Consider the following 54,976-nt stretch of genomic DNA (forward strand, 5'->3'; position numbering starts at 1 on the left):
CGGGCGGGGCGCGCGCGGGACGGCGCGGACGGGCGCGCGGGACGGCGCGGACGGGCGCGCGGGACGGCGCGGGCGGACGGGCGGGACGGCGCGGGCGGACGGGCGGGCGGGCAGGCGGGCGGGCGGGCCGGTCAGGCTACGGTGGCGTGCATCTCCCAGACCAGGATCTCGGCTGGCTCGTCGGCGGTGACGCGGCGGCCGCCGGTCATGGTGAGGCGGACCGCGTCGCCGGTGTCGAGGGGGCCGCTGTCCTCCAGGGTGACGGTGCCGTTGGGCACGTACAGGTGCACGAAGGGCGCGTCCGGGACGTTGATCTCGTCGCCGGGGTTGAGCCGGGCGGCGTGCAGGGTGGCGTACTGGTTGCGGATCCGGATCGCGGACGCGCCGTCGTACCGGTCCATTCCGGAGGCGATCGGCACCAGGCCACCGCGTAGCAACTCGTCGTCGATCTCCAACTGCTCGTAGCCGGGGTCGACGCCCTGCTCGTCGGGGAGCACCCACATCTGCACGAAGTGGACCGGGTCGGTGTGCGGCTCCTGGTTGTTGAGCCGCCAGGCGTCGTTCTTCTCCGAGTGCAGGATGCCGGTTCCGGCGCTCATCCGCTGGGCCAGCCCGGGGTAGATGACCCCGGAGTGACCGGTGGAGTCCTGGTGCACCAGGGAGCCACGTAGCACCCAGGTGACGATCTCCATGTCCTGGTGCGGGTGGGTCTCGAAGCCGGCGCCCGGGCGGACCACGTCGTCGTTGTTGACCAGCAGCAGACCGTGGTGCGTGTTGGCCGGGTCGTAGTGCCGGGAGAACGAGAAGGAGTGCTTGGAATCCAGCCAGGAGATCCGGGTGGCGAAACGGTCCTCGGCGCGGCGTACGTCGACCGACGGGGCGGGCGAGGTCACCAGGCACCCTGCCCGGTGCCGGGGGACGACGGGACCCAGGTCAGGGCCGGCTCACCGGTGGCCAGTTCGGCGATCTCACCGGTGCTCACCTGCGGGACGTGGCCGAACTCGGCGCAGTGCTGCTCGGCGATCTCCGCGCAGATCTCGGCCACCTGTTCACACATCGGGTCACCCAGATCGGCGGCATTCAATGCCATGATCATCTTGTACCGGAGATCCCGCACACCCACCCCCGATCGACAAATCCAGCCCCCTGTCCCGGACCCTACCCGCGCCAACAACAGCCCGCCCCAAAACGACCGCACCCCGACACTCGACGTCGATCATGGACTCATGGTGGCCGATCCGCCCCGCTTTACGGGCCTCTGTCCACCACCACAACCCCATGATCGACCGGGGTGAGGGTGGGGCGGGCGGGGCGGGGGGGTGACGGGCGGAGCAGGGCGAACGGGGGACGGGCGGAGCAGGGCGAGCGAGGGACGGGGCAGAGCAGGGCGAGCGAGGGACGGGGCAGAGCAGGGCGAGCGAGGGACGGGGCAGGTAACGGGACGGAGCGGGGCGGGAGCGGGGATGTTGTCGGCGCCGCCCCCGGGGGTCGTGGGGGCGGCGCCGAGGTTTGCGGGGGACGGGTCTACCAGAGGCGACGACGCTTGGCCTTCTGCGGGCGGATCAGGTCAGCGCCCTTGGTCAGCATTCGGGACGCCCGGGAGGGACCACGCCGGGCCTCCAGGTTGTGGCTGAGCTTGCGCGCGCCGGCCGCGGCCAGCGGTACCGCGACCGCCATCACCGCCCACTGGGCAATACGCTTCTGGATCATGTGGGTTCACCTCCGTCAGTAGCTCCTGACGGATTGATACCCAGCGTGACGCGCCGGTAAGCCTCGGGCTCAGCCCACCGGGGCGACCGGGTTGGGCAGGGCACCGCCGAACCGGCGGTCCCGCTGGGCGTACAGCTCGCACGCGTACCAGAGGTGGCGGCGGTCGAAATCCGGCCAGAGCGTGTCCAGAAAGACCAGTTCGGCGTACGCGGTCTGCCAGAGCAGGAAATTGGAGATCCGCTCCTCCCCGGAGGGGCGCAGGAACAGGTCCACCTCCGGGATCTCCGGGTGGTAGAGGTACTTCGCCACGGTCTTCTCGGTGACCTTGGCCGGATCCAGCCGGCCGGCCGCCACGTCACGCGCGATCGCGGCGGCGGCGTCACCGATCTCGGCCTGCCCCCCGTAGTTGACGCAGAACTGCAGGGTCAGCGTCGAGTTGCCACGGGACATCTCCTCGGCGGTCTGCAACTCGGAGATGACGCTCTTCCACAACCGCCCGGGCCGGCCCGACCACACCACCCGGACGCCCAGGTCGACCAACTGGTCGCGGCGGCGGCGGATGACGTCCCGGTTGAACCCCATCAGGAACCGGACCTCGTCCGGCGAGCGCCGCCAGTTCTCGGTGGAGAACGCGTACGCCGACAGGTAGGGGATGCCCATCTCGATGGCACCCTCGATGGTGTCGAAGAGGCTGTGCTCCCCCGCCTCGTGACCCTTGGTGCGGGGCAGCCCGCGGTCCTTGGCCCACCGGCCGTTGCCGTCCATCACCACGGCGACGTGCTTGGGCACCGCCTCGGTGGGCAGCGCCGGTGGACGGGCACCCGACGGGTGCGGTATCGGCGGCGTCGGCTCACGGCGGCTGGCCCTCATCGAACGGATCACTCGATTGTCTCCTTGCTCGCACCGGCCGCCCCGGCATCGACATCGCCGCGCGGCCGAACCATCGCGGCCCCGGCACCCCCCGGCAGCGGGACCGTGCCGGTCACCGGGGCACCCCGGTCGACCAGCGGCAGCGAGCGTAGCGCGCGTTCCAGGTGCCACTGCAGGTGAGCCGCGACCAGTCCACTGCACTCCCGGCGTACACCGGTCTCGGTGGCGTCGGCGACCACCCAGTCGCCGGTGGTCAGCGCGGACATCAGGTCGATGGTCGCCGGCGCGGGGTGTGCCGCGCCGGGCGGCCGGCAGTCCGGGCAGACCGTGCCGCCGGCCGGTACGGAGAACGCCCGGTGCCGCCCGGGGGTGCCACAGACCGCGCAGGCGATCAGCGCCGGCGCCCAGCCCGCGAGGGTCATCCCGCGCAGCAGGTACGCGTCGAGCACCAGGGTGGTGGCGTGCTCGCCCCGGGACAGCGCCTTCAGCGCGCCCACGGTGAGCTGGAACAGCCGCAGTGACGGCTCCCGCTCCACCGGGGTCAACCGCTCGGCGGTCTCGGCGATCGCGCTGGCCGCCGTGTAGCGGGGATAGTCCCCGAGGAAGCGCTTGCCGTAGAGCTCGATGCCCTCGACCTGGCTGACGCTGTGCAGCGAACTGCCCTGGTTGCCCTTCGGGTCGCCGGCGAGCTGCAGATCGACGTGGCCGAACGGCTCCAACCGGGCACCGAACTTGCTGGTGGTGCGGCGGATGCCCCGGGCCACCGCGCGCAGCCGGCCGTGCCGGCGGGTGAGCAGGGTGATGATCCGGTCGGACTCGCCGAGCTTCTGCACGCGCAGCACCACCGCGTCGTCGCGGTAGAGCTGTCGGCGGTACCCGGCCATCGGACCATTCTCCCTCGGGGTGTGAAATCAGGGTCGCTTCGGGGTGGACGCGCAGGAGAACCCCGATGCGCCCGGCACGCCACCGGTCGTAGCGTGCTGGCCATGGCACAGCACTCGACCACCGGCCGCCCCCGTCGCCGCGCCGCCGCCCCCGTCGCGCTGGGCGCGGCCACCGCCCTCATCCTGCTCGCCGGGTGCGACAACCTGTCCTTCCGGCGGCTCGACTACAGCGACACCGAGGCCGTGAAGATCTCCGCGATCCGGGTGCTGCCGGGCTCCGGCGACCTGGTGGTCCGCGGCACCGGCACGGCGGCCGAGGTGCAGATCAAGCGGGTGGTGCGCTACCAGGGTGGCGAGCCCGACACCAGGTACGAGATCAAGGGCAGCGAGCTGGTGCTGGACGCCGACTGCGGCGACCGGTGCAGCATCTCCTACGAGGTGACCGTGCCGGAGGGTGTGGCCGTGCGGGGCGAGACCGGCTCCGGCGACGTCGAGCTGAGCCGGGTCGGCGCGGTGGAGCTGCGGATGGGCTCCGGCGACGCCCGGGTCTCGGGGGCCTCCGGCGCGGTCGCGGTGGAGACCGGCTCCGGCAACATCGACGTGAGCGAGGCCAGTGCGGCCGTACGTCTGCGTGCCTCGTCCGGGGACATCACCGCCCGGCGGCTCGCCGCCGGGGGCGACGCCGAGGCGAACTCCGGCGACGTCAACGTGGAGCTGGACGCACCCGCCTCGGCCCGGGTGCACGCCTCCAGCGGGGACGTCACGCTGCTGGTGCCGGCGGGCAGCTACCGGGTCCGCTCCAACGCCGGCTCCGGTGACGAGCGGGTCACCGTCGCCGACAACCCGGCCTCGTCGCTGGTGCTCGACGGCTCGGCCGGCAGCGGCGACGTCACGATCAGCCAGCGCTGACCTCGACGGCCTCGGTGGCCCTGGGCTGGGCCGGCACCACCACCCGTTGCACGGGCAGGGGGTCGGTCGGGCAGGGTGGCCCGCCGGGGACCAGCTCCGGGCGGCGACGGGCGGCGACGTCCTCGACCCAACCGACGGCCAGAGCGACCAGCCCGACCAGCGCGAAGACCAGCAGCACCCGGATGGCCAACCCCACCGGGTCCCGGTGCGACCAGCCGACCACGTCGACCAGCGGCGTGAGCGCCACCACGAACGGCATGTGCCACAGGTAGACGGTGAGCGCCCGCCGGTTGACCACCGTCACCGCCCGGTCGGCCAGCCGGCTGCGACCCAGCCAGGCCATCCCCGCCGGTGCCCGGCCCAGTGCGAGCAGGATGAACGCGGCGGACCAGAGGGCGTTACCGAGCGGGTTGTCGTTGATGTCGTACCCGCGCGGGCCGGGATGCGCCAGGATCCACGCCCCGCCGCCCGCCGCGAGCGCCAACGCCAGCGGGTACAGCACCCGGCCGGCGAGCCGGCGCAGCATCCCGGTGTGGTGGGCGAAGCCCAGCATCCACGCGCCGAAATAGAGCCCGAACTCGCGGACCACCGACGGCGCCGGGTAGATCCCCACCTCGATGGAGACCAGCAAGAGGTACGGAGCGAGCAGGGTGGGCAGCGGCGCGCGCCGGAACAGCCAGAACGCGACCGGCGACGCGAGTACGAACCACAGGTAGTCGCGCAGGTACCAGATGACGCTCAGCGCCAGCGCACCCCAGTGGTTGGCCGGAGGGTCGGCGACCGGAAACAGCCACAGCAGCAGCCGGGGCGTCACCGGCAGCCCGGTGAGCACCATGGCCGGCACGAAGACCGCCGCCAGCACCCACAGCGACGGGAGCAACCGGCGCAGCCGACGGCCGACCGCCCGTGGCCCGGAGCGGGTCAGTGAGGCGGCCATCAACGAGCCGGCCAGCGCGAACATCACCGACATGGCTGGAAAGACCAGGGTGAGCGTCGCCCACCCCGTGACGTGGTAGACGACCACTCGAACAATTGCCAGGGAACGGAGCAGATCGAGGTATCTGTTGCGCATCAGCCTGCATCTGGGTCGGGGACGCGGGGCGTCCTTCCCCTACCCGGTGCGGCTGCGGCGACAAACGTGAACTCTTTGCGGCCACGCCGGCTGGTGCGGCGTCAGAAACCCAGCTTGCGCAGCTGCCTCGGGTCGCGCTGCCAGTCCTTCGCCACCCGTACGTGCAGGTCCAGATAGACCCGGGTGCCGAGCAACTCCTCGATCTGCTTGCGGGCGGTGGTGCCGACCTCCTTGAGGCGACTCGCCTTGTGGCCGAGAACGATGGCCTTCTGGCTGGGCCGTTCCACGTACAGGTCGGCGTAGATCTTCATGACCTGACCCTCGGGGATCATCTCCTCCACCACCACGGCGATGGAGTGCGGCAGTTCGTCGCGTACCCCTTCCAGGGCCGCCTCCCGGATCAGTTCGGCGACCAGCACCTGCTCGGGGTCGTCGGTCAGCATGTCGTCGGGGTAGAGCTGCGGAGACGGCGGCAGGTAGCTGGTCATCACGTCGACCAGGGTGTCCACCTGGTGCCCGGAGACCGCGCTCACCGGCACGATCTCGGCGAACTCGCCCATCTCGCTGACCGCGAGCAGCTGCTCGGCCAGGCGGCGCTTGTCCACCAGGTCGGTCTTGGTGACCACCGCCAGCACGGTCGCCTTCAGCTCGGCCAGCTCACCGGAGATGAAGCGGTCGCCGCGCCCGACCGGCTCGTCCGCCGGGATGCACAGGCCGATCACGTCGACCTCGGTCCAGGTGGACCGGACCAGGTCGTTGAGGCGCTCGCCGAGCAGCGTACGGGGGCGGTGCAGGCCCGGCGTGTCGACCAGGACCAGCTGCGACTCGGGGCGGTGCAGCACGGCCCGGATGACGTGCCGGGTGGTCTGCGGCTTGTTCGAGGTGATCGCGATCTTGGTGCCGACGATGGCGTTGGTCAGGGTCGACTTGCCGGCGTTGGGCCGGCCGACGAAGCAGCCGAAGCCGGCCCGGTACGGACGCGGCTGCGGGTCCTGCACGCCGGTCACTGGGTCACCGTGCCGAGCACGGTGCCGTCCGGTGCGGCCACGTGGATCGGCGCGTCCGCGGCGAGGTCACGCACCGCAGCGTGCCCGGCGCCGTCCAGCGTCGACGCCTCGGTCACCACCGCCGCCGCCTCCAGCCGGCTCGCTCCCGCCGCCACGGCCGAGGCGACCGCCAACTGCAACGCGGTGAGGGTCAGCGAGGGCAGCGCGACACTGGCCGCCGCGTACGTCCGACCGTCCTGGTCCCGTACCGCGGCGCCTTCCACGGCGGCGACCCGCCCGCGGGCTCCCCGGGCCAGAACGACCAGCTTGCCGTCCTCGGCGCTCAGCGGTGCCGGCGCGGTGGGCGTGGGCCGGGCGGCGGGCACGGCGGGTGTGTCAGGCATCGGCGCGTTGCCTCTCCTCGTCTCGATTGTGGTCCTGGTCGTCGCCGGGACCGACATGCTCGCCCCGCCGCGCGTTGTCCTGCTCGTCACCCGGCGCGACCCGGCTGACCAGCACGGTGTCGATCCGGTTCCGCCGGCCGGTGGTGCCCTCGGCGATCAGCCGGAGGCCGGCCACCTCGACCTGCGCTCCGGGGATCGGCACCCGCCCGAGCGACTGGGCGAGCAGGCCACCGACCGTCTCCACCTCGTCGGTGGGCAGGTCGGTGTCGAACAGCTCGCCCAGATTCTCCACCGGCAGGCGGGCGGTCACCCGCACCGAGGAGTCCGCCAGGCGTTCGACCGGCGGGCGTTCGACATCGTACTCGTCGGTGATTTCCCCGACGATCTCCTCCAGGATGTCCTCGATGGTGACCAGGCCGCCGGTGCCGCCGTATTCGTCGACCACGATGACCAGGTGGTTGCGGGCCGCCTGCATCTCGGACAGCAGGTCGTCGACCGGCTTGGACTCCGGCACGAAGGTGGCCGGGCGCATCAGCTCGGCCACCGGCAACTGCTCGGCGGCCGGATCACCGCCCCGGGAGCGCCGGATCAGGTCCTTGAGGTAGAGCACACCGAGCACGTCGTCGACGCTCTCGCCGATCACCGGGATGCGGGAGAACCCGGAGCGCAGGAACAACGCCAGCGCCTGGGCCAGCGTCTTGCCCTCCTCGATCCACACCATCTCGGTACGCGGCACCATCACCTCACGGGCGATGGTGTCGCCGAGCGCGAAGACCGAGTGGATCATCTGCCGCTCGCCGTGCTCGACCACACCGCGCTGCTCGGCCAGGTCGACCAGCTCACGCAGCTCCACCTGGGAGGCGAACGGCCCCTCCCGGAAGCCGCGCCCCGGGGTCACCGCGTTGCCGATCAGGATGAGCAGCGACGCGAGCGGGTTGAGCGCCCGACCCAGCCAACGGACCAGGGGGGCCACCGCCCGACCCACGGCGTACGCGTGCTGCCGGCCGATGGTGCGGGGCGCCACCCCGACCACCACGAAGCTGACCACGGTCATCGCGCCGGCGGTGACCAGCGCGGCTCGCCAGCCGGCGCCGAAGGAGTCCACCGCCACCAGCGCCACCAGCGTGGTGGCGGTCAGCTCGGCGAGCAGCCGCAGCAACAGCAGCAGGTTGAGGTGCCGGACCACGTCGCCGGCCACGGCCTGGAGGGTACGGGCACCGCGTACGCCGTCCCGGGCCAACTCGGCGGCCCGGGCCGGGGAGACCGCGGCGAGCGCCGCCTCGGTCATCGCGATCAGGCCGGCCAGCACCACCAGACCGGCCGCGAAGACGATCAGTTGCAGGTCGGGCAGGCCAGCGGTGGCGCCGGCCGCCAGTAACGGTGTGGACATCACTGGTTGCGGGTCGACCGCCAGCTCGAGAGCAGCCGAGCCTGGAGCCCGAACATCTCCCGCTCCTCCTCCGGCTCAGCGTGGTCATAGCCGAGCAGGTGCAACACTCCGTGCACGGTGAGCAGGTGCAGCTCGTCGGCCGGGGCGTGCCCGGCGGTCGCCGCCTGCTTCGCGGCCACCTCGGGGCAGAGCACGATGTCGCCGAGCAGGGCCGGCTCGCCGCCGGCCGGGGCGCTCTCGCCCGGGCCGTGGTCGACGCTGCCCTCGTCCATGGGGAAGGCGAGCACGTCGGTCGGCCCGTCGCCACCCATCCAACGATGGTTCAGCTCGGTCATGTAGTCGATGTCGACCAGCAGCACGGACAGCTCGGCGAGGGGGTTGACCCCCATCTCGTCGAGGGCGTGGCGGGCGACGGCGAGCACGGCGTCGGTGTCGACCTCGACACCGGACTCGTTGGCGATCTCGATGGACAACTGCTTTCCTTCTGCTTCTAGCGGCGACGGCCGGCGCGGCCGCCCTGGGCAGGTCGCCCGGGCACGGCGTGGACACCCGGCGCCTGCTGGTTCTCCCGCTCGGCGTCCCAGCGGGCGTACGCGTCGACGATCTGCCCGACCAGCTGGTGGCGGACCACGTCGGAGCTGGACAACTGGGAGAAGTGCACGTCCTCGACGTTCTCCAGGATCTCCCGGACGACCCGAAGACCGCTGGTCGTCCCGCCGGGAAGGTCCACCTGGGTGACATCACCGGTGACGACGATCTTGGAGTTGAAGCCGAGGCGGGTGAGGAACATCTTCATCTGCTCGGGCGTGGTGTTCTGCGCCTCGTCCAGGATGATGAACGCGTCGTTCAGCGTCCTACCGCGCATGTATGCCAGCGGAGCGACCTCGATGGTGCCCGCGGCCATCAGCTTGGGGATCGTCTCGGGGTCGAGCATGTCGTGCAGCGCATCGTAGAGCGGCCGCAGGTACGGGTCGATCTTCTCGTTCAGCGTGCCGGGCAGGAAGCCGAGCCGCTCCCCCGCCTCCACCGCCGGCCGGGTCAGGATGATCCGGTTGACCTGCTTGGCCTGCAGCGCCTGAACGGCCTTCGCCATCGCCAGGTAGGTCTTGCCGGTGCCGGCCGGGCCGATGCCGAAGACGATGGTGTTCGAGTCGATCGCGTCGACGTACCGCTTCTGCCCGAGCGTCTTGGGGCGGATGGTGCGCCCGCGCCGGGAGAGGATGTTGAGAGTCAGGACTTCGGCGGGCCGCTCGGCACTGCCCTGCTCGAGCATGCCGACGGTACGCCGGACGGCGTCAGTGGTCAGGGTCTCGCCTTTCTCGATGAGTTCGAGCAGCTCACTGAAGACCCGCTCGGCAAGGGCGTTGTCCGAGGCCACACCGGTGATGGTGATCTCGTTGCCACGGACGTGCACGTCACTGGTGACCGAACGTTCGACGAGCCGCAGGATCTCGTCGCCTGCGCCGAGCAGATTGACCATGATCTTCGAGTCGGGCACGGTGATCCTGGTCTGCACCCGGGGCGGGCCGGGAGGTGGGGTGCCGGTCATAGGTTGGGCCGAAAGGCCCTGCGCACCTGCTCTCGATCTCGGCGCCGGCCCTGCTGGCGCGGCGTGCGGACGTTACACCCATCGTATCCGTTCAACCCAGCCCGCATCGCGCCCATTTCCGCTGGCTGCGATCAACTCCCGGCCCGGAAGTCGTACCCCTCGAAGGTCTCCTGGTGGCGGGTGAACCGGTAGGTCGCCCAGTGCATCCGGACCACCGCGCCGGCCTCGTCCCGGGTCAGTCGCAGCAGCTCGCCGGCCTCCCGGCCGGAGACCGTGCGGAACACGTCCGGACGGTCCGGCAGCGGCGTGAAGACCGCCGGCGGGCGCCCCGGCGGATCACCGACCCCGCGGGCCCGCAGGCTGCCGTCGTGCCACGAGAAGGCGTACTCGAAACCCTCGCCCCACCAGCGGCCGAGCAGCCCGCGCAGGTCCGCCGGGGCGGGCGGGCCGGGCCGCCATGGTTCGACCTCGGCCGGGTCGTGCTCGACCGCCGCCGCCAAGAGCCGGTGCGGCAGATCGAACAGTTCGGTTGCCGTACCGGACGAGCCGAGCACCGCGGCACCCATCGCGCCGGCCGTGCCGTCCCCACCGCGCCGGCCGTAGACGGCGGCCAGGAAGCCGGGCATCGCGCCGTCGTGCCCGACGTGTACGACCCGCTCGCCCTGCGGGATGAGGATCAGCCCGAGCCCGAAGCCGGCACCCCAGAGCGTCTCGTCGGTGGTGGTCAGGGGCCACCGCATCTCGTCCAGGGTCCCGGGGGCGAGCACCAGGCCGGCCGGGTCGAGCGCCGCCGGATCGGCGAGGAACGCCGCCCAGCGGGCCATGTCGGTCGCGGTGCTCCAGAGTTGGGCGGCCGGGCCGACCGCGCCGAAGTCGGTCGGCGGCTCCGGATGCGCCTCGTCCGAGTACGCGTCGACCAGGAACCCGGTGGTCGCCGCCGGCCCGGGGATGGCCGTGGTGTCGGTGAGCTTCAGCGGGTTCAGCACCCGCTCGGCGAGCACCTCGGCCCAGGAGCCGCCGCGCAGCCGGGCGACCAGTTGCCCGAGCACGGCCAGGCCCAGGTTGGAGTAGTGGAAGCGGCGGGCCGGCGGAAGCACCCGCTCGGCCCGGTCCAGCTCGGCCACCAGCTTCTCGGCGTCCGGGGCGTGCAGGGTGTCCCACACGTCGCCGAAGGGCTCGCGTTGCAGGCCGGCGGTGTGCGACAGCAGTCGGCGTACGGTCAGCTCGCCGTGCGCCGGCAGGTCCAGGTGCCGGCCCACCGGGTCGTCCAGGTCCAGCAGCCCGTCGTCCCGGCACTGAAGGGCGAGCACGGCGGTGAAGGTCTTGGTGACCGAGCCGATCCGGAACTGCGTCTGCGGCCCCACCGTGTTGCCGGTGCCGCCGACGGTGCAGGTCCAGAGCGGCCGGTCGGCCCGGTGCAGCGCCGCCGACACCGCCGGTACCCGGGCGTCGGCCTGCACCCGCCGGACCAGCCGGCCCAGCCGCTGTGCCACCCCGGCGTTCAGCTCCGGGCCAGCGCTCACGCCAGGTCCCGGGCGAGCATCGGGCCCAGCGGGGCACCACCGAGCAGGTGCGCGTGCACGTGGAACACCTCCTGGCCGCCGTACGCCCCGGTGTTGAACATCAGCCGGAAACCGTCGCCGAGCAGCCCCTCGTCCTCGGCCACCGCGGCGGCCGTGGCCAGCACCTCACCGGCCAACGCCGGGTCACCCTGCGCGAGAGTCGCGACGTCGGCGTAATGCTCCTTCGGGATGACCAGCACGTGCACCGGCGCCTTCGGGCCGATGTCCCGGAAGGCGAGGGTGGTGGCGGTCTCCCGAACCACGGTGGCCGGGATCTCCCCGGCGACAATGCGGCAGAACAGGCAGTCGGATCCCATCGGAGCAGTGTAAGGAAGGGCCCCTTGCTAACGCCTCCGGTAGAGGAAGGGTCCCTTCCTAACATTCGATCCGTCTGCGGCACGATGGCCGACATGACGAATCGAGCCGTACTGGTGACCGGGGCCTCGCGCGGTATCGGGCGGGCGGTGGCGACGGCCTTCGCGGCCGGTGGCGACCGGGTGGCGATCCATCACCGCGACTCCGCCGACGCGGCCGACGAGCTCCGCGCCCAACTGCCGGGCTCGGGGCACGTGGTGGTCCGCGCCGACCTCACCGACCCGGACGCGGTCCGGGTCATGGTGGACCGGGCCGCCGAGCTGCTGGGCGGGCTGGACGTGCTGGTCAACAACGCCGGAGTGTACGGCGACCGGGACGACCCGCACCCGATCTTCGGCGCGTCCTACGAGCAGTGGCAGCGGCGCTGGCGGCAGGTGCTGGAGACCAACCTGACCGGTGCCGGCAACGTCATCTGGTGCGCCGCCCAGCACATGCGCGAACGCGGCGGCCGGATCGTCAACGTCTCGTCCCGGGGCGCTTTCCGCGGCGAGCCAGACCAGCCGGCGTACGGCGCCAGCAAGGCGGGGTTGAACGCGCTCGGTCAGTCGCTGGCCGTGGCGCTCGCGCCGTACGGCATCGCGGTCGCCACCGTCGCCCCGGGCTTCGTGGCGACCGACATGACCACCGAGCACCTGCGTGGCGAGCGGGGTGCGGCGATCCGGGCGCAGAGCCCCTTCGACCGCGTGGCCCAGCCCGAGGAGATCGCCGCCGCGGTGCACTGGCTGGCCTCGCCCCAAGCCGAGTGGGCGTCAGGCACGATAGTCGACCTGAACGGCGCCTCCTACCTCCGCACCTAACCCGCCGCCCCGCACGCCCCGCCCCGGCGCCTCGTCGATCTAGGGCATATCGTCGCTGCTAGAGATCCACTGACAGCGATATGCCCTAGATCGACGGGGAGAGCGCGGGAGCGCGGGAGCGCGGAGAGCGGGGAGAGCGCGGGAGCGCGGAGAGCGGGGAGAGCGCGGGAGCGCGGAGAGCGGGGAGAGCGCGGGAGCGGGGAGAGCGGGGGCGCGCGGGCGCGAGGGGAGCGCGGGGGCCGGGCCGGGGGTGGGTTACCAGCGGGTTAGGCGGGTGGCTAGCACTGCTAGGGCTGCTACCCCGGCTGTGGAGGTGCGCAGCACCGCTGGTCCTAGTCGTACCGGCCGGCCGCCGGCCTCGCGGAACGCGGTCAGCTCGGCCGGGTCGATGCCACCCTCTGGGCCCACCACCAGGACGATCTCCCCGGCGGTCGGCAGTTCGGCGGTGGTCAGCCGCTCGTCGGCCTCCTCGTGCAGCACGAACCCGGCGGCGGCCCCGGCGATCCGACGGGCCACTGTCGCGGTGGACTCGTCCGGCGCCCCGGCCACCACCGGCAGCCAGGGCCGGCGGGCCTGCTTGGCCGCCTCCCGTGCGGTGGCCACCCACTTCTCCCGGGCCCGTACGCCCCGGTCGCCGCGCCACTGGGCCACCGAGCGGGCCGCCGCCCAGGGCACGATCTCGTCCACCCCGACCTCGGTCATCGCCTGCACGGCCAGCTCACCCCGGTCGCCCTTGGCGATGCCCTGCACGACCACCAACCGGGGTACGGGCGCGTCCGCGTACCCCCGGGAGGTGATGGTGAGTTCCAGGCTGCCCCGGCCGACGGCGGTGACCTCGGCGGCGGCCGTGCCGCCCCGGCCGTCGGCGAGCAGCAACTCCTCGCCGACCCGCAGCCGCTGCACGGTGGCGGCGTGGTGCCCCTCGGGACCGCCGAGGGTCAGCGCATCGGCGGTGGGCAATGACTCGACCAGGAACAGCGGCGCGGACACGATGATCAGGCTAGCCGTCGGGGTCAGGCGTGGCCGTTGAACGCGTCGCGCATCCGGGAGAAGAAGCCGCCCTGCTTGGACAGCTCCGCGACCTCCTCGCCCCGGGTCTTGGCGAAGTCGCGCAGCATCCGCTCCTGGTCGGGGTCGAGCTTGGTGGGCGTACGGACGTCCAGGTGCACGTAGAGGTCACCTCGGCCGGTGCCGCGCAGGTGCGGCACACCCCGGGCGCGCAGCCGCAGGGTGCTGGCCGGCTGGGTGCCGGCCTTGACGTCGACCGTCTCCTCGCTGTCCAGCGTCTTGATGGTCAGCCGGGTGCCCAGGGCCGCCGCCGTCATCGGCACGGTGACCCGGCAGTGCAGGTCGTCGCCCTTGCGGGAGTACACGTCGTGCGGCCGCTCGTGGATCTCGACGTAGAGGTCGCCAGCAGTGCCGCCGCCCGGGCCCACCTCACCCTGCTGCGCCAGCCGGATCCGCATGCCGTCCTCGACGCCGGCCGGGATCTTGACGGTGAGCGAGCGGCGGGTGCGCACCCGACCGTCGCCGGCGCAGGTGGGGCAGGGGTGCGGGATGGTGGTGCCGTAGCCCTGGCAGACGGTGCACGGGCGGGCCGAGACCACCTGACCGAGGAAGGTGCGCTGCACCGACTGCACCTCGCCCCGGCCGCCGCAGGCCTCGCAGGTGGCCAGGTGGGTGCCGGCCGCCGTGCCGGCGCCGGAGCAGGTGGTGCAGAGCACCGCGGTGTCGACGGTGATCGGCGCCTCGACGCCGAACGCCGTCTCGTGCAGGTCCAGTTCGAGCCGCAGGATCGCGTCGGCGCCCGGCCTGGTACGCGGACGCGGGCCACGCGCGCCACCGCCCGCGCCGCCGAAGAACGCGTCCATGATGTCCTGGAACCCGACGAACGGGCCGGCGCCGCCCGGACCACCCGGGCCGCCCGCGCCGCCGCCACCCGGGGCGAGCGGGTCGCCACCCAGGTCGACGATCTGCCGCTTCCGGTCGTCCGAGAGGACCTCGTACGCGGCGTTGATGTCCTTGAACTTCTCCTGGGCCTCCGGGTCCGGATTGACATCCGGGTGGAACTGGCGCGCCAACTTGCGGTAGGCGCGCTTGATCTCGTCATCGGAGGCTTCCCGGCTCACACCGAGAATGCCGTAGTAGTCCCTGGCCACTGCGTTCCGTGTCCTCATGTTCGTCTCGCGTTGCGCCGGTCGGCGGCCGGAGCCGGCCGTCGGCCCTGACTGATCAGTTCTGGGCCAGCAACTCGCCCACGTAGCGTGCCACGGCGCGCACCGTGGCGATGGTGCCGGGGTAGTCCATCCGGGTTGGTCCCAGCACCCCCAGGCCGCCCACGATGGTGGCGCCCGGGCCGTACCCGGTGCTGACCACCGAGGCGGCGCGCAGGTTGTCGAACTCGTTCTCGTCGCCGATCAGCACCCGGGTCGTGCTCGGCTCGGTCTCACCGATGAGCTTGAGCAGCACGACCTCCTCCTCCAGCGCCTCGAGGATCGGCCGGAGCGAGCCCTGGAAGTCGAGCAGACCACCCCGGGTGAGGTTGGCGGTGCCGGCGAGCGCGATCCGCTCCTCGTGCCGCTCGACCAGCGTCTCCAGCAGCACCGAGGCGAGGGTGGTCATCATCGGACGCAGTTCGGCCGGGGCCTCGTCGACCAGCACCTGCACCAGCGGCGGCGTCTCGGACAGTCGGGCGCCGGCGAGCTTCTCGTTGATCAGCCGGCGTAGATCGGTGACGTCGTCGGCGGGCACCGGCCCGGGCAGTTCCACCAGCCGCTGCTCCACCCGCCCGGTGTCGGCGATCATCACGAGCATCAGCCGGGTGGTGGAGATCGGCACCAGCTCCAGGTGCCGGACCGAGGAGCGGGCCAGGCTCGGGTACTGCACGACGGCCACCTGCCGGGTCAACTGGGCGAGCAGCCGCACGGTGCGGTGCACCACGTCGTCGAGGTCGACCGCGCCGACCAGGAAGCGCTCGATGGCCCGGCGCTCGGCCGGGCTGAGCGGCTTGACCCGGGACAGCCGGTCGACGAAGAGCCGGTAGCCGCGGTCGGTGGGCACCCGGCCGGCACTGGTGTGCGGCTGCCGGATGTAGCCCTCCTCCTCCAGCACGGCCATGTCGTTGCGGACCGTGGCCGGGGAGACCCCGAGCTGGTGCCGCTCGACCAGCGCCTTGCTGCCGACCGGCTCCTGGGTGGAGACGTAGTCCTCGACGATCGCGCGGAGCACGGCGAGTTTGCGGTCGTCGAGACCCATTCCCCGCACCTCCTGTCGCACGTCGGCCGCCGGCTCCGTGGGCCGGCCGGGCCTTCCTGGCACTCGACTGTAACGAGTGCCAGTCTACGTCGGCAGACCCGCCAACGCGATGATCAAGGACGTCGCTGTCCGTTCAGCCGGAACGGCGCGGCGGTGTCGCTCTGGTGCGGCGTTGCCGCCTGCACCTAACGTGACATGCATGACTGAACCTCCTCGCCCTCCCGGAGCGGGAGACCCCGGCAGCTACCCGCCGGAGCCGACCTCCCCGCCGGCACCCCCGAGCTCGTCGCCCTCGGCCGAGCCACCCACCGCACCACTGTCCGGGGCACCCGGCCCGGGCGGCTATCCCCCGGCCGGTGGCTATCCGCCGCCCACCGGTGACCTTCCGCCGTCGGGCGGCTACCCTCCGCCGGGCGGCGCTCCGCCGTCGGGCGGCTACCCCACTGGCGGCTATCCGACTGGCGGCGCGTACGGCGGGCCGGGCGGCGGCTACGCCAACAACGAGGACAAGACCTGGGCGCTGGTCGCGCACTTCGGTGGCGCGGCCGGAATGATCATCAGCGCCGGCGTGCTCGGCTGGATCGCTCCGCTGGTGGCACTGCTGGCCCGGGGCAACCAGTCCCCGACGGTCCGGGCACACGCCGTGGCGGCACTCAACTTCCAGCTCATCTGGTCGGTCGTCGGCCTGGTCGGCTGGGTGCTCGCCTGCATCGTGATCGGCTTCATCCCGGTCGCGGCGGCGATCATTCTCGGCGCCGTGTTCGGCATCCTCGCCGGAATCAAGGCCAACGAGGGCCAGCTCTACCGCTACCCGCTCTCGGCCAGCTTCATCAAGTGACCCGGGCCGGCCGCTCCCCCGGCCGGTCCGGCGCACCGCCGTCGGTCCGGCCGGCGGCGGTGCGTCGGTTCAGGGCAGCAGGTCGCGGACCACGGCGTCGGCGAGCAGCCGGCCGCGCAGGGTGAGCACGGCCCGGCCGGCCGCGTGGTCGGGTGCGGCCAGCAGACCGTCGGCCAGCGCCCGCTCGGCGGCGGCCCGACCGGCCTCGTCCAGCACCGTCAGCGGCAGCCCCGAAGCGAGCCGCACCCGGAGCATCACGTCCTCCATGTGCGCCTCGTCCGCGGTGAGCACCTCCCGGGCCAGGCCCGGTGACGCCCCGGCGGCCAGGCGTTGGGCGTACGTCGTGGGGTGTTTGACGTTCCACCAGCGCACGCCGCCGACGTGGCTGTGCGCCCCCGGGCCGAGGCCCCACCAGTCCGCGCCGGTCCAGTAGAGCAGGTTGTGCCGGCACCGGGCCGCCTCGCTGCGCGCCCAGTTGGAGACCTCGTACCAGGAGAAGCCGGCCGCGTCGAGGGCAGCCTCCGCGGCCAGGTAGCGGTCCGCCGCCACGTCGTCACTGGGGTACGGCAGCTCGCCGCGGCGCATCCGGGCGGCCAGCCGGGTGCCGTCCTCCACGATGAGGGCGTACGCGCTGACGTGGTCCACCCCGGCGGCCACCACCTGCTCCAGCGAGGCGGCGAAGTCCTCGGCCCGCTCCCCCGGCGTGCCGTAGATCAGATCCAGGTTGACGTGCTCGAACCCCGCCTCGCGCGCCTCCAGGGCGGCGGCGGTGGCCCGACCCGCGCTGTGCTTGCGGTCGAGGATCGCCAGCACTCCGGGCGCGGCGGACTGCATGCCCAGCGAGATCCGGGTGTAGCCGGCTGCGCGCAGCAGCTTCAACGATTCCGGGGTGACCGACTCCGGGTTGGCCTCGGTGCTCACCTCGGCGTCGGCGGCCAGCCCCCAGGTGCGGTCGATGCCGTCCAGGATGCGGGCCAGATCGTCGGCGGGGAGCAGGGTGGGCGTGCCACCGCCGACGAAGACCGTGTCGACCCGGGGCGGCGGGCTGTCGCCGAGCACCCGGGCGGCGAGCGCCAGTTCGGCGAGCACCGTGTCGGCGTACCCCTCGCGGCTGGCACCACCGCCCAGCTCGGCCGCCGTGTAGGTGTTGAAGTCGCAGTAGCCGCAGCGGCTGGCGCAGAACGGCACGTGTACGTACACCCCGAAGCCGCGCGCGCCGACCGCGGCGGTGGCGGTGACGGGCAGCGATCCGTCGACGGGGACGGTCTCACCATCTGGAAGGACGCCGGGCATGGCCACTAGTGTGCCCGGCATGACCTCTCCCGACGTCCTCGTGCGGGTCTCCACGGCCCGTGGGGTGACCACCCTCACCCTGGACAGCCCGCACAACCGCAACGCGCTGTCCACCGGCCTGATGACCCAACTGCTGGCCGGCCTGGCCGACGCGGTGGCCGACGACACGGTCCGGGTGATCGTGCTCGACCACACCGGCCCGGTCTTCTGCTCCGGGGCGGATCTGAAGGAGACCGCCGCCGCGTACGCCAGCGGGACGGTGCCGGCCGGGATGCTGGGTGACGTGCTCGCCGCGCTCTGGGACTGCCCGAAGCCGGTGCTGGCCCGGATCGCCGGGCCGGCGCGTGCCGGCGGGCTGGGTCTGATCGCGGCCGCCGATCTGGCGGTCTGCGCCGATGCGGCGACGTTCGCCTTCACCGAGGTACGGATCGGGGTCATCCCGGCGGTGATCTCGGCGACCGTGCTGCCCCGGCTGCACCCGCGCGCCGCCGCCGAGCTCTACCTCACCGGGGACACGTTCGACGGCCGGCGGGCCGCCGAGATCGGCCTGGTCACCGCCGCAGTCCCGGCGGACGGGCTGGACGAGGCGGTGGCGCGGTACTGCGACTCACTGGTCCGCGGTGCACCCGGCGCGCTGGCCGGCGCGAAGGACCTGTTGCGCCGGCCGGGCACCGCTGAGCTGCGCGGCGAGCTGGCGCGGTTGTCCGCGCTGTCGACCGGCTACTTCCTCTCCGAGGAGGGCATCGAGGGGGTCACCGCGTTCCGCGACAAGCGCCCGGCCCGATGGGTGCCCGCGGTCGACTGACGACCGGACGGGACGCCACCCCCCCGGGGGTGGCGTCCCGGCTTCCGGTCCGGTCACCAGGCGGTCGCGCCGCCGTCGACCGGATAGTTCGCCCCGGTGATGTACGACGCCCGGTCCGAGGCGAGGAAGACCACCAGTTCGGCGACCTCCTCGGGGCGCGCGAAGCGCTTGAGGAGCGTCTTGCTGGTGATCGCGTCGCGCGCCGCCTGGTTGTCCCCGAGGTCGCGCTCGCTCGCCGGGGTGAGGATCGGTCCGGGGCTCACCGCCACCGCGCGGATCCCGTGCGGTGCGCCTTCCAGCGCGAGTTGTCGCGTCATGCCGATGACGCCGGCGTTCGCGGCGGTGTGCCCGACCATCGGCGGGACGTTGCCGGCGATCATCCCGGCCATCGAAGCGGCGTTGATGATGACGCCGCCGCCCCGCTTGACCAGGTGCGGCCAGGCGAACTTCGACACGAAGTACGGAATGTCGAGTTCGCCGGTGATCGTGTACCGCCAGTCCTCGACGGAGAAGTCGGGCATCGGGCCGAAGCGGAGCGCGGCCGCGTTGTTGTAGACGATGTCGAGCCCGCCATAGGCCGCGGCGGCGTCCTCGACGAGCTTGCGCACCTGCTCCGGGTTGGTGAGATCGACCGGCGCGATGCCCGTCATCTCCCCGCCGGCGCTACGGACGAGTTCGACCGTCTCGTTGTTGCCGTCGACCTGGATGTCGGCCCCGACGACCCGTGCGCCCTCGCGCGCGAAGGTCAGCGCCGCGGTACGTCCGAGACCTCCACCGGTGCCGGTGATGAGCACTACCTTGCCGTCCAGCGTTCCCATGGAACTCCTCCTTGACCTGGGGCGGCTCCGCAATTGACATGTCAACTCAACCACGTGCTTGACCGGTCAACCACTTTCCGCCGTCGTCGTCACGGTGATGCGCACGACAGGTGAGGGGCAGGTCTGGGGCAGGCCTGGGGCAGGTCTGGGGCAGGTCTGGGGCAGGTCCCAATTATCGCCGCGTTGGGCGGGACGTACTGCGAAACGGCAGGTGAGAGCACCCTCGTAGCGGGAAAGCCCGGACCGCGCCGACTGCGCCGGCCACGCCCAAACGGTCGACGCGCCCGGATTGGTCGCTCCGGGACGTACGCTTGGCGGACCGTCGATGTGGGGGTGTGGGTGCGAACTCGGGCAGCTGTGGCGGGTGGCGTGGTTCTCGTCATCGTCGCCGTGATCGCAGTCTGGCTCGTCGTACGGCAGGTCGGTGACCATCTGCGGCTGCCGCTGGCGGGACGGACCTGCACGGTCCAGGCCGACGGCCGGGTCGCCCTCGACGCCGACCAGATGGCCAACGCGGCGACGATCGCGGCGATCGGCGCCCAGCGCGGGATGCCCGAGCGAGCCGTCGTGGTCGCGCTGGCCACCGCGTACCAGGAATCGGGGCTGCGCAACCTCGCCGACGGCGACCGGGACTCGGTCGGCCTGTTCCAGCAGCGGCCGAGCCAGGGCTGGGGCACCTCGACGCAGATCCGCGACCCGCGCTACGCGGCCAAGCGGTTCTACGCGGCGCTCAAGAAGGTGCGCGGCTGGGAGAAGATGCGGATCACCGACGCCGCCCAGCGGGTGCAGCGGTCGGCCTATCCGGAGGCGTACCAGAAGTGGGCCGACGACTCCGAGGTGCTCAGCCGTGCCCTGCTCGGTGACGCCTCCGGCGCGGTCGCCTGCACGGTGGGGCGTACCCCGGTGATGCGCGGCGCGGCGGCGGCGGCCGAGCTGACCCGCAACCTGGTGCTGGACTGGGGCCTGTCCGGCACCGAGCCGGGCGACCAGACCGGGCTCTCGGTGACGGCCGGCGACCAGCGCGACGGCTGGCGGTACGCGCACTGGCTGGTCTCGCACGCCCAGGACCACGGCGTGAAGAGGGTCCGCTTCGGCGACCTGGAGTGGACCGCCCGGGACGGCACCTGGGAGCACGTGACCGGCGAGCAGGCCGCCACCGGCAAGGTGGTCGCCGAGGTGTTCTCCGAGGGCTGAGCGACCCGGATTTCCTTACCGGCAGTCACCGCACAATCGGGCACTCGCCTACGAAAGCCACTATTTGCCGCGCTGGTGTGACCCTGCGGATCGATTCCGCTGCTCATGGTCCGCCCGACGGCCGCCCGCCACGCATGCCCTCCCCGGCATTGAGGTAAGCGCGTTACGATCGGCGGCCTGTGCCAGAAATGGTTTCACGTCATGGGGAGGGGTACGACGCGGTGTTCGATTACGGCGACCGGACCGGTTACGAACCGATCAGCGAGACTGACCGTAAGGAGTTCCACGAGCAGGGTTTCCTCCTGCTACGCAACGTCCTGACGGAGGACCACCGGGCGGCGCTGGAGGCGGCGGTCGACCGCGTCTACGCGGAGGAGAAGGCCAAGGGCAACACCACCAAGGACGGGACCCTGCACCTGCTGGGCTTCCCGGAGCGGGACGAGCTCTTCGGCGAGCTACTGACCCACCCGATCGCCTTCCCGTACATGTGGGGGCTGGCCGGCTGGAACATCTACACCCACCACAACCACCTGGACGTCACTCCGCCGGCTCTCGAGCCGGAGAAGCCGTACTGGGGTTGGCACCAGGACGGGTACCGGCAGAACTCCGACCCGGAGACGATGGACCCGAACCTGCCCCGCCCGATGTTCTCGCTCAAGGTCGCGTACGTGCTCTCCGACCTCTCCGAGACCGGCCGTGGCGCCACCAAGGTCATCCCGGGCAGCCACCTGTGGAACTCGCTGCCCCGGCCCAAGGACCTGAGCGTGCACAACCCGGACCCGGAGGGCACGGTGGAGATCACCGCCAACCCGGGCGACGCGTTCATCTTCGACCGCCGCCAGTGGCACTCCCGGTCGACGAACCTGTCGAACATCACCCGCAAGATGCTCTTCGTCGGCTACACCTACCGGTGGATCCGCCCGCTCGACGAGCTGCACCCGGACGTCAACGGCGAGTGGTACCGCAACCGCACCCCCGTGCAGCGCCAGCTGCTCGGCGAGGGCACCCACACCGCCAACTACTGGGGCATCAACTGGGACGGGTACGTCGACGACGAGATCCCGCTGCGCAAGGAGCTCAAGGAGCGCGGCCTGCTGGACCGCAGCGTCCCCTGGCTCCGCTGAGCCAAGGATCGACGTAAGGATTGACGTAAGGAAGGGCCCCTTGTTATCGCATTTTGCATAACAAGGGGCCCTTCCTTACACCTGCTGCCGGATGCAGCCACCGCCGGCGATGGCGGTCTGCCGGCAGTCGGGAGATGCGTCAGGTGCGGCTGGCGAGACGGCGGCGGGCCTTCTCCCGGATCCGCTCGGGCAGATCCTCGGCGTCGAGCAGCCGGGGCAGCAGTTCCGGCTCCAAGCTGGTCGCTCGGAACACCTCACCGATGGTCACCCCGTGCGCGGGCCGATCCACCACCTCGATCGGGTCGCCGGCGCCCACCTCCCCCTCGGTCAGCACCCGCAGGTACGCCCCCGGGGTGGCGCGCACCGTGAAGCGCCGGATCAGGTCGGGCATCCCCCAGAAGCCGGCGAACGTGGTGCACGGCGTACGCGGCATGCTCACCTGGAGCACCGCCGTACCGATCACCCACAGCTCGCCGATCACCGCGCCGGTCACGTCGACCGCGTAGGTGGTCAGGTTCTCGCCGAAGCCGCCCGGACGGATGGCCCGGCCGATCTCGGCGGACCACCAGGCGGCGTCCTCCTCGGCGTACGCGTAGACGGCCTTGTCCGGCCCACCGTGGTGCGCCCGCTCGCCGATGAAGTCACCGGCCAGGCCACCGGCGAGCAGCGGAACCGGCCCGTCGACCGGCCGCTTGTCGATGCCGCTGCGACCGCTCGCGTCGCCAGCCCACTCCGCCTCGGTCACCACGCCGAGATTCACCGTCGCCACCCTGCCCGTCATGACGGCCAGCCTAGCGGCGGCGCTGTTGATCAGCGCTCGACGGCCCGGCCGGTCGGCGCCCTGACGGCGCTCGCCGCCCGACGGCGGTCAGGCCCTTGACGGCGCACGGTCGCCGACGGCAGCGCGGACGACGGTCAGCGCGGTCGCCGACCGGTCAGCGGCAGTCAGCCCTTGACGGCGCCGGCGACCAGGCCGGAGACCATCCGCCGTTGCACCAGCAGGAAGAAGATGATGACCGGCAGGGTGAACAGGGTGGAGGCGGCCATCACCGGCCCCCAGTTGGTGTCGTCCCGGCCGAAGAAGAAGGTCATCGCCACCGGCAGGGTGTAGCGGCCCTGGTCGTTGATGAACGTCAACGCGAAGATCAGCTCGTTCCACGCGGTGATGAACGAGAAGATGCTGGTGGCCACCAAGCCCGGCGCGACCAGTGGGAACAGGACCCGGCGGAAGGTCTGGATCCGGCTGGCGCCGTCGATGGCCGCGGCCTCCTCCAGTTCCTTGGGCACCGCGGCGACGAAACCGCGCAGCATCCAGACCGCGAACGGCAGCGAGAAGCCGAGGTACGTGAGGATCAGGCTGGGCAGGGTGTTGTAGAGACCGAGCCGCTGGATCATCAGGAACAGCGGGATGACCAACGCCTCCAGCGGGATCATCTGCACCACCAGCAGCATGATCAGGAAGCTGGTCCGCAGCCGGAACCGGAAGCGGGCCACCGCGGTCGCAGCGAGCAGCGCCACCAGGCCGCTGAGCACCACGGTCGAGACCGCGACCAGGGCGCTGTTGAGGAAGAAGTCGGCGAAGCTCACGCCGGGGATCAGGTTGCCGGTCAGGATCTCCCGGTAGTGCGCCAGCGTCGGGTGGGTCGGCACCGGCTGCGGGGTGGACGAGAAGATCTCCCTGCTGGGCTTCAGCGAGGTGGAGATCATCCAGTAGACCGGGAACGCCGCGAAGAGCGCGACCAGCAGCCCGGCGCCGTTGAGGGCGATCTTCTTCACGACTCGTCCTCCTGTCTGAGCACCATCCGTACGTAGAAGCCGGTGACCACGAGCAGGATCAGCGTGAGGATCACCGCGATGGCCGCACCGAGGCCGTACTTCGGCGGGGGCGAGAACGCCTCCGCGTAGGAGTAGATGGAGAGCATGAACGTCGGCCGGTCCTGGGTGCCGCCGGCCAACACGAACTGCTGGGTGAAGACCTTGAAGTCCCAGATGGTGGAGAGCACGATCAGAATTCCGAAGACCGGGCGGAGCAGCGGGAAGGTGATCTTCCAGAACACCCGCCACGGGCTGGCGCCGTCCACTCTGGCCGCCTCGTGCAGCTCGCTCGGCACGCTCTTGAGGCCGGCGAGCACACTCACCGCGATGAACGGGAACGAGTGCCAGACCACCACCAGGGTGAGGATGGCGAAGAACAGCAGTGGCGAGTTGAACCAGCCGTAGCCGGTCCAGTCACTGCGGCCGAACAGGCCGTTCGAGAGGCCGTCCGGCAGCGCGTTGAACAGCCAGGTGACCAGGCCGCTGGTGTCGTCGAAGATCCACTTCCAGACGATCGTACCGGTCAGCGCCGGGGTGGCCCAGGCGAGCATCACGCAGCTGGCCACGAAGGTGGCCATCTTGCGGCCGAGCCGGTTGAGCAGCAGCCCGACCAGGGTGCCGAGGACCATCGTGAGCAGCACGTTGGCCGCGGCGAACAGGACCGTGTTGCGCAGCACCGTCAGGAAGAACGGGTCGGACAGGATCTCGGTGTAGTTGCCCAGCCCCACCCACGGCCACTCCCGGTCGCCGCGCAGTTGCCGGACGTTGTTCAGCCGGTAGAAGGACATGCCCACCACCTGGCCGAGCGGCCAGAGCAGCAGCACCCCGATGATCAGCAGGGCGGGCAGGAGCAGCAGGTAGGGCAGGCGGTCGACCCGGCGACGCCGCCGCGCGGGGTTCTCCCGCGCGGCGGCCGTCTCGGCGCTCTTGGTCAGTAAGCTCACTTGCTGTTCAAGATGCCTTCCATCTCACCGGCCGCGTCGGCGGTAGCCTTCTCGACCGTCTTCTGACCCTTCATGACCGAGCTGTTCATCGCCTGGGTCACCGTCTTGGTCCGGCTGACCTCCACCCACTTCGGGGTGATCGGCGTGAGCTTGGTGTTCTGCATGGTGGTGGCGAACGAGGCCATCACCTTGTCGTTGGCGTACGTGCCACCGGCGACCAGGTCCTGGTAGACCGGGAAGAAGCCGAGGCTGCTCGCGAAGCTCTGCGCGTTCTTCTTGTTGAGCAGCACGGTCAGGTAGTCCCAGGCCAGGTCCTGACGCTCGCTGTCCTTCCAGATCGCCACGTCCGAGCCACCGGCGAAGGCGGGTGCCGCCTTGCCGTCCGGGCCGGGGATCGGGAACGTACCCCAGACCTTCTCGATCTCGGGGTTGTCCTTCTTCATGGCACCCTGCTGCCAGCTGCCGGCGAAGGCCATCGCGGCCTTACCGGTGGCGAACTGGGTACGGGCGTCGACCTCGTTCCAGCCGGCCGCGGCCGGCGGGGCCACCTTGTGCACGGTCACCAGGTCGGTCCAGTACTTGACCGCCCGCTGCGCCTCCGGGGTGGTGTAGCCGGACTTCCAGGTGCCGCCCTGGTTGCTGGCGATCTCGCCGCCGGCGCCCCAGAGGAAGGAGTAGAAAGGCAGCTCGGAGTTGCCCGGCAGGGCGATGCCGTAGGTGCCCTTCTTCTTCGCCTGAACGGTCTTGGCAACGGTGACCAGCTCGTCCCAGGTCTTCGGCGGCTGCACGCCCGCCTCGGCGAACCAGTCGGTGCGGTAGTAGATCGCCCGGACGCCCGCGTACCACGGAACGCCGTACTGCTTGCCGTCGAGCTGCGCGTTGCGCACCAGGTCGGGCAGCAGGTCCTTGCCGTCGGCCCAGCCGCCCATCCGTCCACTCACGTCGGCGAGCGCTTCCTGAGCAGCCCAGCCCTGGGTCTCGGTGTTGCCCAGTTCGGTGATGTCCGGCCCCTCGCCACCAGCGAGTGCGGCCTGGAACTTCTTGGGCGCCTCGAGCCAGGGGATGTACTGCACCACCACATCGGTGTCGGGGTGCTTCTGCCGGAACTCCGTCTCGACACCTTCGAGGAAGGCGTTCTGCGCGTCGCCACCCTCGCCCATCATCCAGACCGTGAGCTTGCTGTCGTCGGCCGCTTTGTCATCGGAGCCTCCGCAGCCGGTCAGCACCATCGCGGCCGAGGCCACCACGGCGGTGACCGGGGCCAGCCGCTTCCACCTGTTCACGCCACTTCTCCCCTCGCGCCGCCTGGAACTAACCTTCCACGCCGCACCTTAGTACGAAGATTTCCTTTACGACAGTGGGCGGATCAGGGGGAGCGAGGCGACCGTACCGCAGGGGATCGGCGAATGGCTCTGTGGCATAGGGCCGAAGTCGGGCACTCCAGCACGAAAGAGCGCCCGGCCATCGGCCGGGCGCTCTTTTTCCGCATTGGATGGTGCCGAATGATGCCGGGTTGTTATCGGGTGACGCGTCGACGTCCGCCCACACCAGCCACCAGCGCGACCGCGATGGCCGCCACGACGACCTGCACCAGCAGCTCGCCCCAGTCGATACCGTTCGTCTCCGTCGCGATACCGATCGCCCGCGCCAGCACGGTACCCAGCAGGGCCGCACCGACACCGATCAGCATGTGCAGCCACATCGGCATGTTCTGCCGGCCCGGAACGACCAGACGGCCCAACGCGCCGACGATGAGACCAACAACGAGTGCAGTGATGATGCCCCACACGGTGAGCTCCACGGTCGCCCTCCTTCAAAGAATGTCCGACACACGATGTGTGCTTCCTGTTGTGACCGCTAAGTGCCCGAGCCGCCAAAAGTCCAAACCGACTCAACTCAAGGCGCAGCGTGAAGCGTCGATGCCTGGCGGGTGCGTCGAATAGCTCGGGAGCGCGTCCATACAGGTGGCAGGCCATCTCGACGGACCGCCGGCCGCCCCACGAGGTCCAAGAAATTTCCGCCGAACGCCGCCAGCGGACGTTGCCGCCAAGCGCTGGGCACGGGGCGCCGGGCTGCGTCCGCGGCTGCGGACGACGTACAGAAGCCGCCGCGGACGACGTACAGGAGGAGCCGGATACGGCAACGGCCGGCACCCCGTTGGGCGGTCGGGTCTGCCGACCGGCCCGGCCGGGGCACCGGCCGTGTTCGTCGACCAGCGCCGGGGCACCGGCCGTGTTGGTCGATCAGCGCCGGGGCACCGGCGCCGGGGTCACTTCTTGTTGGCGGGCTTGCCGTCACCGGAGTCGGAGGAGAGCGCGGCGATGAAGGCCTCCTGCGGCACCTCGACCCGGCCGACCATCTTCATCCGCTTCTTGCCTTCCTTCTGCTTCTCCAGCAGCTTGCGCTTACGGCTGATGTCACCGCCGTAGCACTTGGCGAGCACGTCCTTGCGGATCGCCCGGATGGTCTCGCGGGCGATGACCCGGCTGCCGATGGCCGCCTGGATCGGCACCTCGAACTGCTGGCGCGGAATCAGGGTACGGAGCTTGGCGGCGATGGTGACGCCGTAGTTGTACGCCTTGTCCTTGTGCACGATGGCGCTGAACGCGTCCACCGCCTCGCCGTGCAGCAGGATGTCCACCTTCACCAGGTCGGACGCCTGCTCGTCGGAGGGCTCGTAGTCGAGCGAGGCGTAGCCCTTGGTACGGCTCTTCAACTGGTCGAAGAAGTCGTAGATGATTTCGGCGAGGGGCAGCGTGTAGCGCAGCTCCACCCGGTCGGCGGAGAGGTAGTCCATGCCCAGCAGGCTGCCGCGTCGGCCCTGGCAGAGCTCCATCACCGCGCCCACGTAGTCGTTGGGCGTCAGTACGGTGGCTCGGACCACTGGCTCGTACACCTCGGCGATCTTGCCGGTGGGGTACTCGCTGGGGTTGGTGACGACGATCTCCTCGCCGTCGTCGGTGATCGCGCGATAGACCACGTTCGGCGCGGTGGAGATCAGGTCGAGGTTGTACTCGCGCTCCAGCCGCTCCCGGATGATCTCCAGGTGGAGCAGGCCGAGGAAGCCGCAGCGGAAGCCGAAGCCGAGCGCGCCGGAGGTCTCCGGCTCGTAGTCCAGTGCGGCGTCGTTGAGCTTGAGCTTGTCCAGAGCCTCACGAAGATTGGGGTAGTCAGACCCGTCGATCGGGTAGAGGCCGGAGTAGACCATCGGCTTCGGGTCCTTGTAACCACCGAGCGGCTCGGTCGCCGGCCGGCTGTTGATGGTGACCGTGTCACCGACCCGGGACTGCCGGACGTCCTTCACACCGGTGATCAGGTAGCCCACCTCGCCGACACCGAGCCCGTCGGCCTTGACCATCTCGGGCGAGATGACGCCGATCTCCAGCAGCTCGTGCACCGCCCCGGTGGACATCATCTTGATCCGGTCCCGGGCGCTGATCCGGCCGTCGATGACCCGGACGTAGGTGACCACGCCGCGGTAGACGTCGTACACCGAATCGAAGATCATCGCCCGGGCGGGCGCCGCGGCGTCGCCGACCGGCGTGGTGAACTGCCGGACGATCTCGTCGAGCAGGTGCGGCACGCCCTCGCCGGTCTTGCCGGAGACCCGGATGCAGTCGGCGGGGTCGCCGCCGATCAGGTGGGCCAACTCCTCGGCGTACTTCTCCGGCTGCGCGGCCGGCAGGTCGATCTTGTTGAGCACCGGGATGATGCGCAGGTCGTTCTCGAGCGCCAGGTAGAGGTTGGCCAGCGTCTGCGCCTCGATGCCCTGCGCAGCGTCGACCAGCAGCACGGCACCCTCGCAGGCGGCCAGCGACCGGGACACCTCGTAGGTGAAGTCCACGTGACCCGGGGTGTCGATCATGTTGAGCACCGCGTGCTCGCCGACCCGGTCGCCGTCGCGGATGGTCCACGGCATCCGGACGGCCTGGCTCTTGATGGTGATGCCGCGCTCGCGCTCGATGTCCATCCGGTCGAGGTACTGCGCACGCATCTGCCGGGGGTCGACCACGCCGGTGAGCTGCAACATCCGGTCGGCCAGGGTCGACTTCCCGTGGTCGATGTGGGCGATGATGCCGAAGTTCCGGATGCGCGCCGGGTCGGTTGCACCGGGAGCGTTCCGGGCGGAATCGGGCGTCGGTGGCACAGCGGTCCGTTCTGATCGGCTGACGTGAGCGGGCCGGCGCGACGCCGACCCTGTCTATGATCCCACGCCGCCGGGGCGCGCCCACTGCGCGGGCGATCCTCCCCGCCGCCAGGCCGGCGACGGGAACGCCATCGGATGCGACGGAACGCCGCCGGGACGAGACCGGAACGCTGCCGGGACGCGCGCGGCCCCGTTCACTCCATCGGCGGCTCCACGAAGAGCGCGGCCAGCCGGGGCAGCCGGCGGCGGGCCTCCTCCTCGTCGTCGAAGTCCCAGAAGTCGTTGAGGTCCGGTACGCGTACCGGATCCCGGTCCGCCGGCAGCTCGGCGGCGGTGGCCTTGCGGTACGCGTCCCACGGCACCGCCAGCATCTGCTCGGCGGAGAACTCCTCGCCGCTGAGCGAGGCGGCCCGCACCTGGGGCAGTTCGGCCAGCGAGTCCGGCTCGCCGACCGCGCGGGCGAAGACCGCGCGGCCCTGGGTCATCAGCCAGCCCCGGAAATGCTCGAAGCCGTCGGCCGAGGCACCGCCGTTGATCAGGTACGCCGCACCCCACAGATCGGCCTTGTGCGAGGCGGCCAGCACCCGCGTCTGGTGCCGGGCGTACCCGACGATGTCCTCCGGATCGCGCTCGGCGAGCAGCGCGACGGCCCGCGCGGCGACCGGTCCCGGTTCTCCCCCACCGCCGGCGCGCGCCTCGTCGATCAGCTGCCAGAAGTCCTCGGTCCTCATGGGTTGGCAGTCTGGCAGTGTCGCCGTGCGTCGCGCACGTACCCCGGGGCAGCATGGTGGGGTGTCCCCGCCGTCGCTGCCTCCGGTGCCGTACCACGCGAGCGCGCTGCGCCCGTCGTGGCCGTCGCTGCCCGCGGCGCTGCGCGAGGCCGTCGCCGACCGGCTCGGCGCGCCGGTGGTCACCGCGCGGGTCGCGGGCGCCGGCTTCACCCGGGGCTTCGCCGCCGTGCTCGGCACGGCCGACGGCGGCCGGGCCTTCGTCAAGGCCGCACCCTCCGCCGAGCAACCGCACCTGGTCGATTGGTACGCACGGGAGGCCGCGATCCTCGATCGGCTGCCGGTCGACCTGCCGGCGCCCCGCCCCCGGTGGACCCTGTCCGAGGCGGGCTGGTTCGTGCTCTGCACCGACGCCGTCGACGGCCACACCCCACGCCTGCCCTGGGCGCCGGCCGAGTTGGAGGCCACCCTCGCCGGGTACGCCACCGTCGCCGCCGCGCTCGCCGACCCGCCCGCCGAGTTGACCACGCTCGGCCTGCCGCACCTGGCCGACCTGGCCCGCTCGGACATCCTGTGGTGGGAGGAGGTCGCCGCCGGCCGGGAGCCCGCACCGGTGCTGCCCACACCGGCACGGGGCCGGCTGCCCGAGTTGGTGGCGCTGGAGTCCCGCCTCCCCCGGTACGCCACCGCTGCGACCGGCCTGATCCACGGCGACCTGCGGGTGGACAACGTGCTGATCGACGCGCAGGGGCAGGCCTGGTTCTGCGACTGGACCTGGATCTGTTCCGGGCCGGCCTGGTTCGACCTGGCCGGCCTGCTGCTCACCGCGTACGCCGGCGGGCTGGACGCGGACCGGCTCTTCGCCGCACACCCGGTGACCGCCGGTGCGCCCCCGGACGCGTTGGACGCCACCCTGGCCGCGCTGGCCGGCTACTACCTGACGGGGGCCGCGGCGGCACCGCCGACGGCCTCGCCGCACCTGCCCGCGCACCAGCGGTGGAGCGGCGAGCAGGCGCTCGACTGGCTCGCCCGCCGCCAGGGCTGGGCGTAACCTGGGTCCCGACGGGCCGGGTGATCGGCGCGTTCGGGCGCGCGGGGACCGAGCCGTTTTGGCTCGTCCCGGGCGACCTGGTAACCTGGCTCTTCGCGCAGCGATGACGCATGTTCGTCATCTCGCGCACAAGCTGACCAACCCGAGCTATCAAGACGAGGCTGTCGCGTGGCGAACATCAAGTCCCAGATCAAGCGCAACCGGCAGAACGAGAAGGCCCGGCTGCGCAACAAGTCGGTCAAGTCGTCGCTGAAGACCGCCGTCCGGAAGTTCCACGAGGCCGCTGAGGCCGGTGACGTCGAGAAGGCCACCGCTCTCATGCAGGACGCCTCGCGCAAGCTGGACAAGGCCGTCAGCAAGGGCGTGATCCACTCCAACCAGGCCGCGAACCGCAAGTCCGCGATCGCGAAGCGCGTGGTGGAGCTCTCCGCCTGACGACATACCGTCAGACTGAACTCGGAAAGCCCCGGACCTCGGTCCGGGGCTTCCGTGTGTCCGGCCGCCGTGTGTCCGGCCGCCGAAACCAGGCTTACCGGTCGACGTGGTTCGCGGGTGGCACCGGCTCGACGGTGATCACCGCGCCGGTGACGCTTTGCGTGACCCACTCCACCCGGGCCCGGCCGACCACCGGCTCCATCTGCCGGCGGAAGCGGTCCCGTTCCTGCTCGGGCACGAGCGCGGCGGACCGGACGACGACCGCGGCCACCATGTCGTTCAGCTTGACCATCGCCGCCACCACGGCGGGCAGCACCAGCACCGCCCACCAGGTGACCAACTCGGCGAGGGCGAGCAGCACGGCCAACGCGATGGTGCCCTCGAAGAAGAGGAAGCAGAGCACCCCGCCGGGGTTGACGAACCGCAGGCCGAGGAGCCGGGCGTAGAGCGGCCGGTAGTGCTCCTCGTCGGTGGGGATGGTGGCCCACGCCGTGCGGTTCGGCCCCGTCACCGGGTGCTGCCCTGCCGGGCCGCCGCGACCGAGAAGACGGCCCGTTCCAGGGCGTACGCCCGGTCGTCCGAGCCACCCTTGACGGCCGCGTTGCACTCGGCGGCGGCCTGCATGGCCCGGACCAGCCCCTCCGGCGTCCAGCCGCGCCCCTGCCGCTGCGCCCGCTCGATCTTCCAGGCCGGCATCCCGAGGCTGCTGGCCAACTGGTACGGGTTGCCCCGCCCGGCCGACGCCACCCGGGCCACCGTCCGTACCCCGTCGGCCAGCGCGTCCGCGATGGGCACCGGGTCGACCCCGACGTGCAGAGCCCAGCGCAGCGCCTCCAGCGCGCCCGGGACGTCGCCGACCATGGTGGCGTCCGCCACCGTGAAGCCGGTCACCTCGACCCGCCCCCGGTAGTAGCGGGCGACCGTGTCGGCGCCGATCCGACCGTCCGTGTCGGCGATCAACTGGGAGCAGGCGGCGGACAGCTCGCGAAGATCGTTGCCGACCGCCGCGATCAGCGCCTCGGCGGCGTCGTCGGTGCACTTGCCACCGGCCCGGCGGATCTCGTCGCGGACGAAGGCCACCCGCTCGCGGTGCCCCTTGAGCTTGACTGCCGGGACCACGGTGGCACCGGCCGCCCGCAGCCCGTCGGCGAACGCCTTGCCCTTGGCGGCGCCCAGGTGCAGCACCAGTAGCTGGACCTCCGGGTCGGGGCTCTTCGCGTACGCCAGAAGCGCGGTGACCAGGTCTTTGCGGGCGTCCTGGCCGGAGCGCAGGATGAGCAGCCGCCGCCCGCCGAACAGCGAAGGGCTGATCATCTCGGCGATCTCGCCAACGGTGAGCGCAGCGGCCTGGTATTCGCGGACGTCCACGTCGGGGTCGACGCTGCGAGCCCGCGCGACAGCTTCGGTCACGGCGCGCGTGGCGAGCAGTTCCTCATCACCGAGGACGAGCAGAATGGGGGCGAGGCTGGCCGGGGTCACGCCGCCCATATTCGCACGGTCCACGGTCGGATCGTGCCTGGTCATTCGCCACTGGGGCGGCGCAGCCCGCACTCAGCGCAAATCCAGACATTCATCACAGTTCACCACCTAATCCATAAGTCACCCGCGAAGACGGAACGGACGCGGGCTCCGTCAATTCAGGATCGTCGGCCCGGTGGCACCCCCCGGTGGACCACCGCCAGACCAGCTCCGGACCGGACCGCCGCCACGTCGCCGTCGGTGTCGGTCCGCAGCACCCGTACGCCGCCCCTGCCCAGCCGGGCGAGCAACCCCAGGTTCGGGTGCCCGTAGGTGTTGCCGGTGCCCACCGGCACCAGCGCGACCGCCGGCCGTACCGCGTCGAGGAAGCCCATGTCCTGGTACGCCGAACCGTGGTGGGCGATCTTCAGCACCTCCGCCCGGAGCTGCTCCGGCCCCGCGCGCGCCAGGATCGCGTGCTGCTCCTCGGTCTCCGCGTCACCGGACAGCAGGATCCGCACTCCACCCACCGTGGCGCGCAGCACGAGCGAATTGTTGTTCGGGTCGGACCTGGTGCCGGCCAGTGGATAGGGCGGGCCGAGCACCAACAGGTCCACCCCGCCGACCGGATGGCGAGCGCCAGCGACGGTGGACAACAGCGCCGCCCGGCCGATGGTCGCCGCCGCGTAAACCAGGTCGCGACCGCTCTGCGGATCGGTCGACGGTGGAGTCAGCACGGCGGCCACCCGTCGCCCCCGGAACACCCCGGCCACCCCACCCACGTGGTCGGCGTGGAAGTGGCTGACCACCAGCAACGGCACCTCCCGTACGCCGAGCCGCCGCAGGCAGCCGTCCACCGCCGCCGGCTCCGGCCCGGCGTCCACCACCACCGCCCGCCCGGCGTCGACCGGCAGGACCAGGGCGTCGCCCTGGCCCACCGCGCAGGCCACCACCACCCAGCCGGGCGGCGGCCAGCCGGAGGCCACCAGCCGAACCGGGAAGGCACCGAGCAGCACCGCGACGCCGACCACCGCCACCAGCCGCCGTACCAGTGGCCGCCGCACCGCGACCAGCAGCGCCACGGTCAACCCGGCCAGCAGCAGGGCGCCTGCCACCCCGCCGGGCCACGGCAGCGTGCCGGCCGGCAGCCGGGCGCCCTGCCGGGCGATGACCACCAGCCACCAGGCCGGCCAACTCGCCAACCACGCGGCGAACTCGGCGCCGGCCGGCCAAAGGGGCGACACCGTGGCCGCCACCACGCCCAGGACGGTCGCCGGTGCGATGGCCGGCACCGCCAGCAGGTTGGCCGGCACCGCCACCAGGCTGACCGTCCCCGAGATGCCGGCGACGACCGGTCCGCAGGCCAGTTGTGCCGCCGCCGGCACGGCCAGCGCCTCGGCCAGCCCCGCCGGGACACCCCGCCGACGCAACCCGTCCCGCCAGCGCGGCGCGAGCAGCAGCAGGCCACCGGTGGCCAGCACGGACAGCGCGAACCCGGCATCGCCCGCAAGCTCCGGGTCGACCAGCACCAGCACGGTGATGGCGGCGGCCAACGCGGGCAGCGCGGCCCGGGGGCGGCCGGCGGTCAGCGCCGCGAGGCCGATCGCGCCCATCGTGGCGGCTCGAACGACGCTCGGCGAAGGGCGGACCAGGATGACGAACCCCACCAACGCCAACCCGCATAGCCCGGCGGCCAGCCACGGGCCGGCCCGCGCCCACCGAGCGAGCAGCAACACGGCGCCTACGACAATCGCGACATTGGATCCCGAAACAGCATTGAGGTGTGTCATTCCGGTGGCCTGGAAGTCTTCCTCGACGGCGGGTGGCAACCGGCTGGTGTCGCCCACCACCAGCCCTGGTAGCAGGCCACCCGGCTCGTCGGGGAGTGGGGCGCAGGCCCGTTGCAGGCCGGCACGCAGCGTCCCGGCGGCGCGCTGCGCCCAGGAGGGCACACCATGGCGTACGGGTGGGCCGGTGGTGCTGAGCACCGCTGCGGTGAGGTCACCGCCGCGCGGGACACCGAGCCGCCCCTCGGCGGTGACGCGCTGCCCCGGCAGCAGCCCGCGCCAGGCCGGATCCGTGGCCAGGGTCAACACCCGTACCGGCGCGTGGACCCGCCCGCCGGCTGGGCCGGTGAGCTGGACCAACTCGGTCGAGACCAGCAGCATGCCTGGTCGCCCGGCGGACCGGATCGGCCGCGGGTCGTCCCGGACGATCAGGTCCGCGGTGACCGGGGCGTGCTGCTCGGCCAGGGCACGGATCGGCGGCGCATCCCGGACGACGAGCCGGGCACCGGTGGCCGCCGCCCCGCAGACCACGCCGAGGCCGACCGCGACGCCGATCCACCCGTAGCGACGCACGACGACTCGGGGGCGGCCGAGATGGCCGAGCAGGTGCAGCGCGCCGATCGCCGTCAGACCGGTCGCCGCGCCGGCCACCAGCAGGACCACCCGGGCACCGAGGTGCAGGCCGACCAGCGCGGTGAGCCAGGCGGCCACGGCCAGCCCGGCCAGCCGCAGGTCGGGCGGCTGCGTTTCGCCGACGACGGGATGTTCGCTCACACCGTCACCAGGTCCTTGAGCTGCTCGTACCGGGCGTCGTCAATCCCGTCGACCTGCCGCAGGTCGCCGACGGACTTGAAACCGCCGTGCTGGTCGCGATGGGTGAGGATCCGCTGGGCCAACACCGGCCCCACCCCGGGCAGCGCGTCGAGCTGGGCCAGCGTCGCGGTGTTGAGATTCAGCGGCCCGCCGGCGGGTGCCGCACCGCCCGCTGCCGGCCCGCCCACACCGCCCGGTGCCGGTGGCGGCGGGGTCACCCCGACCACGATCAGCTCGCCGTCGGTGACCTTGCGGGCCGGGTTGAGCAGCGCCACGTCGACCCCGGGCAGCGCACCGCCGGCCGCCTGCAACGCATCGGCGAGCCGGGAACCGGCGGGCAGCCGCACCAGCCCGGGACGGCGGACCTTGCCGGCGACCGCCACCACCAACTCGCCTCCGCCGGACGCGTTGGGCAGGACGGCCGAGGTGTCCGGCACTTCCGCGCTGGCCAGCGGGGTGACCGGCTCCGGGTGCGGCCGGGACCGCCAGGCCCAAGCGGCGGCGACCAGCACCACCACCACCGCGACGACCGCCAGCGCCCGCACGCCGCGCCGCCCAGGGTCGAACGCACCAGGCCCGGGCAGCCGGGCGGCCGCTGGGCGCGCATCGGGTGCACCCGCGTTCGGCGCGGCGGGCGGCACCCCAACCTCGGCAGGTAGCGCACCAAACAGGGGTACGGCCCCGAGCGGCGCCTCGGCCCGCAGCGGCGGCATGCCAACCAGCGGGTCCGTCAGGCGGCGCAGGCGCTGACGTACCTCTGTCTCCTCGTCGTGCGACACAGCGCGACGCTATGGCGACGGCCAGGACGGTGGGGTGGGGCGGCGCGGCCCTGTGGACAACCACGGCCACTGTGGATAACGCCCTGATCAAGCTCTGACCTGTTATGCGCGAAGGGGCCCGGCGACACCGGTGCCGAGCCCCGACCCGCGCGCCGCCGGCGCCGGAACCGCTACAGGTACGGCCGGGTGATGATCTCGATCCCGTGTCCCGCCGGGTCCATGAAATAGAAGCCGCGCCCACCGTGCTCGGTGTTGGTCTCCCCCGGCCGCTTCATCTGCGGATCGGCCCAGTACGTGATGCCTCGCCCAGCGATGAACGCCAGGCACCGCACGAAGAGCTCGTCGTCGACAAGGAACGCGTAATGCTGCATCTGGATGTCCACCGGCGGCTCGGCGAACTGGAGCAGCACTCCCCCGTCCAGCAGGACGTTGACGAACGGCCCCCACGAAGGCGCCTCGGGCAGCTCGAACAGCTCCCGATAGAACGCGGCCGACGCCTGCTTGTCCTTGCTGGCGATGATGGTGTGGTTGAACGTGACAGTCATGCGTACCGTCTTCCCGGTCGATCCATTGACCCGACCGAAAGCTCGCGGCGTTCACCCAGCCACACGATGACGAAGCCCCAAGGGCGCCGTCGCCCCGGAATCCCGCACGAGAGACACGTCGCGTACGCGTCGATCTCGGCGTGGTGGCTGAAGTAGCCAGAACCTCCGGGGGGTAGGCCCATCTGGGGCGCGAACGCAGGCTAACACGACGCGCCCGCGTTGCTGCCGAGCGATCACGGATCGCGGGTACTCGCGGAGGTGCGAGCGGCGACTAGGGTCATCGACCAATGGGCGGCGTCGGGCCGTTCACCGCGGCCCGGTTGGGGAGCTGTCCATGATGCTGTTACTGCTGCCCGTCGTACTTCCAGTCGGGTTGGTGGTCGCCTGGGCGGTGCTGCTGCGCCTGCGCGGGGTGCCCGGCTGGCTGTTCTTCGCCTCGGGAGCCGGGCTGGCGCTGTTGTCTCTGGCGGTCGGCGACATCCTCGGTGACGCCGAGGATCAGAACACCCCGCCCGGGTGCCAGACCGGTGCCGAGGGTGGGCTGGAATGCGGATTCGGGATAGGCCGCGCGGCCGGCGTGCTCGGCGCCGTCACAGCAACCGCCTGCCTCGTGTTCCTGGCCGTGCTGTCACTGCTCCTCTGGCACCGGAACAGGACGTCCGCTCGGGACCGGGATGCCCTGACCGACTGACGTCAGTCCCGGTCGACTGGCGGGCGGCGGTGGACGACCACGCAGGCCAGCCCCGGACCGGCGTGCGCGGCGACCACCGCGCCCGCCTCGGAGACGTACGTGTCGTGCAGGCGGTCACCCAGCCGCTCGGTCAGCGCCGCGAGCAGCGCCTCGGCCCGTTGCGGCGCGGCCAGGTGGTGCACGCCGAGGTCCACTTCGTTCTCCCCGGCCGCCTCGATTGCCAGCTCGACGAGCCGGGCCACGCCCCGGCTGGCGGTACGCACCTTCTCCCGCAGCACGATCGCCCCGTCCGGCATGTGCATGATCGGCTTGACCGAGAGGGCGGTGCCGAGCAGTGCCTCGGCCGCGTTGATCCGACCGCCCCGACGGAGGAACTCCAGCGTGTCGACGTAGAACCAGACGGTGGTGCGGTCGACGGCGGCGAGGGCTGCGTCGCGTACCCCGATCAGGTCGGCGCCGGCCGCGGCGGCGGTGGCGGCCGCGATGGCCGGGAAGCCGATCCCCATGCCGGCGGAGCGACTGTCCACCACCTCGACCCGACCGCCCAGGTCGGCGGCGGCCAGCCGGGCCGCCTCGACCGTGCCGGACAGGCCGGCCGAGAGGTGCACCGACACGATCCCGTCGGCGCCGGCGTCGAGCAACCGGCGGTACGTCTGGGCGAACTGCTCGGGTGCCGGTCGGGAGGTGGTGGCCGTGACCCGCCGGCCGCTCAGGGCCAGGGTGGCGTCCGCCGGGTGGGTCTCCACCCCCTCCAGCCCCTCCGCGCCGTTGAGTACGACGGTCAGCGGGACGACGGTCAGCCGGTGCGCACGCACCAGCTCGGGCGAGAGGTAGGCGGTGGAGTCGATGACAACCGCGACGGGCATGCCCGGCACGCTAGCCGATCGAGGCACCGAACGCCGAGGCGAGAGCCCTCAGATCGCGTCGACGACGGCCGGAACGGTGGCCAGGCCGACGTTGTGCGCCCGCAACTGCCAACCCCGGACGTCGTCGTGGCGCAGCTCGGTCCAGTGGCAGTTGGCCAGGGAACCGATGGTGCGCAGCACGCTGGGGTCCCAGCCGAGCAGGTGACCGATGCCCTGCCGGGAGCCGCCACCATGGGTGGCGATCACCACGGTGCCGCCCGCTACCGCGTCGGCCGCCTCCTGCAGCGCGGCTCCGACCCGCTCACCGAGGAGGTGCAGCGGCTCCAGGTCCACGCCCGGGTCCGGGTCGCCGGCCCGCCAGCGGGCGTACTCCTCGGGGAAGCGTTCGGCGACCTCGGTGAGGTGCAGGCCCTGCCACTGGCCGAAGTGGCGTTCGCGCAGCCGGGCGTCGGTGCGGACCGACAGCCCGGTGAGCGCGGCCAGCGCGGCGGCGGTGTCCGCGGCGCGGCTCAGGTCACTGGCCACGATGGCGTCCGGCCGCAGCGCCGCGAGCAGCGGCGCGGCGGCGCGGGCCTGGTCGCGGCCCAGCTCGTTGAGGGGTACGTCGGTCTGCCCCTGGACGCGGTTGGCGGCGTTCCAGTCGGTGTTGCCGTGCCGCCAGACGATCAGCCGGGTCATTCGGCTGCGGCGGACCCAGCGTCGGCCTCGACCAGGTCGCGGTCGACGAACGGGATGGTGGGGCAGTCCTTCCAGAGCCGGTCGAGCGCGTAGAACTCGCGCTCCTCGGTGTGCTGGACGTGCACCACGATGTCGACGTAGTCGAGCAGGACCCAGCGGCCACCACGCTCGCCCTCGCGCCGCAACGGCTTGGCCTTCTCCGGAAGCTCCAGGAGGCGCTCCTCGATGGCGTCGACGATGGCCAGCACCTGACGCTCGTTGGGGGCGGCGGCGAGCACGAACGCGTCGGTGATGGCGAGCTGGTCGCCGACGTCGATGATCGTGATGTCCTCCGCCTTCTTGTCGGCGGCGGCCTGGGCGGCGGCAATCGCCAGCTCGTGAGCGCGTTCGGAAACTGTCACCGTTCTCCTTCGATCAACCCTGCGATCCTCCAAGCGTCTCATACCCGGCGACACCCCGACTTGCCAGTTCTGGCCGATTACTGCCACAAAAGCGGCGATACCGGGCGCGGTCAGCGCTGATACAAGCTCCGCTTGGCGATGTACTGCACCACACCGTCGGGCACCAGGTACCAGACCGGCTCACCCCGGGCCACCCGGGCGCGGCAGGCGGTCGACGAGATGGCCATGGCCGGGACCTGGATGAGGCTGACCGTGTCCGCCGGTAGGTGCTCGTCGGTCAGCGGAAAGCCGGGCCGGGTCACCCCGATGAAGTGGGCCAGTTCGAAGATCTCGTCCAGGTCTTTCCAGGACAGGATGCGCTGCAACGCGTCCGCGCCGGTGATGAAGAACAACTGCACCTTGGGGCCGTACTCGGCCTGCAGGTCGCGCAGGGTGTCCACCGTGTAGGTCGGCCCGCTGCGGTCGATGTCCACCCGGCTGACCTGGAACCGGGGGTTGGAGGCGGTCGCGATGACCGTCATCAGGTAGCGGTCCTCGGCGGGGCTGACCGGCTCGTCGGACTTCTGCCACGGCTGCCCGGTGGGGACGAAGACGACCTCGTCCAGGCCGAACCGGTCCGCCACCTCGCTGGCCGCGACGAGGTGCCCGTGGTGAATCGGGTCGAAGGTGCCGCCCATGATCCCGATCCGCCGGATGTCTTCCTCCACCCCGTGATCGTAGGCCGGGCGTCGTCGCCGGCCGTTTCGGCCCGGGAAGGGGTCGCAGGACAGGCACTCGTGGGCATATACTCGTTGACGAGTAATCGGCCACGAGACAGAGGAGGCGCGTCGTGCCGAAGCGGCGCAAGGTCGGCAACCTGCTGGCGCTGGCCGTGCTGTCCGCCCTGGTCCAGCGGCCGATGCACCCGTACGAGATGGCCACCGCACTGCGTTCCTGGGGCAAGGACCAGGACATGGACTTCAAGTGGGGGTCCTTCTACACGGTGATCCGCAACATGGACAAGCACCACCTGATCGAGGCCGTGGAGAGCGTCCGCGAGGGCCGACGCCCGGAACGCACCGTCTACCGGATCACCGACGCGGGGCGGGCGGAGCTGGTCGACTGGGCCCGCGAGCTGGTCTCCACGCCGATGCCGGAGCACCCCCGCTTCCGCGCCGGCCTGTCCGTGCTCGCCGCGCTGCACCCCGACGAGGCCATCGACCTGCTGCGACAGCGGCTCGCCCTGGTCGACGACGCGATCAGCCAGGACCGCGCCACGCTCGACGCGTACCTGCGGGACATCCCGCGGCTGTTCCTGGTGGAGAGCGAGTACGACCTGGCCATGCGGACCGCCGAGGCGGCCTGGCTGCGGGCCCTGCTCGCCGAGCTGACCTCGGGCAGCTACCCGGGTCTGGACACCTGGCGGGCCTACCACGAGACCGGCGAGGTGCCGGCCGAGCTGACCGAGCTGGCCGAGAGGACCAGCACCCCCGACTGACCGGACGGCTCCGGCGGGGTGCGCCAACACCCCGCCGGAGCCCTTACCCCGAACCGACGCCTGGGAAGGCGACCCGGCCCGAAGCGGCAACCAGAGGATAACCGGGGTTCCCTCCCAGGTCGGTTCGCACGCGTACGCACCGACGACAGCCCAGGGAGAGAACATGACCACGGTACGAACCGCGATCGTCATCGGCGGCGGCATCGCCGGCCCGGTGACGGCGCTCGCGCTGCACCGCGCCGGCATCACCGCCACCGTCCACGAGGCGTACCCGGCCACCGCAAGCGGCATCGGCGGCACCCTCGCGCTCGCCCCCAACGGGGTGGCCGCCCTGCGCGCGGTCGGTGCCGACGAGGCCGTGACGGCGATCGCCACCCCGATCCACCGCACCGCCATGGCCGTCGGCCGCCGCCGGATCGACCTGCCCACGCTGGCCGGGGTGCCTCCGCTGCGCGTGGTGCACCGGGCCGAGCTGCACCGGGTGCTGCACGACCGGGCGGTCGCCGAGGGCGTTCCGTTCGCGTACGGCAAGCGGCTCGTCGACGCCCAGCAGACCGACCGTGGCGTGACCGCCCGATTCGAGGACGGCAGCACCGCCACCGCGGACATCCTGATCGGCGCCGACGGCGTCCGGTCGACGGTGCGCGGTCTCATCGACCCGGCCGCGCCCGGCCCGCACTTCACCGGCCTGCTCGGCTTCGAGGCGGTGGCCCGGCACGAGGTGGACGTCGAGCCCGCCACGATGAGCTTCGCGTTCGGGCGGCGCGGCTACTACCTCTACTGGCCGGAGCCCGGCGGCGGCACCCGGTGGGGGGTCAACCTGCCGCAGCAGCGGCCGATGAGCCTCGTCGAGGCCCGCGCGGTGCCGGCGGCCGAGTGGCTGAGCAAGCTCCGCACCGCCTACGGCGACGACGACCCGGGCCGGGAGTTGATGCGGACCAGCGACGCCGACGAGCTCTCGGTGGTCGGGTCGTTGCACATCATGCCGCCCGTGCCGCACTGGCACCGGGGGCGGTTGGTGCTGGTCGGCGACGCGGCGCACGCCCCGTCCAACAGCTCCGGGCAGGGCGCGTCGCTGGCCATCGAGAGCGCCGTACAGCTCGCCCGCTGCCTTCGCGACCTGCCGGACGTGGAGTCGGCGTTCACCGCGTTCGAGCGGCTGCGCCGCGCCCGGGTGGAGAAGGTCGCCGCCCGCGCGGCCCGGATCAACCACGCCAAGGCACCGGGGCCGATCGCCCGGACGCTGCTGCCGTTGCTGATGCCGCTGCTGGTCCGCACCGCCATGGACCCGGAGAAGACGGTCGCTCACGAGCAGCGTTACGTCATCGACTGGGACGCCCCGGTCACGGCGGAGCCCGCACTGCGCTGAGCCCGAGCGCGGGGTGGCGCACCGTCGCGGTGTGCCACCCCGTGCCCGACCGGGCTCAGGCCGCCGTGGCGGCCACCGCCGTCCGGGCGATCAGCGCGCGGCGCAGGTCGTCGTCGGCGTCGGTGACCACCCGGCGCAGGCCGGGGGTCAGGTCGTCGCGGGCCAGCAGCGCCGCGGCCGCCTCCCGGGTCGGCTGCGCCACGGCGTAGTGGGGGAACGCCAGCTTGGCCACCCGGTCGGCGGTCCAGGCGGTACGCGAACTCGCGGCGGCCGGCATCTCGGCGAAGTACCGCCCGACGTATGCCTCGGTCAGCTCGGCCTGCTCGGGGTGCCAGAACCCCTCGGCGGTCGCCTCCAGTAGCCGGTTGGACAGCTCGCTGCTCCGGACGATCAGCTCCCAGGCTGCCTGCTTGGCGGCCGGATCGGGCCGGCTGGCCCGGCAGCGGGCGGCCCGTTCGGCGCCGGTGGCGCTGCGGTCGGCGGCTTCCTCGGCGGCGATCTCCGCCTCCCCGGCGGCACCCAGCACCACCAGTCGGCGCAGCACCGACCAGCGCAGCTCCGCGTCGAGCGCCAACCCGGTCGGCACGTCCCGGCCGGCGAGCCAACCGGTGAGCAGGTCCACGTCGGTGGTCGCGGCGATCCAGCCCCGCGCGGCGGCAAGCTGCAACGACTCCCCCGCCGGCGCACCGTCGAGCAGCTGTCGGCACGCCTTGGCCACCCGGGCCAGCGCCGCCGACCGGGTCAGCGGATCGAGGTAACGGTCGACCAGCGACCGGCTGAGGGCGAGCACGTCCTCCGCGATGATCACCTCGGTCTCGGCCGGCAGCGCGGCGACCATCAGGTCGACCAGGCCGGTGACCGGCCGCTCCCCGTCGGTCGCCGCGTCCAGCGCCGCGCTCCAGAGCAACGCCCGCGCCAGCGGGTCGGCCAGGCCGGGCAACACCAGTGGCACGGCGTCCGCGGACGCCTCGTCGAGGCGCACCTTGGCGAAGGTGAGGTCGCCGTCGTTGGGCAGCAACAGCCGGGCCGCCGGGGCGCCGGTCAGCTCGCCCAGGACGGTACGACCGCCGTCGGTGTCCGGATCGAGGTCGACCTCGGCGCGCTGCACGCTGCCGTCCGCCGAATAGCGGGCCACGCCGATCCGATGTGGACGCAGCACCGGGTGCGACTCGGGCGCGGTCTGCACCACGGCCACCTCGGTGTAGCGGCCGTCGGCGTCGACGGCGACCTCCGCGCGCAGCGTGTTGACCTGCGGCTGACGCAGCCAGCGCTCGGCCCAGCCGGTGAGGTCCCGGCCGCTGGCGGCGGAAAGGCTGGCCAGCAGGTCGGCGAGGGTCGCGTTGCCGAAGCGGTGCGCGGCGAAGTGCGCGTTCAGGCCGGCCAGGAACGCCTCGTCGCCGAGCCACGCGACCAGCTGCCGGAGCACGCTGGCCCCCTTGGCGTACGAGATGCCGTCGAAGTTGAGCAGGCCCTCGTCGGCGTCGGCCACCTCCTGCGGCGCGACGGGGTGGGTGGAGGGGCGCTGGTCGGCGGCGTACCCCCAAGCCTTGCGCCGCATGGCGAAGGTGGTCCACGCCTGGTCGTACCGGGTCGCCTCGGCGGTGACCCGGGTGCCCAGGTATTCCGCGAACGACTCGTTCAGCCACAGGTCGTCCCACCAGCGCATGGTGACCAGGTCACCGAACCACATGTGCGCCATCTCGTGGGCGATGGTGGTGGCCCGCAGCTCGCGCTGGGTGTCGGTGACCGCCGACCGGAACACGTAGTCGTCGCGGAAGGTGACGATGCCCGGGTTCTCCATCGCACCGCCGTTGAACTCGGGCACGAACGCCTGGTCGTACTTGCCGAACGGGTAGCGCTCGGTAAAGAGCTGATGGAACCGGTCCAGGCACTGCCCGGTGATGGTGAAGATCTCCTCGGCGTCGGCGTCCAGGTGCTCGGCGAGCGAGCGTCGGCAGTAGATGCCCAGCGGCACGCCGTCGTGCTCGGCCCGCCGCACGTGGTATGGCCCGGCGATCAGGGAGAAGAAGTAGGTGGCCAGCGGCGCGGTCGGGGCGAATTCCCAGCGCCCGGGCGCCGGGTTGGCGGCCAGCTCGGCGTTGCTGGAGACCGTCCAATGCGCCGGGGCGGTGACCGCGAGGACGAACGACGCCTTGAGGTCGGGCTGGTCGAAGGCGGCGAAGATGCGCTGCACGTTGTCGAGGAACGTCACCGCGTAGAGGTAGGTCTCACCGTCGGCCGGGTCGACGAAGCGGTGCATCCCCTCGCCGGTGTTGGAATATGCCATCTCCGCCTCGACGACCAGCGTGTTCGCGTCGGCCAGGTCGCCCAACGCCAACCGGTTGTCGGTCAACGCGTCGGGGTCGATGTCGCGGTCGTTGAGGCGTACCGCCAGCAGTTTGGCGGGCTTGATCTCGGCGAAGGTGGTGGTGGTGCCGGGGGCCGCCCGGAACCGAATCTCGACACGGGAGCGGAACAGGTCGCCGCCGCCGGTCAGGTCGAGGTCCACGTGATAGGACTCGACAGTAATCGCCGCGCCACGCGCGGTCGCCTCTACACGGGTCAGGCTCGGCATCCGCTTATCCTGCCCGATGGGGATCCGTACGAGGTCCCTACCCAACCCTCGGCACTGGAGGAAAGAACCATGGCGCACCACCCCAAGGGCGATTTCGACCTCTCGCGGGCGGTCTGGCAACGGGCCGAGGGGGACACCTCCGAGAGCGCCGTCGAGGTGGCCTTCGTCGATGACCTGATCGGGATGCGCAACTCCGCCGAGCCGGAGGGGCCGGTGCTGGTCTTCACCCAGGCCGAGTGGGACGCGTTCGTCGCCGGGGCGCAGGACGGCGAGTTCGACCTGGACTGAGCCGGGTGGCCGTCGCGGTGCCCGCCCGGGACACCGCGACGGCAGCACCTGGACCGGCCTCAGCCATCGCCGTCGCCCCAGCCGAGGCCTCCGGGGCCCGGGGCGTGGTGGAAGCCGGGATGGTCGGCGACGTCGACGCAGCGCTCGCCGTCCGGGCCGACCGCCCCGCAGAACAGCCGTTCGGCCCGTTGCCAGGCGTCGGCCGGTGACAGGGCCGCCGCACCGAGCGCCACCTCCGGACGGAGCAGGCTCAGCGCCTCCGCGTATCCCACTGCCAGCTCGCGGGCGTCGGCCTTGCCGGGCGCGGTGAAGCCCAGGTGCACGGTGAAGAACCGGCGTGGCCGAGAGGGCCGCCGGGGCGGCCCGATCAGTGCCCCGGTGTCCCGGTTGCCGCTCAGCGCCTCGACGGCCCGCCGCTGCCGCCAGTACGGCGACCTGTTGTCCCGCATTCGCCCTCCCCGTGGTCGTGGCCGTCGGCCCCGCCGCCCGCGCCGGCCGCCCGCACGGCCGCCCGGGAACGCCGCCGGTGGCGGCCCCACCAGCTAGCCAACCAGGTTCCGCCACCCCTGGGAGGGGCCAGCCGGCGACGGGGGATTCAGAGGCGGTGACCTGGGTAGACGCAGCCGGCCGGCGGCACCGGCAGCACCCGCACGTGAGGAGACACCGATGGCGACCATGCCGGTCGACCGCAGCCCGGACAGCACCCTCGCGCTCCTGCGCGCCGGCTACCGGTTCATCGGCGAGCGCTGCGACCGGTACGGCGGCGACGTCTTCCAGACCCGGATCCTGCTGGCACCGACGATCTGCCTGCGCGGGCGGCCGGCGGCGGTGCTGTTCTACGACAACGAGCGCTTCCAGCGCCAGCGGGCGATGCCGCTGCGGGTGCAGCGGACGCTGACCGGCCGGGGCGGTGTGCAGGGGCTGGACGGCCCGGAGCACCGCGACCGCAAGGGCATGTTCATGTCGATCATGACGCCGACCGCGATCGGACAGCTCGGCCAGCTCTTCGACGACGAGTGGCGGGCCCGGATCCTCGCCTGGGAGAGCGCCGGCCCGGTGGCGCTCTACGACGAGTTGGGCCGGCTGCTGACCCGGGTGGTGTGCGCCTGGGCCGGGGTGCCGCTGGCCGCGTCGCAGGTCGACCGTCGTGCCGTCGAACTGCACGCCATGATCCAAGCCCCGGCGGTGGTCGGCCCCTGGCACTGGCGGGGCCTCCTCGCCCGCCGCCGCGCCGAACACTGGATCGCCGACATCATCGACCGTGCCCGGCTCGGCACCATCGCCGCGCCCGCCGGCAGTGCCCTGAAGGTGATCGCCGAACACCGGGACCCGCGGGGCACACTCCTCCCCCGCCGGATCGCCGCGGTGGAGCTGCTCAACATCCTGCGGCCGGTGGTCGCCGTGGACCAGTACATCGCCTTCGCCGCGCTCGCCCTGCACGATCACCCGGCCTGGCGGCAGCGGGTCCGCGACGACCGCGAGGCCACCGAGAACTTCGTCCAGGAGGTACGCCGCTACTACCCCTTCTTCCCGATCGCGGCGGCCCGGGTACGGCGCTCCTTCGACTGGCAGGGCCACCACTTCCCGCAGGGCCGTCGGGTGCTGCTCGACCTCTACGGCACCAACCATCACCCGGCGCTCTGGCCACAGCCCGAACTGTTCCGCCCGGAGCGGTTCGCCGGCCGCCATCTGGACCCGTTCGAGCTGATCCCGCAGGGCGGTGGCGACCACTCGACCGGGCACCGCTGCGCCGGCGAGTGGATCACCATCGACCTGATGAAGCGGGCGGTCACCAACCTGACCTCGGTCATGCGCTACGACGTCCCCGCCCAGAACGTGGTCCTGGACCTGCGTCGGATGCCCGCCGCACCACCCGCCGCCCTCACCCTCACCAACGTCCGCCGCACCGCCTGAGCGGCGTCCGGCCATGCGGGATCGACCGGATCGGGGCGGGCCAGGGCGGCTGCCGATGGCGTACGTGCTGCCACTGCGCTGGACGACCGACGCCATGTTGGCCGAGCTGACCGGCTACCTGCGCTGGTTGGGTGCCCGGGTCGAGGTGATCGTGGTCGACGGCTCCGCACCGGACCTCTTCGCCCGGCACGTCACGCTGTGGCGGGGGCTGGTCCGGCACCTCCGGCCCGATCCGGCCGGGCGCGGGCTGAACGGCAAGGTGACCGGGGTGGTCACCGGTGTCCGGGCCGCGCGCCAGGAGCACGTGGTGATCGCCGACGACGACGTCCGGTACGACGAGGCCGCGCTGCGCGCGGTGCACCGGCTACTGGGCCGGGTGGACCTGGTCCGTCCGCAGAACTACTTCGCCCCGGTGCCCTGGCACGCCTGGTGGGACACCGGCCGGACGCTGCTCAACCGGGCGCTCGGGGCGGACTACCCGGGCACGCTGGCGGTGCGCCGCAGCACCTTCCTCGGCATGGGCGGGTACGACCCGGACGTGCTCTTCGAGAACCTGGAGCTGATCCGTACCGTGCGGGCGTACGGCGGCACCGAGGCCGCGCCCGCCTGGCTGTACGTACGCCGGCTACCGCCGGACGCCGCGCACTTCCGCGGCCAACGGGTCCGCCAGGCGTACGACGACCTGGCCCAGCCGGCCCGCCTGCTGACCGCGCTCGCGGTCCTGCCGGCGCTGACGGCGGCGGTCGCGGCCCGCCGGCCCGGGCTGCTGCTCGCGGCGGCGGCCGGTGTCGTCGCCCTGGCCGAGCTGGGCCGTCGACGCGCGGGCGGCCGGGCGGTCTTCCCGTCCACCACCGCGCTGGCGGCCCCACTCTGGTTGCTGGAGCGTGGCGTGTGCGGCTGGCTGGCGGTCGGCCAGCGTCTTCTGCTCGGCGGCGTCCGCTACGGCGACACCCGCATCCGCCAGGCCGCCCACCCCATCCGGACCCTGCGCCCCCGCTGACCGCGCGACAGCTCGCGGCACCGTGTGGCCGCGAGCTGTCGGGTGGGGTGGCGTTAGTGGTTGACCTGCTGGTGGGCCTGGTCCTTGACGTCCTGCGCGGCCGACTTCGTGTCGTCCCGCACCGTGTGCGCGGCGTCCTGGGCGGTGGACTTCACCGACTCGGCGGCGTGCTGGGCCGGCTCGCGCAGCTCCTCCTTGAGCTCGCTGGCCACCTCGCCCAGCTTCTCCTTCACCGCACCGCTGTGCTCGCTGACCTTCTCCTTGACCTGGGTCGCGGCCTGCTGCTCCCGACGGGAGGCCGGGATCAGCGACGAGGCCAGCCAGCCGACCCCGAACGCGATCAGGCCGGCCGCCAGCGGGTTGCCCTCGGACTTGCGCCGGATCACGCCGGGTGCCCGATGGGCGGCGTCGCTCACGCTGGAGGCCGCCGAATGCGCGGCGTCGCTGACACTGGACGCCGCCGACGAGGCACGGTCGCCCACCGAGTGGGCGGCGTTACCGGTGCCGTGACCGAGGTCGGACGCGGTTCCCATGACCTTGTTCCTCACATTCTGCAGCGCGGAGCGAGCCCGCTGCTTGCGGTCGTCGACGATGCGGCTGGGGCTGACCTTGTACGCCAACGCGTCCACATCGGAACTCAGGCTGTTGCGGGTGGCTTCGATCTCCCGGCGGATCTGATCGGGATCGGTGCTCATCGGGTGACTCCCTCCGGGTGCGGCTTGAGCGCGTCGGGGATCCGCTGCACGCTGTCGTTGGTCTGCTTGAGGCCACGAACCTGCTGGGCGTTCCTCTTGCCCATGGAGTAGAGGACCGCCGCGATGGCGGCCCAGATGACGGCCATGATCAGCCCGGCCCAGCCGGCGTCCATGACGTTCGACAACCCGGCCCAGAGGGCCAGCGAGAGGAACAGCACCACCATGTAGCCGCCGAAGCCGGCGCCGCCGAAGAGCCCGGCGGCCTTACCGGCCTTCTTGCCCTCCTGGCGGATCTCCGCCTTGGCCAGCTCGAGCTCCTGGCGCATCAGCGTCGACAGGTCACTGGTGACCTGACCCATCAGCTCACCGATCGAGCTGCCCTTCACCTCCGCCGCGGTGTGCGGCGCACCCGCGTCGAAGTGGTTTCCGGAGTCCAGGCCGGACCCCTGCGTCGGCATGCTCATGCCGTCGCCTCCCTTCGGATGAGTGGCCGGCTCACGGGCGGGTGCTGCCACTGGACGGCACGCCCGGCAGCGGGTCGGTCTGGGTCACCGGCGGCAGAGGCTGCCCGGTGCCGGTCGGCTCGACGTAGCCCCCCGCAGTGGGCTCGACGTAGCCGCCCGTGGTCGGTTGGGTGGGGATCACCTCGGTCCGCTCCGGGTCGTACGCCCCCGCACCCCGGTAGCTCGGGGAGGGCGGGCTGCCGGAGTCGTCGCCGGCGTCGGAGATGCTGCGGGTCAGCCGGCCGGCCAGTACGCCGAGCACCGCCGCGCCGATCAGGAAGGTGCCCGGGTTGCGCCGCGCGTAGTCGCGTACCTCGGTGATCAGGTCGCCGGGCTGGCGCTCCTCGAGCCAACCGGCCACGCCGTGCACCCGGTCGGCGGCCTGACGGGTCAACTCGCTCACCGTGCCGGCCTGGCCGCCCTGCTCGGCCATCGAACGCATCTCGTCGGCCAGCGAGCGTAGCCCGCCGACCGCGCGGCGCTGCTGCTCACCGGTCTGGCTGGCGAGCTGGGCGCGGGCCTCGCCGTAGAGGTTGCGGGCCTGCCGGGCCGCCTCGCGGCCCACCTCGGCGCCCTGCTCCTTGGCTGTCTGCGCGACCGCGCCGCCAGCGTGTGCGGCTTCCGACCCGACCTGGCGGGCCTGCTCGCGAACGCCGCCGCCGTTGGTCGACTGCTGCCCGTACGTGGAAGAAGTGGGTGACAGATCGTAAGTCATGGTGTCCCTTCCGCTCGGAAAGTCTTCGCGGTTGTGCTGGGGGAATGCGTCCGCGTCGCCGCGGCCGCCACCAATTCACCTACCCTGCGTTTGCCCTTCCATACCTCTTCGTGCATTTCTCTGCGCCACTGGGAGGTCTGACTCCAAAATGAAGGATCGTCGGGCTGCGTCACGTCGCCGCTGCGGACAGTGAGATTCGCAGGGCCGAGATGCACGGAGGGCAGCGATGGCACGAGACGCGCAAGGTGGTCGATCGACCGGCTCCCGACCCCGGGTGCAGCTGGCCGCGCTGGTCGTGGCCGGCGTGTTCCTGCTCATCGGCGTCCTTGGCTTCATCCCCGGCTTCACCACCGACTACGGCCACCTCAGGTTCGCCGGGCACCACTCGGACGCCCGGCTGCTCGGGCTGTTCCAGGTGTCGATCCTGCACAACGTGGTGCACCTGCTGTTCGGGCTGGTCGGTCTCGTGCTGGCCCGTACCGTCGCCGGTGCCCGGGTGTTCCTGGCCGGCGGTGGCGCGATCTATCTCGCCCTCTGGCTGTACGGCCTGGCGATCGAAGCGATCGACGATGACGGCGGGGCCAACTTCCTGCCGATCAACGAGGCCGACAACTGGCTGCACCTCGCGCTCGGCTTCGGCATGCTCGCGCTCGGGCTGCTGCTCTCCAACCAGGCGGGCACCGGCGGGCGGCTGGACAACCCCGCCGACCACCGCTGACAACGCGCTGAGCGCCGGGCTCGTCGGCCCGGCCGTTCAGGCCGCGACGGGTAGCCGCTTGGCGAAACAGACGCTGTACGGGTTGTGCACGTACTCCCCGTAGACCGGGATCTGGTCGTAGCCGCTGGAGGTGTACAGCCCGATCGCGGCCGGCAGGTAGGTGCCGGTCTCCAGGCAGACCACCGAGTGGCCCTGCTGGAACGCCAGCTCCTCCAGCGCGGCGAGCAGTTGGCGGGCGATCCCCCGCCCCCGGTACGCCGGCCGCACGTACATCCGCTTGACCTCGCCGGTGTCGGCGTCGATCGACTGGAGTCCACCGCAGGCGACCGCCCGGCCGTTCACCACCACGGCGAGGTAGCGGATGTCGTCCTGGGTGACGGTGACCTGCCCGTCCAACCCGCCATCGGCTTCGCGCAGCTCACGCTGCTGCGCGATGACCAGGGAGGCGATCTCCGGATCGATGGCGGGCCGGGACTCGATCAGCATCACCCCACGCTAGGCCGGATGGATTTCTGGCAGGTTTCCGGAAATCAACCCGATCACGGAGCGCAACGGGCTATTCGGCGTCGTCCTCGTCGTCGATGTCCTCGACGTCGTCGGACGCGTCCGCATCCACCTCGTCCGCCGAGCGCACCCGGCGAGCCTTGCGCGCGGCGAGACGGTCCGCCGCCGAGGCCCGGTTCGACTTCTCCTCCAGCCGGACGTCGGTGCCCCGGTTACCGGGTACGAACTCCACACCGGCGAACAGCGTCGGCTGCCAGTCGAACTCGCGCTCACCGATCCGGACCAGGTCACCGGGCTGCGCGCCGGCCTTGGCCAGCTTGTCCTCCACGCCGAGCCGGGCCAGCCGGTCGGCGAGGTAACCGACCGCCTCGTCGTTGTCGAAGTTGGTCTGCTTGACCCACCGCTCGGGCCGGACGCCACGGACGGTGAACGAACCGTCCGCGTCGGCCTCGATGGTGAAGCCGGCGTCGTCCACGGCCATCGGCCGGATCACGATCCGGGTCGGCTCGGCCGGCGGCGCGGCCTTACGGGCCGCCTCGACCTGCTCGGCCATCGCGAAGGTGAGCTCCTTGAGCCCCTCCCTCGTCGCGGCGGAGACCTCGAACACCTGGTAGCCGCGCTCCTCCAGGTCGGGGCGCACGATCTCGGCGAGGTCGCGGCCGTCCGGCACGTCGATCTTGTTGACGGCCACCAGCCGCGGCCGGTCGGCCAGGCCGCCGTACTCGGACAGCTCGGCCTCGATGGTGTCGATGTCGGCGACCGGGTCGCGGCCGGGCTCCAGGGTCGCCGAGTCGATGACGTGCACCAGTACGGCACACCGCTCGATGTGCCGCAGGAACTCCAGGCCCAGCCCCTTGCCGGTGGCCGCGCCCGGGATCAGGCCCGGCACGTCGGCGACGGTGAAGGTGTGGTTGTCCATCCGGACCACGCCGAGGTTCGGCACCAGGGTGGTGAACGGGTAGTCGGCGATCTTCGGCTTGGCGGCGGAGATCACCGAGATCAGCGACGACTTGCCGGCCGACGGGAAGCCCACCAGGCCCACGTCGGCGACGCTCTTGAGCTCCAGCACCACGTCGAGCTGGTCACCGGGCTCGCCCAGCTCGGCGAAGCCGGGAGCCTTGCGCTTGGCGTTGGCCAGCGAGGCGTTGCCCCGCCCACCGCGGCCACCGCGGGCCACCTCGAAGGTGGTGCCGGCGCCGACCATGTCGGCCAGTACGGTGCCGTCGGAGGTCTGCACCACGGTGCCGTTGGGCACCTTGAGCACCAGGTCGTGACCGTTGGCCCCGTCCCGGTTCGACCCCGCGCCACCCTTGCCGTTGTCGGCCTTGACGTGCGGACGGAAGTGGAAGTCGAGCAGCGTGGTGACCTGCGGGTCGACCACCAGGGACACGCTGCCGCCGTGCCCGCCGTTGCCGCCGTCCGGCCCACCGAAGGGCTTGAACTTCTCGCGGTGGATCGAGACACAGCCGTGCCCACCATCGCCGGCCTGCAGATGCAGAACGACCCGGTCAACGAACGTCGCCACGGCGTCAATCCTTCCAGCGAGGCAGAACCCCGCACTACGAAAAAAAGCTAAGCGGGCCGGGACCCGGAGGTCCGCGGCCCGCTTAGCCGGAAAACTACTGCTGCGGAACGATGCTGACGGTCTTGCGACCGCGCTTGGTGCCGAACAGAACCGAGCCGGCGGACAGCGCGAACAGCGTGTCGTCGCCGCCACGGCCGACCAGGTCACCGGGGTGGAACTTGGTGCCACGCTGCCGGATGATGATCTCACCCGCGCTGACGACCTGACCACCGAAGCGCTTCACGCCGAGTCGCTGGGCCGCAGAGTCACGGCCGTTACGCGAGCTGGACGCACCCTTTTTGTGAGCCATTGGAGGACGACCTACTTCCCGCTGGAGATGCCGGTCACCTTGACCTGGGTCAGCGGCTGCCGGTGACCCTGGCGCTTGTGGTAGCCAGTCTTGTTCTTGAACTTGTGGATCTTGATCTTCGGGCCCTTGGTGTGCGCGGCGATCTCGCCGGACACCGCGACCTCGGCAAGCTTCGCCGCGTCGGTCACCAGGTCGTCACCGTCGACGAGGAGCACCGCGGTGAGCTTCACCGCGTCACCGGGGGCACCGGTGAGCTTCTCGACCTCGATCACGTCGCCCTCGGCGACCTTGTACTGCTTGCCGCCGGTCTTGACGATCGCGTACATCGGAGGCGGACTCCCTGTCGTTGAGGCTGCTGGCGGTCGTCCCCGCGGCGGCTCGCCGGGTAGCAGTGGCACGGCGGCGCGGGCACACGGGAACTCGGCACACCAAAAGTGCGCCGCAGGCAAGAGTACGCCATTGCTGGCCCGGACCCCAAACCGGGCCGCCCTGGTCAGCGCGCGCAGAGCTGGTCGAGACGCTGCTGGAGCCGGTCGAGTTCGGTCTCGTCGATCGACTCCACGTCCGCCCCCAGCGCGGCGACCTCGGTGCCGATGTCGGTGAGCAGCGTCTTGAGCTGCGCGTCGGTGGCTCGGGCCGACTGCTCCCGCAACGCGGTCCGCCAGGTGGCCAGCGCCGTCTCCGCCCGCTGGCGGGCCTCCTGCGCCGTGCCGCTGTCCCCGGCACCCGCTGCGGCGATCATCCGGCCCAGCTCGGCCACGTACGTCTGGACGGCGCTGGTGCCGGCCTGCTGCGCGGCGAGGCAGACCTGCTCGGCGTTGCCGCCGGCCGCGCCACCACCCACGGGCGTGCCGGTCGGCCCCACCGGCGTACCGGTCGACCCGGCCCGAGCGCCCCCGGTGCCGGCGGCCGCGCCGGAGCCCCCGGTGCTGCTCACGCCGCCCGGGGTCGACCCCCCGCCACCGGGCCGGTCGGCGGAACAGCCCGCCGCGGCCCAGAGCGTGGTTACCAGCACGGTGACGGCGAGCAGACGACGCATCTTCTTCTCCTGACCGGGGTGGCCGAACCTGGACCGGGGGTGGCCCGACGGCGAGGTCCCTCCCCCGTCACTTTGCCGGGAAAGGGACCTCGTCAAACACCGGGCCGGTCAGACGTTCAGGGGCGGGTCCGCCGACGCGCGCCGCCCCGGCGGGAGCGCCGACGGCCGGTGCCGCCCTCGGGGCCCTCCTCGTCGGCGTCGCCGTCGGCGAGCGCGTCCGGGTCGTCCGCCGCCGCGAGCCGGGCCGACTCGCCCTGCTGGGCATCCGAGACGGCCGGCGCGGCAGCGGTGTCCGCCTCGTAGCGGGACAGGTCGTAGCCCATGGTGTCCTGGTAGTCGGCGTCCGCGTTGCTGTCGGCGTTGGTGTTGGTGTCGGTCTCGACGACCTCGACCACCGTCCGCTCGGCCGAGGCGCCCTTGCGCGCCCGCCGACGGGAGGACGCGCTGCCCTGCTCGGCGGCCGGGGCCGCGGCGACCGACGACGCGACGGCCTTGACCTTCTCCCCCGCACCGGCGGGCCGCGGCTTCTCCGGCACCGGCTCGGTGTGGATGATGACGCCCCGACCCTTGCAGCACTCGCAGGTCTCGCTGAACGCCTCCAGCAGGCCCGCGCCGATCCGCTTGCGGGTCATCTGCACCAGGCCCAGCGAGGTGATCTCGGTGACCTGGTGCTTCGTACGGTCCCGACCGAGGCACTCGGTGAGTCGGCGCAGCACCAGCTCGCGGTTCGACTCGAGCACCATGTCGATGAAGTCGATCACCACGATGCCGCCGATGTCGCGCAGCCGGAGCTGACGGACGATCTCCTCCGCCGCCTCCAGGTTGTTGCGGGTGACCGTCTCCTCCAGGTTGCCCCCGGAGCCGGTGTACTTACCCGTGTTGACGTCGATGACCGTCATGGCCTCGGTACGGTCGATCACCAGCGAGCCACCGGAGGGCAGGAAGACCTTGCGGTCCAGACCCTTGATGATCTGCTCGTCGATCCGGTACTCGGCGAAGACGTCGCTCGTGCCGACGTGCCGACGCACCCGGTCGACCAGGTCCGGGGAGACGTGCGACAGGTACGACTCGACCATGTCGTACGACTGCTCACCCTCGATCACCAGCTCGCGGAAGTCCTCGTTGAAGAGGTCCCGGACCACCCGGATGACCAGGTCGGGCTCCCCGTAGAGCAGCACCGGCGCGCCGCCCTCGGCGGCCTTGGCCTGGATGTCCTCCCACTGCGACTGGAGCCGCTTGACGTCCCGGGCCAGCTCGTCCTCGCTGGCGCCCTCGGCGGCCGTCCGGACGATCACGCCCGCGCCGTCCGGGACCAGCTTCTTGAGCACGTCG

Annotated in this window: 59 protein-coding genes and 1 pseudogene (1 of these 60 cut by a window edge); 15 read left to right on the forward strand and 45 right to left on the reverse strand. The window is 71.9% G+C overall.

Going from position 1 to position 54,976, the window contains the following annotated elements; translation table 11 throughout:
* Positions 1 to 131: 131 nt before the first annotated feature.
* The 5 genes from ACFQGL_RS26650 to recO all read right to left on the reverse strand — a co-directional run bounded on the left by ACFQGL_RS26650 (position 132) and on the right by recO (position 3,464).
* Positions 132 to 893, reverse strand: coding sequence for a pirin family protein (locus ACFQGL_RS26650; protein ID WP_377515224.1), 762 nt, complete (start codon positions 891 to 893; stop codon positions 132 to 134).
* Complete coding sequence (locus ACFQGL_RS26655; protein ID WP_377515225.1) at positions 890 to 1,090, reverse strand: thioredoxin reductase; 201 nt, start codon at positions 1,088 to 1,090, stop codon at positions 890 to 892. The genes ACFQGL_RS26650 and ACFQGL_RS26655 overlap by 4 nt, the downstream gene beginning before the upstream one ends.
* A gap of 434 nt (positions 1,091 to 1,524) precedes the next feature.
* On the reverse strand, positions 1,525 to 1,710 hold the full coding sequence (locus ACFQGL_RS26660; RefSeq protein WP_377515226.1) for a hypothetical protein: 186 nt from the start codon (positions 1,708 to 1,710) through the stop codon (positions 1,525 to 1,527).
* A 69-nt stretch (positions 1,711 to 1,779) separates the two neighbouring features.
* Complete coding sequence (locus tag ACFQGL_RS26665; RefSeq protein WP_377515304.1) at positions 1,780 to 2,580, reverse strand: isoprenyl transferase; 801 nt, start codon at positions 2,578 to 2,580, stop codon at positions 1,780 to 1,782.
* 8 nt (positions 2,581 to 2,588) lie between these two features.
* Positions 2,589 to 3,464 (reverse strand): DNA repair protein RecO, encoded by an 876-nt coding sequence (gene recO, locus ACFQGL_RS26670; protein WP_377515228.1) that lies wholly within the window; start codon positions 3,462 to 3,464, stop codon positions 2,589 to 2,591.
* A gap of 102 nt (positions 3,465 to 3,566) precedes the next feature.
* Here recO and ACFQGL_RS26675 point away from each other — a divergent pair, with 102 nt between their 5' ends.
* Complete coding sequence (locus tag ACFQGL_RS26675; protein ID WP_377515230.1) at positions 3,567 to 4,373, forward strand: DUF4097 family beta strand repeat-containing protein; 807 nt, start codon at positions 3,567 to 3,569, stop codon at positions 4,371 to 4,373.
* A 79-nt stretch (positions 4,374 to 4,452) separates the two neighbouring features.
* On the opposite strand, the pseudogene ACFQGL_RS26680 reads toward ACFQGL_RS26675, so the two are convergent.
* The 8 genes and pseudogenes from ACFQGL_RS26680 to ACFQGL_RS26715 form a co-directional block, all read right to left on the reverse strand.
* Positions 4,453 to 5,445, reverse strand: a pseudogene (locus tag ACFQGL_RS26680) (acyltransferase family protein); the annotation flags it as partial.
* Positions 5,446 to 5,546: 101 nt separating this feature from the next.
* Positions 5,547 to 6,443, reverse strand: coding sequence for a GTPase Era (era, locus tag ACFQGL_RS26685; protein ID WP_377515306.1), 897 nt, complete (start codon positions 6,441 to 6,443; stop codon positions 5,547 to 5,549).
* Between the two features lie 5 nt (positions 6,444 to 6,448).
* Positions 6,449 to 6,835, reverse strand: a complete 387-nt coding sequence (locus ACFQGL_RS26690; RefSeq protein ID WP_377515231.1) for a cytidine deaminase — start codon at positions 6,833 to 6,835, stop codon at positions 6,449 to 6,451.
* On the reverse strand, positions 6,828 to 8,249 hold the full coding sequence (locus tag ACFQGL_RS26695; RefSeq protein ID WP_377515307.1) for a hemolysin family protein: 1,422 nt from the start codon (positions 8,247 to 8,249) through the stop codon (positions 6,828 to 6,830). The genes ACFQGL_RS26690 and ACFQGL_RS26695 overlap by 8 nt, the downstream gene beginning before the upstream one ends.
* Entirely contained in the window at positions 8,225 to 8,698 is a 474-nt protein-coding gene (gene ybeY / locus ACFQGL_RS26700; protein WP_377515233.1) for an rRNA maturation RNase YbeY, read from the reverse strand. Before ybeY ends, ACFQGL_RS26695 begins: the two co-directional genes overlap by 25 nt.
* Positions 8,699 to 8,715: 17 nt before the next feature.
* A complete protein-coding gene (locus tag ACFQGL_RS26705) occupies positions 8,716 to 9,774 on the reverse strand; it encodes a PhoH family protein (RefSeq protein WP_377515235.1) in 1,059 nt (352 codons plus the stop codon).
* 131 nt (positions 9,775 to 9,905) lie between these two features.
* A complete protein-coding gene (locus ACFQGL_RS26710; RefSeq protein WP_377515237.1) occupies positions 9,906 to 11,297 on the reverse strand; it encodes a serine hydrolase domain-containing protein in 1,392 nt (463 codons plus the stop codon).
* Positions 11,294 to 11,653, reverse strand: a complete 360-nt coding sequence (locus ACFQGL_RS26715; protein ID WP_377515238.1) for a histidine triad nucleotide-binding protein — start codon at positions 11,651 to 11,653, stop codon at positions 11,294 to 11,296. Before ACFQGL_RS26715 ends, ACFQGL_RS26710 begins: the two co-directional genes overlap by 4 nt.
* Before the next feature lie 93 nt (positions 11,654 to 11,746).
* Between ACFQGL_RS26715 and ACFQGL_RS26720 the strand changes: the two genes are divergently transcribed.
* Entirely contained in the window at positions 11,747 to 12,508 is a 762-nt protein-coding gene (locus ACFQGL_RS26720) for an SDR family NAD(P)-dependent oxidoreductase (protein WP_377515239.1), read from the forward strand.
* Between the two features lie 255 nt (positions 12,509 to 12,763).
* Here the strand turns inward: ACFQGL_RS26720 and ACFQGL_RS26725 are convergent, their stop codons facing one another.
* From ACFQGL_RS26725 to hrcA, 3 genes are all read right to left on the reverse strand, one after another.
* A complete protein-coding gene (locus ACFQGL_RS26725) occupies positions 12,764 to 13,498 on the reverse strand; it encodes a 16S rRNA (uracil(1498)-N(3))-methyltransferase (RefSeq protein ID WP_377515240.1) in 735 nt (244 codons plus the stop codon).
* Positions 13,499 to 13,521: 23 nt separating this feature from the next.
* Positions 13,522 to 14,667 carry a molecular chaperone DnaJ gene (gene dnaJ / locus ACFQGL_RS26730; RefSeq protein WP_252417984.1) on the reverse strand — a complete coding sequence of 382 codons (1,146 nt, stop codon included), beginning with the start codon at positions 14,665 to 14,667 and terminating at the stop codon, positions 13,522 to 13,524.
* A gap of 73 nt (positions 14,668 to 14,740) precedes the next feature.
* The gene (gene hrcA, locus ACFQGL_RS26735) at positions 14,741 to 15,763 is read right to left on the reverse strand and encodes a heat-inducible transcriptional repressor HrcA (RefSeq protein WP_377515241.1); all 1,023 of its coding nucleotides are present in this window, start codon (positions 15,761 to 15,763) and stop codon (positions 14,741 to 14,743) included.
* Positions 15,764 to 15,962: 199 nt separating this feature from the next.
* Here hrcA and ACFQGL_RS26740 point away from each other — a divergent pair, with 199 nt between their 5' ends.
* Positions 15,963 to 16,601 (forward strand): DUF4870 domain-containing protein, encoded by a 639-nt coding sequence (locus ACFQGL_RS26740; RefSeq protein ID WP_377515242.1) that lies wholly within the window; start codon positions 15,963 to 15,965, stop codon positions 16,599 to 16,601.
* A 69-nt stretch (positions 16,602 to 16,670) separates the two neighbouring features.
* Here ACFQGL_RS26740 and hemW read toward each other — a convergent pair whose 3' ends face one another.
* Complete coding sequence (hemW, locus tag ACFQGL_RS26745) at positions 16,671 to 17,894, reverse strand: radical SAM family heme chaperone HemW (protein WP_377515308.1); 1,224 nt, start codon at positions 17,892 to 17,894, stop codon at positions 16,671 to 16,673.
* Positions 17,895 to 17,913: 19 nt separating this feature from the next.
* Between hemW and ACFQGL_RS26750 the strand changes: the two genes are divergently transcribed.
* Positions 17,914 to 18,699 carry an enoyl-CoA hydratase-related protein gene (locus ACFQGL_RS26750; RefSeq protein WP_377515243.1) on the forward strand — a complete coding sequence of 262 codons (786 nt, stop codon included), beginning with the start codon at positions 17,914 to 17,916 and terminating at the stop codon, positions 18,697 to 18,699.
* A 53-nt stretch (positions 18,700 to 18,752) separates the two neighbouring features.
* Here the strand turns inward: ACFQGL_RS26750 and ACFQGL_RS26755 are convergent, their stop codons facing one another.
* Positions 18,753 to 19,517, reverse strand: coding sequence for an SDR family NAD(P)-dependent oxidoreductase (locus ACFQGL_RS26755; protein WP_377515244.1), 765 nt, complete (start codon positions 19,515 to 19,517; stop codon positions 18,753 to 18,755).
* Positions 19,518 to 19,850: 333 nt separating this feature from the next.
* On the opposite strand from ACFQGL_RS26755, the gene ACFQGL_RS26760 reads away from it, so the two are divergent.
* Both ACFQGL_RS26760 and ACFQGL_RS26765 read left to right on the forward strand, forming a co-directional pair.
* Positions 19,851 to 20,711 (forward strand): hypothetical protein, encoded by an 861-nt coding sequence (locus ACFQGL_RS26760; RefSeq protein WP_377515246.1) that lies wholly within the window; start codon positions 19,851 to 19,853, stop codon positions 20,709 to 20,711.
* Between the two features lie 221 nt (positions 20,712 to 20,932).
* A complete protein-coding gene (locus tag ACFQGL_RS26765) occupies positions 20,933 to 21,835 on the forward strand; it encodes a phytanoyl-CoA dioxygenase family protein (protein ID WP_377515247.1) in 903 nt (300 codons plus the stop codon).
* Positions 21,836 to 21,974: 139 nt separating this feature from the next.
* Here the strand turns inward: ACFQGL_RS26765 and ACFQGL_RS26770 are convergent, their stop codons facing one another.
* The 7 genes from ACFQGL_RS26770 to ACFQGL_RS26800 all read right to left on the reverse strand — a co-directional run bounded on the left by ACFQGL_RS26770 (position 21,975) and on the right by ACFQGL_RS26800 (position 29,472).
* The gene (locus ACFQGL_RS26770; protein WP_377515248.1) at positions 21,975 to 22,616 is read right to left on the reverse strand and encodes an MOSC domain-containing protein; all 642 of its coding nucleotides are present in this window, start codon (positions 22,614 to 22,616) and stop codon (positions 21,975 to 21,977) included.
* Positions 22,617 to 22,780: 164 nt separating this feature from the next.
* Positions 22,781 to 23,611, reverse strand: coding sequence for a carbohydrate ABC transporter permease (locus ACFQGL_RS26775; RefSeq protein WP_377515249.1), 831 nt, complete (start codon positions 23,609 to 23,611; stop codon positions 22,781 to 22,783).
* Positions 23,608 to 24,594, reverse strand: a complete 987-nt coding sequence (locus ACFQGL_RS26780; protein WP_377515250.1) for a carbohydrate ABC transporter permease — start codon at positions 24,592 to 24,594, stop codon at positions 23,608 to 23,610. Before ACFQGL_RS26780 ends, ACFQGL_RS26775 begins: the two co-directional genes overlap by 4 nt.
* Complete coding sequence (locus ACFQGL_RS26785; protein ID WP_377515252.1) at positions 24,591 to 25,877, reverse strand: sugar ABC transporter substrate-binding protein; 1,287 nt, start codon at positions 25,875 to 25,877, stop codon at positions 24,591 to 24,593. Before ACFQGL_RS26785 ends, ACFQGL_RS26780 begins: the two co-directional genes overlap by 4 nt.
* 233 nt (positions 25,878 to 26,110) lie before the next feature.
* Positions 26,111 to 26,395, reverse strand: coding sequence for a GlsB/YeaQ/YmgE family stress response membrane protein (locus ACFQGL_RS26790; protein ID WP_377515253.1), 285 nt, complete (start codon positions 26,393 to 26,395; stop codon positions 26,111 to 26,113).
* Between the two features lie 468 nt (positions 26,396 to 26,863).
* A complete protein-coding gene (lepA, locus tag ACFQGL_RS26795) occupies positions 26,864 to 28,741 on the reverse strand; it encodes a translation elongation factor 4 (RefSeq protein WP_377515254.1) in 1,878 nt (625 codons plus the stop codon).
* Between the two features lie 194 nt (positions 28,742 to 28,935).
* The gene (locus ACFQGL_RS26800) at positions 28,936 to 29,472 is read right to left on the reverse strand and encodes a DUF4240 domain-containing protein (protein WP_377515255.1); all 537 of its coding nucleotides are present in this window, start codon (positions 29,470 to 29,472) and stop codon (positions 28,936 to 28,938) included.
* 61 nt (positions 29,473 to 29,533) lie between these two features.
* On the opposite strand from ACFQGL_RS26800, the gene ACFQGL_RS26805 reads away from it, so the two are divergent.
* The gene (locus ACFQGL_RS26805; protein ID WP_377515257.1) at positions 29,534 to 30,520 is read left to right on the forward strand and encodes a phosphotransferase family protein; all 987 of its coding nucleotides are present in this window, start codon (positions 29,534 to 29,536) and stop codon (positions 30,518 to 30,520) included.
* A gap of 168 nt (positions 30,521 to 30,688) precedes the next feature.
* Positions 30,689 to 30,955 carry a 30S ribosomal protein S20 gene (gene rpsT, locus ACFQGL_RS26810; RefSeq protein WP_377515259.1) on the forward strand — a complete coding sequence of 89 codons (267 nt, stop codon included), beginning with the start codon at positions 30,689 to 30,691 and terminating at the stop codon, positions 30,953 to 30,955.
* 94 nt (positions 30,956 to 31,049) lie between these two features.
* Here the strand turns inward: rpsT and ACFQGL_RS26815 are convergent, their stop codons facing one another.
* The 5 genes from ACFQGL_RS26815 to ACFQGL_RS26835 form a co-directional block, all read right to left on the reverse strand.
* Positions 31,050 to 31,466, reverse strand: a complete 417-nt coding sequence (locus ACFQGL_RS26815) for a hypothetical protein (RefSeq protein WP_377515260.1) — start codon at positions 31,464 to 31,466, stop codon at positions 31,050 to 31,052.
* Positions 31,463 to 32,443, reverse strand: coding sequence for a DNA polymerase III subunit delta (gene holA / locus ACFQGL_RS26820; RefSeq protein WP_377515309.1), 981 nt, complete (start codon positions 32,441 to 32,443; stop codon positions 31,463 to 31,465). The genes ACFQGL_RS26815 and holA overlap by 4 nt, the downstream gene beginning before the upstream one ends.
* A 149-nt stretch (positions 32,444 to 32,592) precedes the next feature.
* A complete protein-coding gene (locus tag ACFQGL_RS26825; RefSeq protein ID WP_377515261.1) occupies positions 32,593 to 34,974 on the reverse strand; it encodes a ComEC/Rec2 family competence protein in 2,382 nt (793 codons plus the stop codon).
* Complete coding sequence (locus ACFQGL_RS26830; protein ID WP_377515262.1) at positions 34,971 to 35,792, reverse strand: ComEA family DNA-binding protein; 822 nt, start codon at positions 35,790 to 35,792, stop codon at positions 34,971 to 34,973. The genes ACFQGL_RS26825 and ACFQGL_RS26830 overlap by 4 nt, the downstream gene beginning before the upstream one ends.
* 170 nt (positions 35,793 to 35,962) lie before the next feature.
* On the reverse strand, positions 35,963 to 36,337 hold the full coding sequence (locus ACFQGL_RS26835) for a VOC family protein (protein WP_377515263.1): 375 nt from the start codon (positions 36,335 to 36,337) through the stop codon (positions 35,963 to 35,965).
* Positions 36,338 to 36,671: 334 nt separating this feature from the next.
* On the opposite strand from ACFQGL_RS26835, the gene ACFQGL_RS26840 reads away from it, so the two are divergent.
* The gene (locus tag ACFQGL_RS26840; protein WP_377515265.1) at positions 36,672 to 37,028 is read left to right on the forward strand and encodes a hypothetical protein; all 357 of its coding nucleotides are present in this window, start codon (positions 36,672 to 36,674) and stop codon (positions 37,026 to 37,028) included.
* Positions 37,029 to 37,030: 2 nt separating this feature from the next.
* Here the strand turns inward: ACFQGL_RS26840 and ACFQGL_RS26845 are convergent, their stop codons facing one another.
* From ACFQGL_RS26845 to nadD, 4 genes are all read right to left on the reverse strand, one after another.
* Entirely contained in the window at positions 37,031 to 37,894 is an 864-nt protein-coding gene (locus tag ACFQGL_RS26845) for a DegV family protein (protein WP_377515266.1), read from the reverse strand.
* Between the two features lie 48 nt (positions 37,895 to 37,942).
* A complete protein-coding gene (locus ACFQGL_RS26850; RefSeq protein ID WP_377515268.1) occupies positions 37,943 to 38,572 on the reverse strand; it encodes a histidine phosphatase family protein in 630 nt (209 codons plus the stop codon).
* Positions 38,569 to 38,973: a ribosome silencing factor gene (gene rsfS / locus ACFQGL_RS26855; RefSeq protein WP_377515269.1), complete on the reverse strand. Its 405-nt coding sequence runs from the start codon at positions 38,971 to 38,973 to the stop codon at positions 38,569 to 38,571. Before rsfS ends, ACFQGL_RS26850 begins: the two co-directional genes overlap by 4 nt.
* 110 nt (positions 38,974 to 39,083) lie before the next feature.
* Complete coding sequence (nadD, locus tag ACFQGL_RS26860) at positions 39,084 to 39,680, reverse strand: nicotinate-nucleotide adenylyltransferase (protein ID WP_377515270.1); 597 nt, start codon at positions 39,678 to 39,680, stop codon at positions 39,084 to 39,086.
* Between the two features lie 122 nt (positions 39,681 to 39,802).
* Between nadD and ACFQGL_RS26865 the strand changes: the two genes are divergently transcribed.
* Positions 39,803 to 40,450, forward strand: coding sequence for a PadR family transcriptional regulator (locus ACFQGL_RS26865; protein WP_377515271.1), 648 nt, complete (start codon positions 39,803 to 39,805; stop codon positions 40,448 to 40,450).
* A gap of 163 nt (positions 40,451 to 40,613) precedes the next feature.
* Entirely contained in the window at positions 40,614 to 41,819 is a 1,206-nt protein-coding gene (locus tag ACFQGL_RS26870) for an FAD-dependent oxidoreductase (RefSeq protein WP_377515272.1), read from the forward strand.
* A gap of 55 nt (positions 41,820 to 41,874) precedes the next feature.
* On the opposite strand, the gene pepN is transcribed toward ACFQGL_RS26870, so the two are convergent.
* Positions 41,875 to 44,394, reverse strand: a complete 2,520-nt coding sequence (pepN, locus tag ACFQGL_RS26875; protein WP_377515273.1) for an aminopeptidase N — start codon at positions 44,392 to 44,394, stop codon at positions 41,875 to 41,877.
* A gap of 69 nt (positions 44,395 to 44,463) precedes the next feature.
* Here pepN and ACFQGL_RS26880 point away from each other — a divergent pair, with 69 nt between their 5' ends.
* On the forward strand, positions 44,464 to 44,682 hold the full coding sequence (locus ACFQGL_RS26880) for a DUF397 domain-containing protein (RefSeq protein WP_377515274.1): 219 nt from the start codon (positions 44,464 to 44,466) through the stop codon (positions 44,680 to 44,682).
* A gap of 59 nt (positions 44,683 to 44,741) precedes the next feature.
* Here the strand turns inward: ACFQGL_RS26880 and ACFQGL_RS26885 are convergent, their stop codons facing one another.
* Positions 44,742 to 45,131 (reverse strand): hypothetical protein, encoded by a 390-nt coding sequence (locus tag ACFQGL_RS26885; protein ID WP_377515275.1) that lies wholly within the window; start codon positions 45,129 to 45,131, stop codon positions 44,742 to 44,744.
* Positions 45,132 to 45,348: 217 nt separating this feature from the next.
* On the opposite strand from ACFQGL_RS26885, the gene ACFQGL_RS26890 reads away from it, so the two are divergent.
* A complete protein-coding gene (locus ACFQGL_RS26890) occupies positions 45,349 to 46,596 on the forward strand; it encodes a cytochrome P450 (RefSeq protein WP_377515276.1) in 1,248 nt (415 codons plus the stop codon).
* 55 nt (positions 46,597 to 46,651) lie between these two features.
* Positions 46,652 to 47,596 (forward strand): glycosyltransferase family 2 protein, encoded by a 945-nt coding sequence (locus ACFQGL_RS26895; protein ID WP_377515277.1) that lies wholly within the window; start codon positions 46,652 to 46,654, stop codon positions 47,594 to 47,596.
* A 53-nt stretch (positions 47,597 to 47,649) separates the two neighbouring features.
* Here the strand turns inward: ACFQGL_RS26895 and ACFQGL_RS26900 are convergent, their stop codons facing one another.
* The 3 genes from ACFQGL_RS26900 to ACFQGL_RS26910 are packed head-to-tail and all read right to left on the reverse strand — an operon-like array spanning position 47,650 to position 49,509.
* Complete coding sequence (locus ACFQGL_RS26900; RefSeq protein ID WP_377515278.1) at positions 47,650 to 48,291, reverse strand: DUF3618 domain-containing protein; 642 nt, start codon at positions 48,289 to 48,291, stop codon at positions 47,650 to 47,652.
* Complete coding sequence (locus ACFQGL_RS26905) at positions 48,288 to 48,755, reverse strand: phage holin family protein (RefSeq protein WP_377515279.1); 468 nt, start codon at positions 48,753 to 48,755, stop codon at positions 48,288 to 48,290. The genes ACFQGL_RS26900 and ACFQGL_RS26905 overlap by 4 nt, the downstream gene beginning before the upstream one ends.
* Positions 48,756 to 48,786: 31 nt before the next feature.
* Positions 48,787 to 49,509 (reverse strand): hypothetical protein, encoded by a 723-nt coding sequence (locus ACFQGL_RS26910; RefSeq protein WP_377515280.1) that lies wholly within the window; start codon positions 49,507 to 49,509, stop codon positions 48,787 to 48,789.
* A gap of 226 nt (positions 49,510 to 49,735) precedes the next feature.
* Between ACFQGL_RS26910 and ACFQGL_RS26915 the strand changes: the two genes are divergently transcribed.
* Entirely contained in the window at positions 49,736 to 50,227 is a 492-nt protein-coding gene (locus tag ACFQGL_RS26915; protein WP_377515281.1) for a DUF4383 domain-containing protein, read from the forward strand.
* A gap of 36 nt (positions 50,228 to 50,263) precedes the next feature.
* Here ACFQGL_RS26915 and ACFQGL_RS26920 read toward each other — a convergent pair whose 3' ends face one another.
* From ACFQGL_RS26920 to ACFQGL_RS26945, 6 genes are all read right to left on the reverse strand, one after another.
* A complete protein-coding gene (locus ACFQGL_RS26920; protein ID WP_377515282.1) occupies positions 50,264 to 50,713 on the reverse strand; it encodes a GNAT family N-acetyltransferase in 450 nt (149 codons plus the stop codon).
* 70 nt (positions 50,714 to 50,783) lie between these two features.
* Complete coding sequence (gene obgE, locus ACFQGL_RS26925; RefSeq protein ID WP_377515283.1) at positions 50,784 to 52,256, reverse strand: GTPase ObgE; 1,473 nt, start codon at positions 52,254 to 52,256, stop codon at positions 50,784 to 50,786.
* 94 nt (positions 52,257 to 52,350) lie between these two features.
* Entirely contained in the window at positions 52,351 to 52,605 is a 255-nt protein-coding gene (rpmA, locus tag ACFQGL_RS26930; RefSeq protein ID WP_030491740.1) for a 50S ribosomal protein L27, read from the reverse strand.
* Positions 52,606 to 52,616: 11 nt separating this feature from the next.
* On the reverse strand, positions 52,617 to 52,931 hold the full coding sequence (gene rplU, locus ACFQGL_RS26935; protein WP_074313742.1) for a 50S ribosomal protein L21: 315 nt from the start codon (positions 52,929 to 52,931) through the stop codon (positions 52,617 to 52,619).
* Between the two features lie 167 nt (positions 52,932 to 53,098).
* Positions 53,099 to 53,644 (reverse strand): hypothetical protein, encoded by a 546-nt coding sequence (locus tag ACFQGL_RS26940; RefSeq protein WP_377515284.1) that lies wholly within the window; start codon positions 53,642 to 53,644, stop codon positions 53,099 to 53,101.
* A 116-nt stretch (positions 53,645 to 53,760) separates the two neighbouring features.
* Positions 53,761 to 54,976 carry the 3' portion of an Rne/Rng family ribonuclease gene (locus ACFQGL_RS26945; RefSeq protein WP_377515285.1) on the reverse strand. The gene runs 1,847 nt beyond the window's last position, so only the last 1,216 of its 3,063 coding nucleotides appear in the window; its start codon lies off the right edge, out of view — the gene reads right to left on this strand; its stop codon occupies positions 53,761 to 53,763.

Source organism: Micromonospora vulcania (assembly GCF_042658605.1).
GTDB classification, from domain to species: domain Bacteria; phylum Actinomycetota; class Actinomycetes; order Mycobacteriales; family Micromonosporaceae; genus Micromonospora; species Micromonospora vulcania.

Excerpts from the sequence above, each read along its gene's own strand:
- ACFQGL_RS26890 (WP_377515276.1), top strand. The coding sequence starts at position 45,349 with ATGGCGACCATGCCGGTCGACCGCAGCCCGGACAGCACCCTCGCGCTC.
- pepN (WP_377515273.1), bottom strand. The coding sequence starts at position 44,394 with ATGCCGAGCCTGACCCGTGTAGAGGCGACCGCGCGTGGCGCGGCGATT.
- rpmA (WP_030491740.1), bottom strand. The coding sequence starts at position 52,605 with ATGGCTCACAAAAAGGGTGCGTCCAGCTCGCGTAACGGCCGTGACTCT.
- recO (WP_377515228.1), bottom strand. The coding sequence starts at position 3,464 with ATGGCCGGGTACCGCCGACAGCTCTACCGCGACGACGCGGTGGTGCTG.
- ACFQGL_RS26705 (WP_377515235.1), bottom strand. The coding sequence starts at position 9,774 with ATGACCGGCACCCCACCTCCCGGCCCGCCCCGGGTGCAGACCAGGATC.
- ACFQGL_RS26905 (WP_377515279.1), bottom strand. The coding sequence starts at position 48,755 with ATGAGCATGCCGACGCAGGGGTCCGGCCTGGACTCCGGAAACCACTTC.
- ACFQGL_RS26675 (WP_377515230.1), top strand. The coding sequence starts at position 3,567 with ATGGCACAGCACTCGACCACCGGCCGCCCCCGTCGCCGCGCCGCCGCC.
- ACFQGL_RS26850 (WP_377515268.1), bottom strand. The coding sequence starts at position 38,572 with ATGACCCGGCTGATCGTCTGGCGGCACGGCAACACCGACTGGAACGCC.
- ACFQGL_RS26920 (WP_377515282.1), bottom strand. The coding sequence starts at position 50,713 with ATGCTGATCGAGTCCCGGCCCGCCATCGATCCGGAGATCGCCTCCCTG.
- ACFQGL_RS26900 (WP_377515278.1), bottom strand. The coding sequence starts at position 48,291 with ATGAGCACCGATCCCGATCAGATCCGCCGGGAGATCGAAGCCACCCGC.
- ACFQGL_RS26740 (WP_377515242.1), top strand. The coding sequence starts at position 15,963 with ATGACTGAACCTCCTCGCCCTCCCGGAGCGGGAGACCCCGGCAGCTAC.
- ACFQGL_RS26755 (WP_377515244.1), bottom strand. The coding sequence starts at position 19,517 with ATGGGAACGCTGGACGGCAAGGTAGTGCTCATCACCGGCACCGGTGGA.
- hemW (WP_377515308.1), bottom strand. The coding sequence starts at position 17,894 with ATGCCCGGCGTCCTTCCAGATGGTGAGACCGTCCCCGTCGACGGATCG.
- ACFQGL_RS26895 (WP_377515277.1), top strand. The coding sequence starts at position 46,652 with ATGGCGTACGTGCTGCCACTGCGCTGGACGACCGACGCCATGTTGGCC.
- ACFQGL_RS26750 (WP_377515243.1), top strand. The coding sequence starts at position 17,914 with ATGACCTCTCCCGACGTCCTCGTGCGGGTCTCCACGGCCCGTGGGGTG.
- ACFQGL_RS26690 (WP_377515231.1), bottom strand. The coding sequence starts at position 6,835 with ATGCCTGACACACCCGCCGTGCCCGCCGCCCGGCCCACGCCCACCGCG.
- hrcA (WP_377515241.1), bottom strand. The coding sequence starts at position 15,763 with ATGGGTCTCGACGACCGCAAACTCGCCGTGCTCCGCGCGATCGTCGAG.
- ACFQGL_RS26660 (WP_377515226.1), bottom strand. The coding sequence starts at position 1,710 with ATGATCCAGAAGCGTATTGCCCAGTGGGCGGTGATGGCGGTCGCGGTA.
- rplU (WP_074313742.1), bottom strand. The coding sequence starts at position 52,931 with ATGTACGCGATCGTCAAGACCGGCGGCAAGCAGTACAAGGTCGCCGAG.
- ACFQGL_RS26940 (WP_377515284.1), bottom strand. The coding sequence starts at position 53,644 with ATGCGTCGTCTGCTCGCCGTCACCGTGCTGGTAACCACGCTCTGGGCC.
- ACFQGL_RS26715 (WP_377515238.1), bottom strand. The coding sequence starts at position 11,653 with ATGGGATCCGACTGCCTGTTCTGCCGCATTGTCGCCGGGGAGATCCCG.
- ACFQGL_RS26835 (WP_377515263.1), bottom strand. The coding sequence starts at position 36,337 with ATGACTGTCACGTTCAACCACACCATCATCGCCAGCAAGGACAAGCAG.
- ACFQGL_RS26665 (WP_377515304.1), bottom strand. The coding sequence starts at position 2,580 with ATGAGGGCCAGCCGCCGTGAGCCGACGCCGCCGATACCGCACCCGTCG.
- ACFQGL_RS26910 (WP_377515280.1), bottom strand. The coding sequence starts at position 49,509 with ATGACTTACGATCTGTCACCCACTTCTTCCACGTACGGGCAGCAGTCG.
- ACFQGL_RS26870 (WP_377515272.1), top strand. The coding sequence starts at position 40,614 with ATGACCACGGTACGAACCGCGATCGTCATCGGCGGCGGCATCGCCGGC.
- holA (WP_377515309.1), bottom strand. The coding sequence starts at position 32,443 with ATGGGCGGCGTGACCCCGGCCAGCCTCGCCCCCATTCTGCTCGTCCTC.
- ACFQGL_RS26885 (WP_377515275.1), bottom strand. The coding sequence starts at position 45,131 with ATGCGGGACAACAGGTCGCCGTACTGGCGGCAGCGGCGGGCCGTCGAG.
- ACFQGL_RS26880 (WP_377515274.1), top strand. The coding sequence starts at position 44,464 with ATGGCGCACCACCCCAAGGGCGATTTCGACCTCTCGCGGGCGGTCTGG.
- ACFQGL_RS26800 (WP_377515255.1), bottom strand. The coding sequence starts at position 29,472 with ATGAGGACCGAGGACTTCTGGCAGCTGATCGACGAGGCGCGCGCCGGC.
- ACFQGL_RS26845 (WP_377515266.1), bottom strand. The coding sequence starts at position 37,894 with ATGCCCGTCGCGGTTGTCATCGACTCCACCGCCTACCTCTCGCCCGAG.
- ACFQGL_RS26915 (WP_377515281.1), top strand. The coding sequence starts at position 49,736 with ATGGCACGAGACGCGCAAGGTGGTCGATCGACCGGCTCCCGACCCCGG.
- ACFQGL_RS26770 (WP_377515248.1), bottom strand. The coding sequence starts at position 22,616 with ATGACGGGCAGGGTGGCGACGGTGAATCTCGGCGTGGTGACCGAGGCG.
- ACFQGL_RS26655 (WP_377515225.1), bottom strand. The coding sequence starts at position 1,090 with ATGGCATTGAATGCCGCCGATCTGGGTGACCCGATGTGTGAACAGGTG.
- ACFQGL_RS26720 (WP_377515239.1), top strand. The coding sequence starts at position 11,747 with ATGACGAATCGAGCCGTACTGGTGACCGGGGCCTCGCGCGGTATCGGG.
- ACFQGL_RS26840 (WP_377515265.1), top strand. The coding sequence starts at position 36,672 with ATGATGCTGTTACTGCTGCCCGTCGTACTTCCAGTCGGGTTGGTGGTC.